This is a genomic window from Catellatospora sp. NPDC049133, assembly GCF_040648455.1.
Lineage (GTDB): Bacteria > Actinomycetota > Actinomycetes > Mycobacteriales > Micromonosporaceae > Catellatospora > Catellatospora aurea.
In genome coordinates, this window is record NZ_JBEZDT010000043.1 from 1 (window position 1) to 56,708 (window position 56,708).

General features: G+C 72.3%; 51 protein-coding genes and 1 pseudogene (1 of these 52 running past the window's edge). 35 read left to right on the plus strand and 17 right to left on the minus strand.

Annotated elements, in window-relative coordinates; all coding sequences use genetic code 11:
• Positions 1–49: 49 nt before the first annotated feature.
• The 3 genes from AB0B35_RS35370 to AB0B35_RS35380 form a co-directional block, all read right to left on the minus strand.
• Positions 50–2,104, minus strand: coding sequence for an MMPL family transporter (locus AB0B35_RS35370; protein ID WP_361054222.1), 2,055 nt, complete (start codon positions 2,102–2,104; stop codon positions 50–52).
• A 272-nt stretch (positions 2,105–2,376) separates the two neighbouring features.
• Positions 2,377–3,030: a response regulator transcription factor gene (locus tag AB0B35_RS35375; protein WP_361054225.1), complete on the minus strand. Its 654-nt coding sequence runs from the start codon at positions 3,028–3,030 to the stop codon at positions 2,377–2,379.
• Positions 3,027–4,217 carry a sensor histidine kinase gene (locus AB0B35_RS35380; protein ID WP_361054228.1) on the minus strand — a complete coding sequence of 397 codons (1,191 nt, stop codon included), beginning with the start codon at positions 4,215–4,217 and terminating at the stop codon, positions 3,027–3,029. The genes AB0B35_RS35375 and AB0B35_RS35380 overlap by 4 nt, the downstream gene beginning before the upstream one ends.
• 171 nt (positions 4,218–4,388) lie before the next feature.
• Here AB0B35_RS35380 and AB0B35_RS35385 point away from each other — a divergent pair, with 171 nt between their 5' ends.
• The 3 genes from AB0B35_RS35385 (at position 4,389) to AB0B35_RS35395 (ending at position 8,022) form a co-directional block, all read left to right on the plus strand.
• Positions 4,389–4,649 (plus strand): Prokaryotic metallothionein, encoded by a 261-nt coding sequence (locus tag AB0B35_RS35385; RefSeq protein WP_120318848.1) that lies wholly within the window; start codon positions 4,389–4,391, stop codon positions 4,647–4,649.
• A gap of 235 nt (positions 4,650–4,884) precedes the next feature.
• Positions 4,885–5,100: a hypothetical protein gene (locus AB0B35_RS35390; RefSeq protein WP_361054231.1), complete on the plus strand. Its 216-nt coding sequence runs from the start codon at positions 4,885–4,887 to the stop codon at positions 5,098–5,100.
• A gap of 111 nt (positions 5,101–5,211) precedes the next feature.
• The gene (locus tag AB0B35_RS35395) at positions 5,212–8,022 is read left to right on the plus strand and encodes an AAA family ATPase (RefSeq protein ID WP_361054234.1); all 2,811 of its coding nucleotides are present in this window, start codon (positions 5,212–5,214) and stop codon (positions 8,020–8,022) included.
• 130 nt (positions 8,023–8,152) lie between these two features.
• On the opposite strand, the gene AB0B35_RS35400 is transcribed toward AB0B35_RS35395, so the two are convergent.
• Complete coding sequence (locus AB0B35_RS35400) at positions 8,153–9,355, minus strand: cytochrome P450 (protein ID WP_361054237.1); 1,203 nt, start codon at positions 9,353–9,355, stop codon at positions 8,153–8,155.
• Between the two features lie 417 nt (positions 9,356–9,772).
• On the opposite strand from AB0B35_RS35400, the gene AB0B35_RS35405 reads away from it, so the two are divergent.
• The 13 genes from AB0B35_RS35405 to AB0B35_RS35465 are packed head-to-tail and all read left to right on the plus strand — an operon-like array spanning position 9,773 to position 20,762.
• Positions 9,773–10,363, plus strand: a complete 591-nt coding sequence (locus tag AB0B35_RS35405) for a hypothetical protein (protein ID WP_360528562.1) — start codon at positions 9,773–9,775, stop codon at positions 10,361–10,363.
• Positions 10,357–11,307 (plus strand): hypothetical protein, encoded by a 951-nt coding sequence (locus AB0B35_RS35410; protein ID WP_361054240.1) that lies wholly within the window; start codon positions 10,357–10,359, stop codon positions 11,305–11,307. The genes AB0B35_RS35405 and AB0B35_RS35410 overlap by 7 nt, the downstream gene beginning before the upstream one ends.
• Positions 11,308–11,338: 31 nt before the next feature.
• Positions 11,339–12,010: an SAF domain-containing protein gene (locus AB0B35_RS35415; protein ID WP_361054243.1), complete on the plus strand. Its 672-nt coding sequence runs from the start codon at positions 11,339–11,341 to the stop codon at positions 12,008–12,010.
• Positions 12,011–12,020: 10 nt separating this feature from the next.
• Entirely contained in the window at positions 12,021–12,815 is a 795-nt protein-coding gene (locus AB0B35_RS35420; protein WP_361054246.1) for a ParA family protein, read from the plus strand.
• Complete coding sequence (locus AB0B35_RS35425; protein ID WP_361054249.1) at positions 12,812–14,314, plus strand: ATPase, T2SS/T4P/T4SS family; 1,503 nt, start codon at positions 12,812–12,814, stop codon at positions 14,312–14,314. The genes AB0B35_RS35420 and AB0B35_RS35425 overlap by 4 nt, the downstream gene beginning before the upstream one ends.
• A complete protein-coding gene (locus AB0B35_RS35430; RefSeq protein WP_361054252.1) occupies positions 14,311–15,213 on the plus strand; it encodes a type II secretion system F family protein in 903 nt (300 codons plus the stop codon). Before AB0B35_RS35425 ends, AB0B35_RS35430 begins: the two co-directional genes overlap by 4 nt.
• Positions 15,210–16,091 carry a type II secretion system F family protein gene (locus AB0B35_RS35435; protein ID WP_361054255.1) on the plus strand — a complete coding sequence of 294 codons (882 nt, stop codon included), beginning with the start codon at positions 15,210–15,212 and terminating at the stop codon, positions 16,089–16,091. The genes AB0B35_RS35430 and AB0B35_RS35435 overlap by 4 nt, the downstream gene beginning before the upstream one ends.
• A gap of 14 nt (positions 16,092–16,105) precedes the next feature.
• Positions 16,106–16,321: a hypothetical protein gene (locus AB0B35_RS35440; protein ID WP_361054258.1), complete on the plus strand. Its 216-nt coding sequence runs from the start codon at positions 16,106–16,108 to the stop codon at positions 16,319–16,321.
• A complete protein-coding gene (locus AB0B35_RS35445) occupies positions 16,318–16,743 on the plus strand; it encodes a TadE/TadG family type IV pilus assembly protein (protein ID WP_361054261.1) in 426 nt (141 codons plus the stop codon). The genes AB0B35_RS35440 and AB0B35_RS35445 overlap by 4 nt, the downstream gene beginning before the upstream one ends.
• Complete coding sequence (locus tag AB0B35_RS35450) at positions 16,740–17,177, plus strand: TadE family protein (protein ID WP_361054264.1); 438 nt, start codon at positions 16,740–16,742, stop codon at positions 17,175–17,177. The genes AB0B35_RS35445 and AB0B35_RS35450 overlap by 4 nt, the downstream gene beginning before the upstream one ends.
• Complete coding sequence (locus AB0B35_RS35455) at positions 17,174–17,581, plus strand: hypothetical protein (protein WP_361054267.1); 408 nt, start codon at positions 17,174–17,176, stop codon at positions 17,579–17,581. Before AB0B35_RS35450 ends, AB0B35_RS35455 begins: the two co-directional genes overlap by 4 nt.
• Positions 17,582–17,625: 44 nt before the next feature.
• Positions 17,626–19,776 carry a LysM peptidoglycan-binding domain-containing protein gene (locus tag AB0B35_RS35460; RefSeq protein WP_361054270.1) on the plus strand — a complete coding sequence of 717 codons (2,151 nt, stop codon included), beginning with the start codon at positions 17,626–17,628 and terminating at the stop codon, positions 19,774–19,776.
• A 44-nt stretch (positions 19,777–19,820) separates the two neighbouring features.
• Positions 19,821–20,762, plus strand: coding sequence for a S41 family peptidase (locus AB0B35_RS35465; protein WP_361054273.1), 942 nt, complete (start codon positions 19,821–19,823; stop codon positions 20,760–20,762).
• Between the two features lie 51 nt (positions 20,763–20,813).
• On the opposite strand, the gene AB0B35_RS35470 is transcribed toward AB0B35_RS35465, so the two are convergent.
• Positions 20,814–21,242, minus strand: coding sequence for an NUDIX hydrolase (locus tag AB0B35_RS35470; RefSeq protein WP_361054276.1), 429 nt, complete (start codon positions 21,240–21,242; stop codon positions 20,814–20,816).
• Positions 21,243–21,512: 270 nt separating this feature from the next.
• Between AB0B35_RS35470 and AB0B35_RS35475 the strand changes: the two genes are divergently transcribed.
• The 4 genes from AB0B35_RS35475 (at position 21,513) to AB0B35_RS35490 (ending at position 24,334) form a co-directional block, all read left to right on the plus strand.
• Positions 21,513–22,274, plus strand: coding sequence for a putative protein N(5)-glutamine methyltransferase (locus AB0B35_RS35475; RefSeq protein WP_361054279.1), 762 nt, complete (start codon positions 21,513–21,515; stop codon positions 22,272–22,274).
• A 49-nt stretch (positions 22,275–22,323) separates the two neighbouring features.
• Complete coding sequence (locus tag AB0B35_RS35480; protein ID WP_361054282.1) at positions 22,324–22,623, plus strand: DUF6412 domain-containing protein; 300 nt, start codon at positions 22,324–22,326, stop codon at positions 22,621–22,623.
• A 101-nt stretch (positions 22,624–22,724) separates the two neighbouring features.
• Positions 22,725–23,450 (plus strand): membrane protein insertase YidC, encoded by a 726-nt coding sequence (gene yidC, locus AB0B35_RS35485; RefSeq protein ID WP_361054285.1) that lies wholly within the window; start codon positions 22,725–22,727, stop codon positions 23,448–23,450.
• 53 nt (positions 23,451–23,503) lie between these two features.
• The gene (locus AB0B35_RS35490; protein ID WP_361054288.1) at positions 23,504–24,334 is read left to right on the plus strand and encodes an AbfB domain-containing protein; all 831 of its coding nucleotides are present in this window, start codon (positions 23,504–23,506) and stop codon (positions 24,332–24,334) included.
• A 541-nt stretch (positions 24,335–24,875) separates the two neighbouring features.
• On the opposite strand, the gene AB0B35_RS35495 is transcribed toward AB0B35_RS35490, so the two are convergent.
• Positions 24,876–27,728, minus strand: a complete 2,853-nt coding sequence (locus AB0B35_RS35495; RefSeq protein WP_361054291.1) for an AAA family ATPase — start codon at positions 27,726–27,728, stop codon at positions 24,876–24,878.
• A gap of 140 nt (positions 27,729–27,868) precedes the next feature.
• Between AB0B35_RS35495 and AB0B35_RS35500 the strand changes: the two are divergent.
• Both AB0B35_RS35500 and AB0B35_RS35505 read left to right on the plus strand, forming a co-directional pair.
• Positions 27,869–28,255 (plus strand): annotated as a pseudogene (locus tag AB0B35_RS35500) (metallophosphoesterase); the annotation flags it as partial.
• A gap of 459 nt (positions 28,256–28,714) precedes the next feature.
• Positions 28,715–29,923 (plus strand): saccharopine dehydrogenase NADP-binding domain-containing protein, encoded by a 1,209-nt coding sequence (locus AB0B35_RS35505; protein ID WP_361054423.1) that lies wholly within the window; start codon positions 28,715–28,717, stop codon positions 29,921–29,923.
• Positions 29,924–30,006: 83 nt separating this feature from the next.
• On the opposite strand, the gene AB0B35_RS35510 is transcribed toward AB0B35_RS35505, so the two are convergent.
• Positions 30,007–31,515: a hypothetical protein gene (locus AB0B35_RS35510; RefSeq protein WP_361054294.1), complete on the minus strand. Its 1,509-nt coding sequence runs from the start codon at positions 31,513–31,515 to the stop codon at positions 30,007–30,009.
• Positions 31,516–31,859: 344 nt separating this feature from the next.
• Here AB0B35_RS35510 and AB0B35_RS35515 point away from each other — a divergent pair, with 344 nt between their 5' ends.
• A complete protein-coding gene (locus tag AB0B35_RS35515; protein ID WP_361054297.1) occupies positions 31,860–33,452 on the plus strand; it encodes a cellulase family glycosylhydrolase in 1,593 nt (530 codons plus the stop codon).
• A gap of 244 nt (positions 33,453–33,696) precedes the next feature.
• A complete protein-coding gene (locus tag AB0B35_RS35520) occupies positions 33,697–36,417 on the plus strand; it encodes a PQQ-dependent sugar dehydrogenase (RefSeq protein WP_361054300.1) in 2,721 nt (906 codons plus the stop codon).
• 355 nt (positions 36,418–36,772) lie between these two features.
• Here the strand turns inward: AB0B35_RS35520 and AB0B35_RS35525 are convergent, their stop codons facing one another.
• Complete coding sequence (locus tag AB0B35_RS35525; protein ID WP_361054303.1) at positions 36,773–37,684, minus strand: LysR family transcriptional regulator; 912 nt, start codon at positions 37,682–37,684, stop codon at positions 36,773–36,775.
• Between the two features lie 70 nt (positions 37,685–37,754).
• On the opposite strand from AB0B35_RS35525, the gene AB0B35_RS35530 reads away from it, so the two are divergent.
• The gene (locus AB0B35_RS35530) at positions 37,755–38,669 is read left to right on the plus strand and encodes a DMT family transporter (RefSeq protein ID WP_361054306.1); all 915 of its coding nucleotides are present in this window, start codon (positions 37,755–37,757) and stop codon (positions 38,667–38,669) included.
• A gap of 192 nt (positions 38,670–38,861) precedes the next feature.
• On the opposite strand, the gene AB0B35_RS35535 is transcribed toward AB0B35_RS35530, so the two are convergent.
• Genes AB0B35_RS35535 through AB0B35_RS35550 form a run of 4 tightly spaced genes read right to left on the minus strand, consistent with a single transcriptional unit; the run spans position 38,862 to position 42,442 of the window.
• Positions 38,862–39,803 carry an acyl-ACP desaturase gene (locus tag AB0B35_RS35535; protein ID WP_361054309.1) on the minus strand — a complete coding sequence of 314 codons (942 nt, stop codon included), beginning with the start codon at positions 39,801–39,803 and terminating at the stop codon, positions 38,862–38,864.
• Positions 39,804–39,859: 56 nt separating this feature from the next.
• The gene (locus tag AB0B35_RS35540) at positions 39,860–40,591 is read right to left on the minus strand and encodes a lysophospholipid acyltransferase family protein (RefSeq protein ID WP_361054312.1); all 732 of its coding nucleotides are present in this window, start codon (positions 40,589–40,591) and stop codon (positions 39,860–39,862) included.
• Positions 40,530–41,867, minus strand: a complete 1,338-nt coding sequence (locus AB0B35_RS35545; protein WP_361054315.1) for an MFS transporter — start codon at positions 41,865–41,867, stop codon at positions 40,530–40,532. The genes AB0B35_RS35540 and AB0B35_RS35545 overlap by 62 nt, the downstream gene beginning before the upstream one ends.
• On the minus strand, positions 41,864–42,442 hold the full coding sequence (locus AB0B35_RS35550; protein WP_361054318.1) for a helix-turn-helix domain-containing protein: 579 nt from the start codon (positions 42,440–42,442) through the stop codon (positions 41,864–41,866). Before AB0B35_RS35550 ends, AB0B35_RS35545 begins: the two co-directional genes overlap by 4 nt.
• 220 nt (positions 42,443–42,662) lie before the next feature.
• Between AB0B35_RS35550 and ssuE the strand changes: the two genes are divergently transcribed.
• Positions 42,663–43,196 carry an NADPH-dependent FMN reductase gene (ssuE, locus tag AB0B35_RS35555; RefSeq protein WP_360528642.1) on the plus strand — a complete coding sequence of 178 codons (534 nt, stop codon included), beginning with the start codon at positions 42,663–42,665 and terminating at the stop codon, positions 43,194–43,196.
• On the opposite strand, the gene AB0B35_RS35560 is transcribed toward ssuE, so the two are convergent.
• Complete coding sequence (locus AB0B35_RS35560; protein ID WP_361054321.1) at positions 43,193–43,882, minus strand: hypothetical protein; 690 nt, start codon at positions 43,880–43,882, stop codon at positions 43,193–43,195. The genes ssuE and AB0B35_RS35560 overlap by 4 nt on opposite strands.
• 135 nt (positions 43,883–44,017) lie before the next feature.
• On the opposite strand from AB0B35_RS35560, the gene AB0B35_RS35565 reads away from it, so the two are divergent.
• The gene (locus AB0B35_RS35565) at positions 44,018–44,587 is read left to right on the plus strand and encodes a DUF4291 domain-containing protein (RefSeq protein WP_361054324.1); all 570 of its coding nucleotides are present in this window, start codon (positions 44,018–44,020) and stop codon (positions 44,585–44,587) included.
• A 116-nt stretch (positions 44,588–44,703) separates the two neighbouring features.
• Here AB0B35_RS35565 and AB0B35_RS35570 read toward each other — a convergent pair whose 3' ends face one another.
• Positions 44,704–45,186: a macro domain-containing protein gene (locus AB0B35_RS35570; RefSeq protein ID WP_361054426.1), complete on the minus strand. Its 483-nt coding sequence runs from the start codon at positions 45,184–45,186 to the stop codon at positions 44,704–44,706.
• Positions 45,187–45,262: 76 nt separating this feature from the next.
• Here AB0B35_RS35570 and AB0B35_RS35575 point away from each other — a divergent pair, with 76 nt between their 5' ends.
• Positions 45,263–45,817: an NADAR family protein gene (locus AB0B35_RS35575; protein WP_361054327.1), complete on the plus strand. Its 555-nt coding sequence runs from the start codon at positions 45,263–45,265 to the stop codon at positions 45,815–45,817.
• A gap of 46 nt (positions 45,818–45,863) precedes the next feature.
• Complete coding sequence (locus tag AB0B35_RS35580; RefSeq protein ID WP_361054330.1) at positions 45,864–46,730, plus strand: hypothetical protein; 867 nt, start codon at positions 45,864–45,866, stop codon at positions 46,728–46,730.
• A 105-nt stretch (positions 46,731–46,835) separates the two neighbouring features.
• On the opposite strand, the gene AB0B35_RS35585 is transcribed toward AB0B35_RS35580, so the two are convergent.
• Positions 46,836–47,519 (minus strand): GntR family transcriptional regulator, encoded by a 684-nt coding sequence (locus tag AB0B35_RS35585; RefSeq protein ID WP_361054333.1) that lies wholly within the window; start codon positions 47,517–47,519, stop codon positions 46,836–46,838.
• Positions 47,520–47,602: 83 nt separating this feature from the next.
• Here AB0B35_RS35585 and AB0B35_RS35590 point away from each other — a divergent pair, with 83 nt between their 5' ends.
• The 3 genes from AB0B35_RS35590 (at position 47,603) to AB0B35_RS35600 (ending at position 51,003) form a co-directional block, all read left to right on the plus strand.
• Positions 47,603–48,463, plus strand: coding sequence for an amidohydrolase family protein (locus tag AB0B35_RS35590; protein WP_361054336.1), 861 nt, complete (start codon positions 47,603–47,605; stop codon positions 48,461–48,463).
• A complete protein-coding gene (locus AB0B35_RS35595) occupies positions 48,460–49,302 on the plus strand; it encodes a fumarylacetoacetate hydrolase family protein (protein ID WP_361054339.1) in 843 nt (280 codons plus the stop codon). Before AB0B35_RS35590 ends, AB0B35_RS35595 begins: the two co-directional genes overlap by 4 nt.
• Before the next feature lie 147 nt (positions 49,303–49,449).
• Positions 49,450–51,003 carry an FG-GAP repeat protein gene (locus AB0B35_RS35600; protein WP_361054342.1) on the plus strand — a complete coding sequence of 518 codons (1,554 nt, stop codon included), beginning with the start codon at positions 49,450–49,452 and terminating at the stop codon, positions 51,001–51,003.
• Between the two features lie 71 nt (positions 51,004–51,074).
• Here AB0B35_RS35600 and AB0B35_RS35605 read toward each other — a convergent pair whose 3' ends face one another.
• Complete coding sequence (locus tag AB0B35_RS35605; protein WP_361054345.1) at positions 51,075–51,812, minus strand: SDR family oxidoreductase; 738 nt, start codon at positions 51,810–51,812, stop codon at positions 51,075–51,077.
• 150 nt (positions 51,813–51,962) lie between these two features.
• Here AB0B35_RS35605 and AB0B35_RS35610 point away from each other — a divergent pair, with 150 nt between their 5' ends.
• Entirely contained in the window at positions 51,963–53,222 is a 1,260-nt protein-coding gene (locus tag AB0B35_RS35610) for an RNA-guided endonuclease TnpB family protein (RefSeq protein ID WP_361054348.1), read from the plus strand.
• On the opposite strand, the gene AB0B35_RS35615 is transcribed toward AB0B35_RS35610, so the two are convergent.
• Positions 53,171–54,490: an enolase C-terminal domain-like protein gene (locus AB0B35_RS35615; RefSeq protein ID WP_361054351.1), complete on the minus strand. Its 1,320-nt coding sequence runs from the start codon at positions 54,488–54,490 to the stop codon at positions 53,171–53,173. The genes AB0B35_RS35610 and AB0B35_RS35615 overlap by 52 nt on opposite strands.
• A 124-nt stretch (positions 54,491–54,614) precedes the next feature.
• On the opposite strand from AB0B35_RS35615, the gene AB0B35_RS35620 reads away from it, so the two are divergent.
• Positions 54,615–55,295 carry a (Fe-S)-binding protein gene (locus tag AB0B35_RS35620; RefSeq protein ID WP_361054354.1) on the plus strand — a complete coding sequence of 227 codons (681 nt, stop codon included), beginning with the start codon at positions 54,615–54,617 and terminating at the stop codon, positions 55,293–55,295.
• 136 nt (positions 55,296–55,431) lie between these two features.
• Positions 55,432–56,708: the 5' portion of a lactate utilization protein B gene (locus AB0B35_RS35625; protein ID WP_361054357.1), read on the plus strand. 157 nt of this gene lie beyond the right edge of the window; only the first 1,277 of its 1,434 coding nucleotides appear in the window; it begins with the start codon at positions 55,432–55,434; its stop codon lies off the right edge, out of view.

The window sequence follows — 56,708 nt, forward strand, 5'->3', positions numbered from 1 at the left end:
CGCGCCCCTCTTTCCTCGGGGTTCTTTTTTCACGCCCCCCTTCTTTGCGCTAGGGATGGCGGGGCCACCAGGTGCGGGGGCCGACGTGGTGGACGAGGGCGGGGACCAGCAGGGTGCGGACGACGAAGGTGTCCAGCAGGACGCCGAGGCCGACCAGGATGCCGACCTGGACCATGAAGACGATCGGCATCAGGGACAGCACCGCGAACGTGGCGGCGAGCACGACGCCCGCGCTGGTGATCACCCCGCCGGTGACGGACAGGGCGCGGGTGACGCCCTGGGCATGGCCGTGTTCGGCGACCTCCTCGCGGGCCCTGGTCATCAGGAAGATGGTGTAGTCGACGCCGAGCGCGACCAGGAACAGGAAGCCGTGCAGCAGCACGGAGCGGTCGATCGCCGGGAAGCCGATCGCGTGGTAGACCAGCGCGGCCGCGCCGAGCGCCGCGCCGAAGGACAGCAGCACGCTGCCGAGCAGGAGCAGCGGCGCGACCAGCGAGCGCAGCAGCACGATCAGCACGCCCAGCACCACCGCCAGGATCAGCGGGATGAGCAGGCGCAGGTCGGCGTCCATGGTGGTGTTCTCGTCGAGTTCCTGCGCGGTCGCGCCGCCGACCAGGGCCGCCGGGTCGACGGTGTGCACGGCGTCGCGCAGCCGCAGCACCGTCTGCTCCGCCCGGTCGCTGGACGGCGCGTCGGCGAGCACGATGCGCAGCCGGGTCCAGCCGCCCGCCGGGGACGGCTCCGCCTCGCCGACCTCGGCGACGCCGGGCAGGGCGCGCAGCGTGCCGGTGACCTGCGTCGCGGTCGCGGTGTTGGTGTACACCTCGGTGGGGTCGCCGGAGCCGGCGGGGAAGTGCTCGGCGAGGGCCTCGAAGCCGCGTACCGAGTCGGGTTTGGTCACGAACGACTCGGACTGGCGCAGGCCGGTGCCGAGGGTGCTGGCCGCGAGGCTGAGCGCGGCCAGGCCGAGCGCGGTGACGATCCAGACGGGGCGGGCGTGCCGGGACACGAACTCCGCCGTGCGCGCCCACAGGCCCGGTCCGCGGGCCGGCGCCGCCGTGTCGCGTACCGCGGGGATCAGCGGCCAGAACACCCGCCGCCCGCACATCACCAGCAGGGCCGGTAGCAGCGTGGTCATCGCCAGCAGCGCCGAGACGATGCCGAGCGCGGCGACCGGGCCCAGGCCGCGGGTGGAGTTCAGCCCGGCGGCGAGCAGCGTGAGCAACGCCAGGATCACCGTAGCGGCCGACGCGATGATCGCGGGCAGGCTGTGCCGCAGGGCCAGGCGCATCGCGTGCCGATGGTCGGCGTGCCGGGTCAGCTCCTCGCGGTAGCGGGAGATCAGCAGCAGCGCGTAGTCGGTGCCCGCGCCGAAGACCAGCACGGTGAGGATGCCCGCGCTGGCCCCGTTGACGACCAGGCCGAGGTACTTCGCGCCGACGTAGACCAGCGCGCTCGCGAGCTGGCTGGCCACGCCCACGGCGACCAGCGGCACCAGCAGCAGCACCGGGCTGCGGTAGGTGAGCAGGAGCAGCAGCGCGACCACGCCGACGGTGACGCCGAGCAGCGTGGTGTCCAGCGAGTCGAACGCGGCGTCGAAGTCGGCCCCGGCGGCGGGTCCGCCGGTCATCCACGCGCCCAGGCCGGCGGGCAGCCCTTCGGCCAGCACGGTGCGGGCCTGGTCCAGCACCGGGCCTATCGCCTCGTCGGCGGTCTGCTCCGCACTGAGCGGCACGGTGACCAGCAGCGCCGCGCCGTCCCGCGACGGGATCGGCGGGGACACCGGGCCCGCGGCGAGGGCGGCCAGGGCGGTGGCGTCGGCGGCGGCCGCGTCGCGGTCTGCGGTGGTCAGGCCGCCGTCGCGGGTGTACACCAGCAGCAACTGCTCCGGTTCGGCGGCCGGAAACTCGCGGGCGGCCAGTTCGAGCGCGCGGGTCGACTCGGCCGAGGCGGGCAGCCAGGAGCTGAGGTCGTTTGTCTCGACGTCGCCGACCTTGGCGAACATGGTGGCGGACACGGCGACGATCAGCCAGCCGACCAGCACGGACCAGGCGGTGCGGCGGCCGGCGGTGGCGGTGGCGATCCGCTGCCAGGCGGAGGACATGGGCGGGCCTTCCTGTTCGGGTTCTGGAACCCGGCCAGGTTCGCGGCCCACCCCCGTCGCGCACATCAACCCCAGCGCGTAACCGCGCGTACGTCCCGACGCGTCTCCACCGGCGGCGGTCCACCGCCGGCGTCAGGCCGCGCCCGCCGCAACGCCGTGCCGCACCTCGCCAAGATCGTCCGATTTGCCTGGCACCTGTGCGTATCTTGAGCGCCCATTCGACCAGGTGCCAGGCAAGTCGAGCGATCAAGGAGGGCGAGGGGGCGAGGGGGTCACGGGTGGGGGATGGGGAGGCCTGATTGGTAGGCGATGACGACCAGTTGAGCTCGGTCGCGGGCGTGGAGTTTGATCAGGGCACGGCTGACGTGGGTGCGCACGGTGGCGGGGCTGACCACCAGGCCCGCGGCGATCTCGTCGTTGGACAGGCCGGTCGCCACCCAGCCCACGATCTCCCGCTCCCGCTCGGTGAGCAGGTGCAGCTCGGGGTGTACGCGCAGCGGCGGAGCCGCCCCCGGCGTCGCGCCGAACCGCTCGATGACCCGGCGGGTCACCGTCGGCGACAGCAGCGAGTCCCCGGCGGCCACCACCCGCACCGCGCGCAGCAGCTCGGCCGGCTCGGCGTCCTTGGTGAGGAAACCCGACGCCCCGGCCCGCAGCGCCTCGAACACGTACTCGTCCAGCTCGAACGTGGTCAGCACGATCACGCGGGTGGGCCCGTCGAGGCGGCGCAGCACCTCCAGCCCGTCCATCCGCGGCATGCGGATGTCGAGCAGCAGCACGTCCGGCCGCTCGGCGGCGACGAGGTCGAGCGCGCCGAGCCCGTCCTCGGCCTCGCCGACGAGTTCGAGGTCGGGTTCGCAGCTGAGCAGGGTGCGCATGGCCAGCCGCAGCAGCGCCTGGTCGTCGGCGAGAGCGACCCGGATCATGCGACCCCGCCCGGCACCGGCTGCGGGCTCCGCACCTGGCCGGGCACGGCGGACGCGTCGCCGTAGGGGAGCACGGCGTGCACCCGGAAGCCGCCGCCGGGCAGCGGGCCCGCGTCGAGCGCACCGCGCAGGGCGCGGGCGCGTTCGCGCATGCTGTCCAGCCCGGAGCCGCCGGGCAGCGGGGTGCCGCCGCGCCCGTCGTCGGTGACGGTCAGCGCCACCTCGTGCGGGCCGTACGCCACCTCGACGGTGGCCCGCCGGGCGGCGGCGTGGCGCAGCACGTTGGTCAGCGCCTCCTGCGCGATGCGGTATCCGGCCAGGTCGACCGCGTGCCGCAGCGGCCGGACGGTCCCGTGCACGGCCAGGCGGACCGCGAGCCGGTCGGAGGTGGTCGCGGCGGCGAGTTCGGGCAGCAGGCCCAGCCCGGCCGCGGGGCGCTCGGGTGCGGGGCAGACGCCGGTGAACGCGGACAGGGTGACCCGCAGCTCGTCCAGGGCGGCGGTGCCGGCCTGCCGGATCGCCCGCAGCGACTCCTCGACCTGCGGCGCGGTGTCCGGGCTCCGGCCGAGCACGTGCAGCGCCGCGCCGGCGTTCATGCTGATCACGGCGAGGCTGTGCCCGACCACGTCGTGCACCTCCTGGGCCATGCGCAGGCGCTCCTCGTACGCGTGCCGCCGCCGCTCCTCGATCGCCGACTGCTCCAGCGAGTGCCGCCGCACGCGCACCGCGATGCCCGCGATCAGCGGGGTGGCCAGCCAGAAGGTGGTGGTGGCCAGGTTGAACAGCACCCCGTCGGGTTCCTTCTCGACCCACGCGCTCAGCCACACGTAGAGCACGACGAGCACGGACGTCACCGTGACGGACCAGCCCGTGCCACGCCACGCGGCCAGCGAGTACACGGTGATCATGACGTACAGGAACAGCGGCCCGTACGGGTAGCCGGCGCCGATGAACACGGTGACCACGGCGAAGGTGACGGTGCAGGCGAGCACCGCCCAGCGGCGGCGCACCACCAGGGCCAGGGCGCCGAGGGCGAGCAGCGCCAGCGCGGTGGTGTCCAGCCGGAGTCGGTCGGGTTGTTCGCTCTGGGTGGGGAACGAGCAGCCGATCACCAGGACGCCGACGACCAGTGCGAACAGGGTGTCGGCGAGCTGGGGGCGGGCGGCCAGGCGATGGAGCAGGTGCACAGGTGCGAGGTTACGGAGTCGGCGGGTCCGGCCGCATCCGCGCGAGGGCGTACGTCGAGCTGCGTACGCAGCGGATCACACCGGTGGCCTGGGCAAATGGGTTGTTTTGCCGATAACCGGCGGTGACTGACCGGAGACTGTTCATGGATACGCCGATGGGAGGGGTTGTCTGTGGGCACGTGTGAGGTCTGCAAGAACGACTACTGGCTGTCGTTCGAGGTGCACACCGCGGGTGGCGCGGTGCACGTCTTCGACTCGTTCGAGTGTGCGGTGCACATGCTGGCGCCGGTGTGCGAGCACTGCGCCTGCAAGATCATCGGACACGGGGTCGAGGTGTCGGGGCATTTCTACTGCTGTGCGCACTGCGCCCGGTCGGCCGACGCGCGGGAGGGTTTCAAGATCCGCGACGCCGTCGGTGTGCATCCGGGCTGAGCCCCGGGTGCTCGAAGGCTCCGTTTCTGCCGAAAGACCGGCACGAACGGAGCTTTTCCATATAAAAAGGGTATGAGTCGGGCGGACAGTACCGCCGGGTGGCGGATGTTTCGCTGCGCCGGGTGCCGGATCGTGGATGTCACGGAAGCACCGGCGCTCGTCGCTCCGCCATGCGGGCAGGCAGGCCTGGGCCTCCGCACCGACCGCCACGCGACCCGGCAGCTGGGAGATGAGCATGTACGTCACCGCGGACCACGCACTGTGCCTGATCGACCAGGCCGTGGCCACCGGCGGCGCGACCGCCCACGACGCCGGCTCACTGCGCGCGGCCATCCGGGAGGCGTTCGCCAGCAACGCCCCCGTCGAGCACATCGCCACCCGTGCCCGCACCTCCATCCATGACGTGCTCACCGTCGTCAACGAGATGTACGCCGGACGCGCGGACCACTGACGTTCCTCGCACCCATCCCAACCCCACCCCGAACACGGCGGCCCACCCGGGGCCGGCCACGTTCGGCCCCATGGCGCCGCCTGGGACATGCCTGACGACTAGGCTTGTCCCATGGCGGCGCCAGTGTTCGTGGGCCGCGATGCCGAGGTCGGGCTCCTGCGGGAGCTGGCCCGGTCGGCGGCCGCCGGAACCGGTGCCGCGGTCCTGGTCGAGGGCGAACCCGGCATCGGCAAGACCAGCCTGCTGGACGCGGCCGCCGCCGAGTGCGGGCGGCTCGGCATGCGGGTGCAGCGCGGCGCGGCCGAGGACCTCGAACAGCGGCTGCCCTTCTCCGCCATCGGCGCGTGCCTCGGGCTGCTGACCGTCACCGACGATCCGGCCCAGGCCCGGGTGGCGCGGCTGCTGCGCGGCGAGGGCGTGCTGGCGCTGAGCGCGGCCGCGGCCAACCACCAGCTCGCGGTCACCGAGGCGATCCTCGACCTGGTCGACGCCTGGTGTGCGGCCGGCCCCGTCGCGGTCATCGTCGACGACGTGCAGTGGGCCGACCCGGCCAGCCTGGTGGTGCTGCACCGCCTCGGCCGCGGCATCGACGAGTACCCGCTGCTGGTCGTGGTCGCCACCCGGGCCACCGGCCGCGCGGAAGCCGCCGGGCTGCTGCGCAGCCTGCAGTCACGCGGCGCCGATGTGGTCGAACTGGCCGCGCTGCCCGAGGACGCGGTCACCGCGCTGGTCGCCGACCGGCTCGGCGCGCCGCCGGGTCCGCGGCTGGCCCGGCTGGTGGCGGGCGCGGGCGGCCACCCGTTCTACGTCACGGAACTGCTGGCCGCGCTGACGCGCGAGGACCGGATCCGGGTGGTACGCGGCACCGCGGAACTGACGCCGGACGCCGCCGACGCCGGTATGCCGCGCTCGCTGCTCGACATGATCATGCGCCGGCTGTCCTTCCTGCCCCGCAAGGAGCGCGAGACGCTGCGGCAGGCGGCCGTGCTGGGCCGCGCCATCGACGTCGGGGAGCTGGCGGCGGTGCTGGAGATGCCGCCGATGGCGCTGTCGGAGGTCATGTTCGCGGCGCTGGACGCCGGCGTGGTCGTCGACGCCGGGCCGTACCTGGAGTTCCGACACGCGCTGATCCGCCAGGCGCTGTGCGAGGGCGTGCCCGAGCAGATGCGCACGGCGCTGCACCTGCGCGCCGGGCAGGTGCTCACCGCGTCCGGAGCCCCGGTGGAGCGGGTGGCCGAACACCTGGTCGCGGGCACCGCCCTCGACGCGGCCACACTGGACTGGCTGATCGCCTCCGCCGACGAGCTGATGGCCCGCGCACCCGCCACGGCCGTACGGCTGCTGCGCCGGGCGCTGGCCGGGGTGTCCGAGGAGCGGGCCGGGGAGCTGCGTTTCCACCTGGTGCGGGCGCTGATCTGGGAGAGCAGCCTGGGCGAGGCCGAGCAGACGGCCCGGGAGGCGATCCGGCTCGACCCCGACCCGCGCCGACGCAGCACGCTGTACTGGCTGCTCATGGACGCGCTGTTCCGGCAGGGCCGGCAGGCCGAGGCGGTGCGGGTCGCGACGGCGGCGCTGGCGGCCGACGACCTGCCCTCGGCCGACGTCGGGCGCTTGCACGGGTTCTGCGCGAAGTGCCGCTTCTTCCTGCGCGAACACGCGGCGGCCGCGTCCGCCGCCGCGCTCGCCATCACGCACGGCGAGCAGGCCGGCGACGGGTACGCGGTGGGGCTGGGGCGGCTCGTGCAGGGGGTGCTGCGCTTCGTCGAGGGCGACATCGGGCAGGGGCTGGCACTGAGCGAGCAGGCCATCGCCGACCTCGGGCTGGGCGTGCTGCCCGACATGCCCGCGGGCCAGTGCGTGCTGCGCGGCTACTGCCTGCTGCAGCTGGACCGGCTGGACGAGGCCGAGCAGGAGCTGGCCGACGCGCTGGCGAGCAACCAGCGCTACGGCGGGCCGTACCTGACGCTGGTCCACGCGCTGCGGGCGCAGCTGCGTTTCCTCACCGGGGCCTGGGACGACGCGCTCGCCGAGATCGAGGCCGGGTTGGAGTACCCGGACCCGCTGGGCGACAAGCCGTGGCTGCGCGGCCTGCGCCGGCTCATCGCGATCCACCGCGGCGAACCGCTGCCGGAGGCGACGATCGTGGCGCAGGGACAGGGCGGCGCGGCCGAGGCGCAGTACGTCTACCTGGACACGTGGGCGCGGGTGCTGCAGGAGGAGCCCGCGCGGGCGTTGCACTGCCTCGACCTGTTCTACCCGTTCTGGGAGCACGCCTCCGCGCGGGATCACCTGCCGCCCCGGGTGATGTACCACATCTGCCCCGACCTGGCCCGGCTGGCGGCCGCGGCGGGCGACCGGGACCGGGCCGCCGCGCTCGTCGCCAAGACCGAGGAGCTGGCCGCCGCGCAGCCCGCGGTGAGTCTGACCGCTACCGCCCAGCTGTGCCGGGGCCTGGCCGAGGGCGACCCGGAGCTGCTGCTGGCCGCCGCGGAGTCCTATACCGCCTGCGGCTGGCGGCTGTACGAGGCGCAGGCCCGCGAGGACGCCGCCGTGGCGTACGCGGCCCGCGGCGAGGCCGAACCGGCGCGTGCCGCGCTGACCCGGGCGCTGGACCTCTACACCGCGATGGACGCCAGACGCGACATCTTCCGGGCCGACGCGCGGCTGCGCCGGCTCGGGGTGCGCCGCGGCCGGCCGGGTTCCCGCAAGCGCCCCAAACACGGCTGGGAGGCGCTCACCGAGACCGAGCACCGGGTCGCGCTGCTGGTCGCCTCGGGTATGTCCAACCCCGACATCGCCGCGCAGCTGTTCCTGTCCCGGCGTACCGTCCAGTCACACGTGTCGAGCATCCTCGCCAAACTCGGCATCCACTCCCGCGTCGAACTCGCCGTCACCGCCCACCAGCGCACCGGTTCCACCTGACGCCCGCGCCCATGATCGCTCGACTTGCCTGGCACCTGTGCGTATCTTGAGGCCGCTTTCGCCCACTTGCTTGGCAAGTCCGACGATCATGGCGGCCCGCCGGGCGCGTGGCGGCGTGGCGGCGGGCGGGTCAGGACCAGCGGACATGCAGGGGCAGGACGCGGGCGCCGGTCATCATGCGCGGGTCGTAGAGTTCGACGCCGTCGGCGACGGCCAGGTCGGCGCAGCGGCGCAGCAGGGTCCGCACGGCGATGCGGCCCTCCAGCCGGGCCAGCGGCGCGCCGATGCAGAAGTGGATGCCGTGGCCGAAGCTCAGGTGCGGGTTCGGCGTACGAGCGATGTCGAAGGTGTCCGGCTCGACGAACTGGGCGGCGTCCCGGTTGGCCGAGGCCACCCACAGGATCAGCACCTTGCCCGCGGGCACCTGCCGCTCGCCGACCATGGCGGGGGCGGTGGTGAGCCGGGCCAGCCGGGGGAACGGCGAGCGGTAGCGCAGCACCTCCTCCAGCGCGGCCGGGATGCGTTCGGGGTCCGCGCGCAGCGCGGCGGCGGCCCCGGGGTTCGCGTCCAGGCAGAGCACCGTGTTGGTGAGCAGCGTCGTGGTGGTGATGTGCCCGGCGATCAGCAGTACGCCGAGGAAGCCCACGATCTCCTCGTCGGTGAGGCGTTCGCCGTCGACCTCGGCCTCGATCAGGGCGTTGGTGAGGTCGTCGGCCGGGTTCGCGCGCCGCTGCCGGATGTGCGCCAGCAGGTAGTCGATCATGCCGCGCAGCCGCTTGCCGGCCTGCTGCATCATCTGCTCGTCCGGAATCACGGTGTCCGGCACCTGGGCGCTGAGCAGCTCGTCGGCCCAGCGCCGGAAGACGTCGCGGTCGGTTGCGGGCACCCCGATCAGCTCGGCGATCACCGTCACCGGCAGCGGGTACGCCAGGGCCTGCACCAGGTCGACGCGCTCGCGCCCGGCCACCTGGTCGAGCAGCTCGTTGGTGATCGTCTCGATGCGCGGGGCGAGGCCGGCGACCACCCGCGGGGTGAACGCCTTGCTCACGATGCGGCGCATCTTGGTGTGCTGGGGCGGGTCCATGCGCACGAAGTTGCCGCGGCTGAACAGCTCGATCTCCTCCTGCGGCGGGACCAGACCGGTCAGGTCGGAGGAGAAGACCGCCGGATCGGAGAGCACCTTCTCGATGTCGGCGTACCGGAAGACCTGGTAGGCGCCGTAGTGCTCGTCCCAGCTGACCGGGTCGCGCTCGCGCATCCGGGCGAACCAGCCCAGCACCTCGTCCAGCCGTCCGGGCACCTCGGCGAAGCTCGTGCTCCTGTCGACAGTCACCACAGCCATCACTCCCCGTCGATAACTTTGTCATCTTACCGGGCGATCACAGACTGTTTGCCTGATATGCGGGATCGGTCATGTTTTCCCGTGCGCGCGGAGCGGTGCGCCAGTCGCCCCGCGCCGTCGCATTCATGACGCGGGGCGCTGCGCATACCATTTGTCATGTTCGATGGATCGAAGCCCGCTGTCAGGGGAGCCTTCCGCGCCGACGAGACGATCGAGATCGGAATGATCGTGAGTCGTAAATGGAAGATCTGATGACAAACACTGTCCGTGTGGCTATTCCTCACCCCTTGTTATATCGGCGGGGTTCATCGTACGATCGGCCGTCTGATGCGGGGGGATCCGCCTACAGCACAACGACTTCTGGCAGGTGAAGGACTCAGCGGGGCTCGTCGGGGACGAGGGGGGCGCATGATTCCGTACAGCCGAAGAGGACGGTCGGTCGCCGCCGCGGCCCTGCTGGCCGCTGCCTCTCTGCTGGCGTTCACCGGGTGCTCGGCCGAGGTGCCGATACCCGAGGCTCTGCCGACCCAGGCCGCGGTGCGATCGCCCGGCCCGAAGCTCAGCGACGACCAGCAGCGCACGGTAGACACCGCCTGGACGGCCTTCCAGAAGCTGAACACCATCTATCTCGCCGCCGGTCAGACCGGCAAGTACGACTGGAACAAAGACGTCACGCGCCGCCCGCTCTACCGGTACGCCGGCGGCCGCTACATGGCCCAGCTGGAGCGCGACCTCGGGCTGCTCTCCGCGCAGGGGCTGATCCGCACCGGGAAACCGACTGTCACGCTGCGCCGGGTCGTCTCGGTCAGCTCGACCTCGATCGTCGTGGAGGCCTGCGTGGACGACGCCGGCACGGACACCGTCAACAAGAAGACCCGGAAATCCGTCGCGGCCCCCGGGCAGAACAAGCGCTACCCGGTTACCCTGCGTGCCGGGCTCTACCCCGACAGCCTCTGGCGCTGGGTGGACTCCCACACCGACCGGGCGGCGTCGTGCTGACCCGCACCCGCGTGCTGGCCACGCTCGCCACGACCGGGCTCACGCTGGCGCTGACCCTGGTCGTGACGCAGAGCCCGGCGCATGCCGACTACATCTACTGCCCGCCCAACAACGGCCCGTGCATCCTCGTCGTCGACGGTGGCGGCGGGGGTGGCGGCGGTGGTGGCGGGGGAGGCGGCGGCGGTGGCAACGGCATCGACTGCGAGCACGAGGACCTCGGCGTCATCCCCTGCCACGACGAGAGCATGGGCTGGTTCAACCACACCGACAGCTGCTACTACACGCGCATGGAGCTGGCCGCCGACGACCCGATCTGGGGCGGCAACGACCCGGCCGAGGGCTTCATGTACGCCGTCTGGTGCTACGGCGGCCTGTCGGCGGGCTGGCAGCAGGGCAGCGACGAATATCTGACGGACCCGCCGCCGGGCTACGGGGCGATGCCCTCGCCGATGGCGCTGGCCGTGAAGGCGATCAGCCTGATGCCCATCGCAGGGCCGGACATCCACATGGCGCCCGACCCCGACGGCGCGGGCCTGGTCGGCCTGCCGGTGTGGATGTGGACGCCCGTGGCCGAGAGCACGTGGGGCTCGGTCACCAGGGAGGCGTCGGTGCCCGGCCTGACCGTCGAGGCCACCGCGACGGCCACGGTCATCCGCTGGAACATGGGCGACGGCAGCGACGCGGTGCCCTGCCACGGGCCTGGCACGCCGTACACCGCGGACAAGGGCAACACGCCGTCCCCGACCTGCGGCTACCGGTACACCGAGCCGTCCCGGAGTGAGGGGGACGGCACGTACGACGTCGTGGCCGTCACCACGTGGCACGTGGAATGGCACGTCACCGAGGGCGGCGGCACGGGCCTGGTCGAGTCCGGCGTGATCGACATCGAGCGGTCCTCCGACACCGAGGTCCGGATCGACGAGATGCAGGTAGTGAACAAGTGAGCGGGAACGTCGAGAAACGAGGCAAGGCGGCATGAGCGTCAACACCAGTGCGCCCGCGCGGGCGCTGCCCGCGGCGCCGATCCCGGTGCCCCGCACCGCTCCCCGGCGGCGGTCGGTCGCTCAGGGCGCACTCGCCGTGCTGCTCATCATCGTCGGCGCGCTGACCGCGGCCTACGTCGCGCAGCGCATCGGCAGCACCCAGGACTACCTGGCGATGGCCCGGCCGGTCGGCAAGGGCGCGCCGATCGCCCGCGAGGACCTGGTGGTGGTACGGGTCAACCAGGCGGTGGGCCTGCGCCCGATCCTCGCCGCGAACGCCGCGCAGGTGATCGGCAAACGCGCCGTGATGGCGCTGGTCCCGGGCACGCTGCTGACGCTGGACCAGGTCACCGAGACACCGGTCCCGGCTCCCGGCCACCAGCTGATCGGCATCGCCCTCGGCGAGGACAAGATGCCGTCGGCCTCCCGGCTGTCCGTGGGCGCGCAGGTGCTGCTCGTCGTGGTGCCCGAGCGCGGCGGCGGGTCGAGCGACGGCCCGGACCTGGTCCCGCCGCGCACCGTCACCGCCACCATCGTGCAACTGGCCGCGGGCGCCAGGTCCGGCCAGTGGGTGATCAACGTGGAGGTGGCCACGGTGGACGCGCCGTCGGTGGCCGCACTCGCCGCCGCTGACCGCATCGTGCTCGTCCTCGACGGATCGTGAGCCGCCGCCGATGACTCTGATCGCGATCGTCTCCGCCAAGGGCTCGCCCGGTGTCTCCACGGCCGCGCTGGCGTTCACGCTGACCTGGCCCTCGCCGGTGCTGCTGGCCGAATGCGACCCGGCCGGCGGTGACCTGCTGGCCGGTTACCTGGCCCGCTACGAGCTGCCCGCCGGCCGGGGGATGCTGCCGCTGGCGTCGGCGGCCCTGCGCGGCACCGCGGATCAGGAACTCGCCGGCAACCTCATCGACCTGGACGCGCCCCGCCAGCAGCGGATGGCGCTGCCCGGGCTGACCGAGCCCGGCCAGAGCGCGACCCTGAACCTCGCCTGGACCAGTCTCGGCGAGTTCTTCTCCCGGATGACGGCGCAGATGGTGATCGCCGACTGCGGGCGGCTGTCGTCGGCGCACCCGCCGTGGGCGCTGCTGGCGCGGGCCGACCTGGTGCTGCTGGCCCTGCGGCCGCACTCGCTGCGCACGGTGTCGCCCGCGGTCTCCGCGGTCAGCGCGATGCGCCGCCAGCTGCCCGCCGGTTTCGTGGAGAACAGCCTCGGCCTGCTGCTGATCGGGGGCGGGATCGCGGGGCGGGAGGTCTCCCGGCACCTGGGCGTGCCGGTGGTGGCGAGCCTGCCGTGGGACGCCGCGACCGCGGGGGCGCTGTGCGGCGACGGCCGGGGCCGCCGCCGGGCCGCGCTGATGCGCAAGTCGGCCGCGGCGTACGAGAACGTCACCGGTCTGATCGCGAACCGCCGGATGGACAGCGCGCTGTCGCGCCGCGACACCGAGCCGCTGCCGGTGACGCCGTGACGGCCCCGCGGTTCATCCCGATCCCGCCGGAGCCCGCGGCGGTGCCCCGGGTCAACGGCCACGCGCGGGTGGGCTACCAGCCCCAGCCGCCCGGCGCGCACGCCGCGCCCGCGACGCCGGTGGACTACGCGGTGGTCCGCCAGTTGCAGGGACGGGTCACCGAGACGCTGACCCGGCTGCTGGCCGACTCGGCCAACGTCACCGCGGCGTACCGGCGGGAGACGGCGTCGCGCATCGGCCGCGAGATCATCGCCGACTACGTGGTCGCGATGGCGCACGCGGGCACCCCGGTCAGCCCCGCGTACGAGCAGGCGCTGCTCGACGCGGTCGTGGCCGGCATGTTCGGGGCGGGCCGGTTGCAGCGGCTGCTGGACGATCCGAAGATCACCAACGTGCACATCATCGGCTGCGACCAGGTGCTGCTGCACCACGCCGACGGCAGCCGCAGCCGGGGCGAGCCGGTCGCCGACACCGACGACGAGCTGATCGGCATGCTGCAGGTGCTGGCGATGCGGGTGGCGGCCACCGAGCGCCAGCTGTCGGAGTCCAATCCCGAGCTGGACATGCAGCTGCCCGACGGCTCCCGGATGACGGTGCTGTACAAGGTGTCGCCGCGGCCGATCGTGTACATCCGCAAGCACAGCCTGTTCACGGCGACGCTGGAGGAGCTGCGCGACCGCTGGGGCATGATCGACCTGCTGCTGTACCGCTTCCTCATCAAGGCGCTGGAGTCCGGCGCGAACATCATGATCGCGGGTTTGGCCGCGTCCGGCAAGACCACGCTGCTGCGCGCGCTGGGCCGCACGATCCCGGTGGGCGAGCCGTACATCACCCTGGAGGAGTCCCGCGAGCTCGGGTTGCACGAGTCCGTGCACCCGTCGGACGAGAACTGGGTGATCAGCCTCGAAGCCCTGCAGGGCCACGGGGAGTACGACAACAACGGCAAGCGCCGCGGTGAGAAGACCCTGCACGACATGATGCCGATCACCCAGCGGCTCGGCGTGCGGCGGGTGATCGTCGGTGAGACGCGCGGCCGCGAGATCGTGCCGATGCTGCGGGCGATGACGGTCAGCCGGGGTGCGATGTGCACCATCCACGCCCGCCAGGCCCGCGAGGTGATGGACTCGATCGTGCAGCTGGCCTGCTCGTACGGCAACGACATCGGCGCGGACCAGGCGCTGCGCATGGCGGCCCAGGGCATCGACCTGATCGTTTACACGGCGGTCGTCGACGAGCGCGCCATCGGCGGCGGCGAGCACCGTTTCGTCTCGCACGTCATCGAGGTCGGCGGCATGCGCGAGGACCGCGTGGTCACCACGACGGTGTTCGGGCCGGGCCCGGACGGCCGCGCCGTGCCCCGTCACCTGCCGGAGCGTATCCGCGACGACCTGATGGACGTCGGCTACGACCCGCGCGAGCTGGTGCCCTACATCGAGGCCGGCCCGCACAACCGGGGTGCCTGGACCAGGGAGCTGCACGTCAAGCGGGTGCGCCAATGATCCAGATTCTCGCGGCGCTGTCCGTGCTCACGGCGGGCTCCGGTGTCGTGCTGGCGGTGCTGTTCATCGTCGGCACGCGCCGCCCGGCGGGACCGGCCTCGCCGACCCGGCTGTGGCTACGCCGGTTCTGGCGCGGGCCGGGGCGCACCGCCGCCCAGCGCCATACCCGCCAGGGGGTGCTGATCTTCGCGGTGTGCGCGGGTGCGGTGGCCTGGCTGGTCACGGGGTGGCCGGTCGGCGGGATCATCGTCGCGCTGGCGGTGCCCGGGGTGCCGTGGCTGTTCTCCGCGGCCACCGCCGAGAAGAAGGCGCTGGCCCGGCTGGCGGCGCTGGAGGCGTGGACCCGGCGGGTCAGCGACTACGTGCGCAACGGCATCGGGTTGCAGGCCGCCATCATCGCCACGGCTCGCACCGCGCCGCCGCTGCTGGCGACCGAGATCCGCACGCTGGCCGCGCGCCTGCAGGCGGGCACCGGCCTGCCGGGGGCGCTGCGCGCGTTCGCCGACGAGCTCGACGACCCCAGCTGCGACGAGGTGGTCGCGCCGCTCATCCTGCAGTCGGCCGACGGCGGCGAGGGCCTGCACCTGGCCCTGCTGGACATCGCCAACGGCCTGGCCGAGGAGATCGTCGCGCGGGCCACCGTGGACAGCGAACGCTCCTCGGCCCGCTTCACCGTGCGCTTCCTGACCGGGGTGACCGTGGTGCTGGTGCTGTTCGGCGCGCTGAATCCCGGCTACGCCGCGCCGTACCGCACCCTGCTGGGCCAGCTGATCCTCGCGCTGCTGGCCGGCCTGTACGTCGCGCTGATGATGTGGATCCGAGGGCTGTCGCTGCCGGAGCGGCTGCCGCGCCTGCTGCGCTCGGAGGCCGCCGCCGCACCGGTGGAGGTGGCCCCGTGATCAACGGCAATCTGTGGCTGGCGCTGGGCATCGCAGGCGGCGCGGTCGCCGGGTTCGGGGTGTACCTGCTGGTCATGCAGTTCGTGCCGACCACGCCCGCGCTCGGCCCGGCGCTGCGGCGGCTGCACCCGGGGGCTGATCCGAGCTTCGCCGCCCCGGAGCACGCCCCGGCCGTCGATGGCGACTGGCTGTCGAGACTGCGGCTGCCCAAGGCCGACCTGGCGATCCTGGACCGCACCCCGGAGCGGCACGTGTCCGGCGTCGCGCTGTCGGCGCTGCTCGGGCTGATGCTGCCGGTGCTGGTGACGGTGGTGCTGGTCGCGACGGGCCGTTCGGTGCCGTTCGCGGTGCCGGTGGCGCTGACCCTGGTGCTGGCGCTGGGCATGGGCGCGCTCGCGCACTACGACATGCTCAACAAGGCCAAGTCGGCGCGGGCGGAGTTCGTCCGGGCGCTGTGCACGTACGCGACGCTGACCGCGCACCAGGTGCGTTCGGGCCACGGCGCGGTGGAGGCGATGGAGCGCTCGGCGCGCATCTGCGACGGCTGGCCGTACGTGCGGCTGCGGACGGCGCTGCTCAGCGCGCAGTTGCAGATGCGTGCGCCGTGGGACGAGCTGAAGGGCCTCGCGACGACCATCGGCGTGGTCGAGCTGACCAGCTTCGCCGACATCATGCGCAGCGCCGGCAACGACGGGGCCCAGGTATACCAGACGCTGCGCGCCCAGGCGGCGTCCCTGCGCGACCAGATCCGGGTCCGGGCCCTGGAGGTGGCCAAGACGCGCACCTCCAAGCTGGACATCCCATCCACGATGATGATCATGATCTTGCTGGTCCTGGTCGGCTATCCGCTGATGGTGAGCCTGTTCAACCAACGATGAGGAGTAGAGGCGATATGTTCAACACGTTCTGCGCCGCGGTCGAGGTCCGCCTGCGCACCCTGCTGTCCCCGGCCGTCCGGGACCGCGGCGAAGGTCCCGTGCCGCACATCGTGATGGTCACCATCATGGCGCTCGCCGCGGCCTTCGTCGCCTACGCGGTCTGGGAGATCGCGCAGGTGTGGATCGATCAGGTCCCCACCGACGCGCCGGACGCGCCGACCGGCCCGTGACCTCGCGCCCGCTCCGTGACCGGCTCCGTCCGCGGAGCCGGTCACGGGCGTGCCCGGACCGAGGCGGGGCCGCCGTCGAGTTCGCGATCATCGCCGCGCCGCTGCTGCTGGTGTCGCTGATGGTGGTGCAGACGGGGCTGTACTTCTACGCCCGCTCCGTCGCGCTCGCGGCGGCGACCCAGGGCGCGTACGCGGGCCGCCAGCAGGACGGCACCGACGCCGCGGCCAAGGCCAACGCCGAGGACTTCCTGCGCCGGATCGGGATCGGGCTGGTGGGCGCGGAGGTCACCGCGACCCGCAACGTCACGAACACCGAGGTGACCGTGGTCGTCACCGGGCGGGCGGTCAGCCTGCTGCCGTTCCTGAACCCCTTCGACGTCACGCAGCAGGCGCACGGGCCGGTGGAGAGGTGGGTGCCGTGAGCACGCCTGCCCGCCGCGGGGACCGCGGCTCGGCCGCCGTCGAGCTGGCCATCCTGGTGCCCTCGGTGCTGCTGTTCTTCGCCGCGGTGATCGTCGGCGGCCGGTACAGCCTGGCCCGGCAGGCCGGGGAGGCCGCCGCGTACGACGCCGCGCGCACCGCCAGCCTGGCGCGCACCGAGGGCGACGCCCGCACCCAGGCGGAGACCGCCGCGCGCAACTCCTATCTGGCCGCGGGCCTCACCTGCGACCCGCTCGACGCGGAGCTGGTCGACCCCAGCGGCTTCCAGCAGCCGGTGGGCGTGGCGGCCACGGTCACCGTGCGGGTCGTCTGCGAGCTGCAGTTCGCCGACATCGCGATGCCGGGTGTGCCGGGCAGCTTCGTCATCGAGTCCTCCTTCACCAGCCCGCTCGACACGTACCGGAGCCGCACATGAGGTGGCGTGACGACCGGGGCAAGGCGACGGTCTTCGTGGTGATCATGGCGCAGGCCTGGGTCTTCATGTTCGGCCTGGTCGTCGTCGGCGGCGGGCGGCTGCGGGCCTACCAGCGGGCCGACAACATCGCCGCCGAGGCCGCCCGCAGCGCCGGGCAGGCCATCGACCCGGCCCCCGCGATCCAGGGCGGCGACAAGATCATCGACTTGACGCTGGCCACCAACGCCGCGCAGGCCTACCTGAACACCGTCGGCGCGACCGGCACGGTCACCATCGCGCCCGACAACACGACGGTCACCGTACGCGCCACGATCACCTACGAGAACCCCACCGGCCTGGCCTTCCTCGGCGGGGCGACGTGGCGCGCCACCGGCGAGGCCACCGCGACACTCCTCATCGGATAGACCTGCTCGGCCGGCCGAGCAGCCACACACGAAAGGGCGCGATCATGGCACCAGTCCGGCGCAACCGCCCCCACTGGACCCTGCGCCTGCTCGCCGGGCTGGCCTCGCTGACCGGGATCGTGGCGATCGTCGCGGGCGTGCCCGTGGCGCTGATGGAGTTCGCGGGCAACCCGCTGCCCCGGCAGATGCCCACGCTCGACGAGATCACCACCGCGCTGACCTCGCCCGACAACGGCGACCTGTTCCTGAACACGCTCGCGGTGGCCGGCTGGATCGCCTGGGCCACCTTCACGCTCAGCATCCTGGTGGAGATCGGAGCCCGGATCAGCGGCCGCCGCGCCGCCCGGCTGCCCGGCCTCGGCCTGCAGCAGCGGGTCGCGGCCGTGCTGGTGGGCGCGCTCATCGCGGTGTTCGCCGGGGCGAGCGTGGCGACCGCCGCGCTGCCGTCGCTGCCCGTGCCGAGCGCCGCCCGGCTCGTGGCGACCGCTCCGTCCGCTCCGTACGCCGGTGTGGTGGCCGCACCCCGGGTCGCGCCCGCCCTGGCGTACGCCGCACCCTCGGTCGCGCCCGTGCAGGCCCACGCGGCTCCCACGCCCGTGCAGGCCGTCGCGGCCGCGGTGGAACGGCACCAGGCCTCACTCCGCGAGCGTGTCGAGCGTCCCGTGTACGTCGTCAAGAAGGGCGACTACCTCGGCTGCATCGCGCAGCGCTTCACCGGCGACTTCGACCGATACCAGCAGCTCGCGGCGCTGAACCCGCAGCTGATCCGCAACCCGAACCACATCGAGCCGGGCTGGCGCATCGTGCTGCCCGCCGACGCGCACGACCGCGGCCAGATCCGCCACGCGACCGGCAAGCTGCTGCTGCCCGCCGTCGAGACACCCGCACCCCAGCAGCCCACCACCCCGCAGCAGCCCACCACGCCGCCCCCGCCCGCGACCCCGGCCCCGGCGACCCCGTCCCCACAGGCCAGCCCGCCCCCGGCGGCCCCCGCGCCGGCGACCGCGGTGACGCCCTCGGCCCCGGCCCCGTCCACCTCGGCGGTGCCCGCCCCGGCCACCCGCCCGAACGTGATACCGCTGGACGAGACCGATCCCGGCACCGGCCGGACCAAGGTGCTCGCCGCCGGCGCCGGGCTGGCGCTGGCCGGGGTGCTCGCCGGGCACGTCGTGGTACGCCGCCGGATCCGTCGCCTGCACCGGCTGCGGGTGGGCCGCCGCCGGGGCGTCGGCGGTGTTCGCAGCCCGCTCGGCTACCGGACCCGTGAGGTGCCGCCGCGCCACCGTGCCACCGAACGCCTCGACGCCGGGCTGCGCCAGCTCACCGCAGGGCTGCGCGGGCGCGCCCCGTGGGAGATGCCCGACATCGCCGCCGCCTGGGAGCACGGCGGCGACCTCGCGATCATCCTCGCCGCCCCGTGCGCGGACCCGCCGGAGCCGTTCGACGTGCAGTGGCCCAACACCTGGTCGCTGTCGGCGTCGTCGTGGCTGCCCGATCGCGTCGACACCCCGTCGCTGCTGCCCGGCCTGCTCAAGATCGGCACCTGGCCGCAGGGCGGCGAGCTGTTCGTCGACGGCGAGCGCACCGGCCTGCTGACCCTGCTCGGCGACCCGCAGCGCTGCGACGACCTGCTGCGCTACCTGGTCGCGGAGGCCGCCACCGCCAGCTGGGCCGACGAGGCCGCCGTCACCGTCGCCGGGCTGAGCAGCGCCGACATGCGAGCCCTCGGCGCGCTCAGCGACCGGGTGCGCACCAGCTCGTCGGTCAGCGACGCCCTGGCGCGTATCGGCCGCCGCGCCGCCGCCAACGCCGCCGTGCTGCACGACTCGCAGACCGCCGACATGCCGACGGCCCGCATCAACAACGTGACCGGCGACGCCTGGGGCATCCAGTTGCTGTTCGTGGCCGACCCGTGGGGCGAGCACACCGAGCAGCTGCGCGACCTGGACGCGCTGCTGGCCGACCTGGGCCGGGTCGGGGTCGCGGTGATCGCCACGCATCCCACCGGCACCCGCTGGTCGGCGAGCATCTCCGCCGACGGCGGCGTGCACATGTCCTGGCTGGCCGTCACCGACATCACCGCCTGCGAGCTGACCAGCGCCCGGCTGGCCGCGCACGTGGCCGGGCTGGCCCAGGTGGCTCAGGCGGCCCGGGTGCCGGTGCAGTCCACCGGGCCCCGGCACCGGCTGCGCTGAAACCCCGACGACCGCCCATCGGGCGGCCCGTTACGGTGTCGGCCATGCCCAAGCTTCTCGTCGAGCGCGCCATGGAACTCATGTGCGCCAACTACGTGTTCCCCGAGCGTGCGGTCCCGGCGGCGGCCGACGTCCGCCGCCGCCTGACCGAGGGCGAGTACGACGGCCTGGACGAGGCGGCGCTCGCCGAGGCGCTCACCCTGCGGCTGGCCGAGCACTGCGCCGACAAGCACCTTCGGGTACGCGTCCGCGACGCCCGCCTGCACACCACCGTCGACCCCGCAGAGGCCGACGCCGTCTACCGCGAGCACCTGCGCGTCACCAACCACGGCATCGCCCGCGTGGAACGCCTCGACGGCAATATCGGCTGCCTCGACCTCCGTGGCATCACCATGGCCGGGCTGGGCGGCCGGGCGATCGCGGCGGCGATGGAACTGGTCTCCCAGACCGAGGCGCTGATCATCGACCTGCGCCGCAACCGCGGCGGCTCACCCGACGGCGCCATCTTCTGGACCAGCTACTTCTTCCCCGACGGCGACACCCACCTCAACAGCATCGAGTCCGGCGCGGGCACCTCGCTCCGCCAGTACTGGAGCGTGGCCTACCTGCCCGGCGAGCGCTACCTCGACCGACCCGTATATGTCCTGACCAGTGACTTCACCTTCTCCGCCGGCGAGGAGCTCAGCTACAACCTCCAGTCCCACGGCCGGGCGACGCTGATCGGCGAGACCACCCGCGGCGGCGCGCACCCCACCGACCGCTTCCCCATCACCCCGACCCTGGAGATCACCGTCCCGGTGGCCCGCTCCATCAACCCGATCACCGGCACCAACTGGGAGGGCACCGGCGTCGTACCCGACATCGCCGTCCCCGCCGACCAGGCCTTCCCTACGGCCTACCGCCTCGCCCTGGACCACGTGCAGGCCACCACGCCCTCCCCGGCGATCCGCGACGAAGCCCACGCCGCCACCCTCCTCCTTGGCTGATCATGAACTTATGGCACGGCTCGGCGGCGTGTCATCGCCACAACTTCATGATCACCGCTCGGTGGGTGGGTGCGGGTGGCTCCGGTAGTCGGGTGAGGACAGGAAGGCGGTGAGGGCGGGGCGGGCGTAGCCGGCCAGGTCGAGGGACAGGATCTCGGCCGGGGGTACGAAGAGCATGGCGCGGCCTTCGCCGAGCACGACGTCGGACTGGCGGGCGGTGGTGCGGCCGTGGAAGAGGTAGCCGTACAGCGGGCTTTCCGGCATCCGGCCCTCCCAGAACAGGGCCAGCTCGGCGACGCGCAGGCCGGTCTCCTCGTACAGCTCGCGGTGTGCGACCTCCAGCGGCTGCTCGCCGGGCTCGGCGACCCCGGCGGGGAAGGCCCACTGGTTCGGGAACGTCGGCGCGTGCTCGTCGCGCTCCTGCAGCAACAGCGCACCGTCGGCGTCGACGAGCAGCACCCCGGCCACGAACTTCCGCATGGGCGGGGATCTTAGCCAGGTACGGCACCCGGCAGGGGACCGTCCTCCGGGCCGTCGTGGTGACGTCCAGCCCTGTGCCGCAGTACCTCTCTGCCAAAGTTCACATCTTTTTTGATGTGGCCACATCAAAAAAGATGTAGCCGTGCCGGGACCACTGTCGGTCGGCCGCCGCCACGCCCGGCCGACCGGGTCGACGCCGGCGGAGGACCCGTTCGAGTCGCTGCCGTGTCTGTCGGCGTAACCTGGCCCGGGTCGGGGGGAGGGGTGCCTGTGCGGGCGGATGTGATCACCACGTTGCGGGCGGCGGGCTGCGTGTTCGCCGAGGACGAGGCCGAGCTGCTGATCTCGGCGGCGGCCGGGCCGGCCGAGCTGGAGGAGATGGTCGCGCGCCGGGTCGCGGGGCTGCCGCTGGAGCACATCGTCGGCTTCGCCGAGTTCTGCGGGCGGCGGATCGCCGTGGACCCGGGCGTGTTCGTGCCGCGCCGCCGCACCGAGCTGTTGGTCGAGGAGGCCGCGCGGCTGCTGCGGCCGGGGTCCGTGGTGCTGGACATGTGCTGCGGGTCGGGCGCGGCGGCGGCCGTGCTGGCCGCGCAGGGCGGCATCGAGGTGCACGCCACCGACATCGAACCCGCTGCGGTGGCCTGCGCCCGGCGCAACGTCGAACCCCTCGGCGGCCACGTGTACGAGGGCGACCTCTACGAGCCCCTGCCGGACTCGCTGCGCGGCCGGGTGGACGTGCTGGTGGTGAATGTGCCGTACGTGCCGACGGATGCGATCGCGCTGATGCCGCCGGAGGCGCGGCTGCACGAACCGACGGTCGCCCTCGACGGCGGCCCCGACGGACTCGACATCGCCCGCCGGGTGCTGGCCGGCGCGGGGGATTGGCTCGCCCCGCACAGCCACCTGCTCCTGGAGACCAGCGACGAGCAGGCGGACACGGCCTGCGCCCTGTTCGCCGCGACAGGGCTGACCCCGCGACTGGCCCACTGCGACGAACGTGGCGCGGTCGTGGTCGTGGGGCGAAGGACCTGACCGACGCCGGACCGCACGACACCTTGCGCAAGGCGGGTACGGTTGCCGCGTGCCGATCGCCGCCGCCTCCCGCTGGGCCATGACCCTGTGGCTGGCCGTGCTGTGCGCCGGTGCGGCTGCGGACCAGCCGAGCCTCGGCACGATGCTCGCCGGTGCGGCGGCCCTGCTGCTCGTCACCGCCCTGGCGGTAGCCGCCCACGGCATCGCGGGCCGCCCGTCGAGCCGGGCCGCGATCGACCTCGCGCTGCGCGAGCTGTCCAAGCACACCGGCGTGCTGCGCCAGCGCGACCCCGACGCGGCGGGCCGCCCCCGCCCCCGAGCACCCGGCTCCACCCCTCTGGCCTGCTGACCCGGCGTCATCCGGGCGCGGCCCACACGGTCCGAGTCCACGCCCGCCGGTCGACCGACGTCCCGGCCGGGCAGCCGTACCCGCAGAGGGGTTTGTCTTCCATGTTCGCTTCGCTGTTCCATGCCGCGCACACCGCGGTCGTCCACCTGTCCACCCTGCTCGCCCCCGTCGGCGGCGTGGCCGCGGCGGTCGTCGCCGTGACGATGCTGGTCCGGCTGCTGCTCCACCCCCTGACCAGGGCTGCCGTGCGTGGCGAGCGGGCCCGCGCCGCGCTCGCGCCGCAGCTGGCCGCCTTGCGCAAGAAGCACGGCAAGGACACCGCCGCTCTCGCCCAGGCCATGACGGACCTGCACCGCGAGGCCGGCGTGTCGCCGCTGGCCGGGTTCCTGCCGATGCTGCTCCAGGCGCCCGTCTTCATCGTCCTGTACCAGCTGTTCGCCAGCGCCACGGTCGCCGGGCAGGCCAACGTGCTGCTGGACAGCACGCTGTCCGGGGTGCCGCTGAGCGCGCACCTGCTCGCCCCGGCGGCGGCGTGGCTGCCGCACCTGGCCGTGTTCGGCGGCGTGGTGGCGGTGCTGACGGCGCTGGCGTGGGCCTCGTCACAGCGGGCGGCACGCCTGGCGGCGCTGCAGGCGGAACCGCCGACCGGCCTGCTGGCGATGCTCCCGCGGGTGCTGCCGTACACGATCCTGCTCAGTGCCGTGGTGTTGCCGCTGGCCGCGCTGCTCTACCTGGTCACCTCGACGGCGTGGACGGTCGCCGAGAACGCCCTGCTGCGCCGCGGCTACCCGGCACGGGCCGCGGCCGTGCGCCCGGCGGAGGCGTGACTTCGGTCGGACAGCCGATCGCGAGCACCGGGACCCGTCGGTAGCGTCCTGGCGTGACCAAGCATCGGGCGAACGAGGACGACGCGACGACGATCCTGCCCAGGCTGAGCCTGCCAGCGACAGTCGAGGAACTCGCGGCGCAGGAGCGGGCGCCGGAGCCGAGGCGCTCCCGGCGGCCGGTCGTGATCGTCGTCGCCGTCACCACGGCGCTCGCCACCGCGACGGCCGGCTGGGCGCTGACCCGGCCGTCCGACCAGGTGATCCCGCAGCCCGCGGCGCTGCCTACCGCGGGTTCGCGCGGATATGTCGACGGGTTCGGCGCGGTCAGCGAGTCGGCGGAGCCACCGGTGCGGGAGTTTCCGGGCAGCCCGGCGGCCCGGCCGTCAGCGCCCGCGCCGTCGTCCGCCGCGCCCGTGCCGGGCCAGTCGCTGGCCCCGTCGGCGCTGCTGGCGGGCAGCCAGCGGTCGCTGCGCGCGGCCGACCACCCGGACCGGTTCGTCCGGCAGAGCGGCGGCCTCGCCTCGCTCGTCAGCGTCACCCTGGCCAGCCCCGGCGGGGTGCGGCAGGCGGCCACCTTCACCGTCGCGGCGGGGCTGGCCGACAAGAACTGCTTCTCGTTCGTCGGGGTCGACGGCGGCTACCTGCGGCACCGCGACTGGCGGATCCGCCACGAGCGCAGCGACGGGTCGCCACTGTTCCGGGCCGACGCGACGTTCTGCGTCCGGCCGGGCAAGGTGGCGGGCGCGGTGTACCTGGAGTCGTACAACTACCGCGGCTACTACGTCCACCTGCGCGGCGAGGAGCTGTGGATCGACCGGTGGCGGGACCGGGACGACCGGTTCGACCGCGAGTGTGCCTTCGCGGTCAGCGCACCCTGGGGCTGACCTGCAATTTGCATGGTCCACGCCCATCCGTAGGCAGCCCCGGTTACTTGCGTATGGCTACGTAGCGCTCTACGGATTGTCGCCACAGCCGCGCTCGGCGATCGTTGAAGGCATGGGTGGACCACCTGGGAACCGCCGAGCGACTCCCCAGCGGCACGTGACTTCGTCTCCGTGTCGCTGGGTGGATTCGCACCCCGTCGGAGGGACCCGAACGGTTTGAAGGTAACGGCCGGTCACCGCCGGCCGGAACCAGTGCTCTCGCTGAGCGGTGTGGCAGGGAGATGCGTCGTCATCCAGAGCTGGCGGCGTACGACCCTGAGGTGGGGGAGCGGCCGATCGTCGCTCCTCCACCACCAGCACGAACGACAGGCTCGATCCACCGTCGCCCGGTCTGTGCCAGGGCCGCGACGGGGCCTGGGGAGGAGGTGGCCTCCGGCGCCGGCAACGGCTCCGGGGGCCGCTCATGCTTCCGCCTCGCTGCGCGCGGCTCCAGCATGAGTCGCCGTGCTCATGATTCGCTCGCTGACGCTCGCTCATGGGCTCAACCGGGCAGATCCAGCTCCACCCCCGCCAGCTCGGCTCGGGAGTGGACGCCGAGTTTGTGTAGCGAACGTGCGACGTGCTGTTCGACGGTGCGCGGCGACAGGAACAGCATCTGGGCGATCTCGCGGTTGGTGCGCCCCTGCGCGGCCAGCCGGGCCACCTCCCGTTCCCGTGGCGTGAGGCCGCCGCCGTAGCCGGGCCGCCCGCCCCGCGCCACCACCCCGTGTTCGCGCAGCGTGTGCTGGCAGCGAGCGGCGTCCCAGCCGGCGCCCAGCCCGGTGAACACGGCTCCGGCCGCGGCCAGCACCGCCAGCGCGTCGGCGTCGCCGGGCCGTGAAGCCAGTTCGCTGCGGGCCCGGCCCTCCTCGGCCTGGGCCGCCTCGTACGGGCGCGGCTGCGCCGCGAAGCCCTTCGCCGCACCGGCGAAATGCTCCACCGCCTCGGCATGGCGGTCCTCGGCGGCCAGCAGGTGCCCGCGGCACAGCTCCAGCGAGGCCTCCGCCAGCGGCGACTCCCGCCCGCGCATGCCCGCCGCGAACTCCTCGGTCAGGCCACGCGCCTCGGCGGTCAGGCCCGCCTGGCCCAGCACGTGCACCGCGTACGGGGCCAGTTCGGCGGCCCAGTTCCAGATGGCCTTGGCCCGCACCCGGGCCACGGCGCGGCGGGTCTCGGCGACGGCCTCGTCGAGCTGCCCCCGGGCCGCCAGCACCCGGATGTACGCCCCGGACGCCGCGGCCACCACGGGCACCGTGCTGGTGTGCGGCGCGGCGACGCCCGCCGCCGCCAGCGAGGACTCGGCGGTTTCCCAGTCGCCGCGCGCCATCGCCAGCAGCCCGGTCACCAGGTGGCCCTCGACCTGTGTGGTGGGGCCGTCCGGCCCGATGAACTCCGTGGCCCGGTCGGCCAGCCCGGTCCAGCGGCCCATCGACCAGTCCAGGCGCAGCATGGTGCAGCGGGCCGTGGTGGAGGTGACCGACGCGCCGACCTGCGCGGCGAGGTCGGTGGCCTGGCGCAGGAAGTCCTCGGCGGCGCGGTGGCGGCCCAGCAGGATCGTCGCGTCGGCGAGGTTCTGCAGGCCTCGCGCGACCTGCTGGCGTACGGCCAGGTTCGGGCCGCCCTCGGTGGTCAGCCGCTGCGCCACCGTCCACGCCGCGGGGTCGCCGCAGTTCATCAGCAGGGTGGCCCGGTTGGCCAGCACGGCCATCTTGATCGCGGCGTCGTCGCAGGCCGCGGCGGCCTCCTCGGCGCGTTCCAGCCAGCCCAGGTCGTGGCTGAACGAGGAGAAGTGCAGCACCGGCCAGGACAGCACGGCCATCGCCCGGGCGGCCAGCGCCGGGCGTTCGTGCAGCTCGTCGACGGCCTGTTCCACTTCGGCCGCGCCCTCGGCGTACTCCCCGGCCTGGTTCATCAGCACCAGCCCCAGCTTGAGCCGCAGCTCGCCGCGGGCGGCGACGGGCAGCCGGTCGTCGGCGATGATGCGGCGCAGCAGCGCGACGGTCTGGTCGGAACGGCGGCCGACCTCGGCGGTCTGCGCCAGCCGGATCGTCAGCCGGGTGCGCACGTTGCGGGGCACGGTCTGGTCGGCGAGCACCTCCTCCAGGGTGGCGATCGCGGCCTCGTTGTCGCCGTCGGCGATGTAGCGCTCGGCGGCCGCCTCGGCGTGGCGCATCCAGGCTTTGTGCTGGCCGGAGCGGCGGTGGTGGTGGGCCAGCCGGGCCAGCTGCGGGGCCGCGTTGCCGTGGGCGAGCGCGGCCGCGGCGCGGCTGTGCAGCTCGCGCCGCCACGGTCCGGGCATCACCTCGTACACGGCGCGGGCGGCCAGCGGGATGCGGTAGCCGTAGCGGCCGTCCTCGGCCTCGGCGAGCACTGCCCCGGCCAGCACCTCGACGAGCGCGTCGCGGCCCTGCCCGGCGTCCATCCCGGACACCTCGGCGAGCAGTTCCTCGGCGACGGGTTCGTCGAGCACGGCGGCGGCTTCGGCGATGCGGCGCCCGGTCGTGGACAGCGCGGCGACGCGGGCGTTGGTCAGCTCGCGCAGCCGGGCGGGCGGGGCGAACCGGCCGAAGCCGTTGCCGTCGGGGTCCTCGCCGGGCAGGCGCAGCTGCTCCAGCACGTCCTCGATGACGCGGGGCACGCCGCCGGTGGCCGTGGCGAGCCGGGCGGTGAAGTCGGCCGGCACGTCCGGGTTGGCTCCGCTCTGCCGCCGCATCTGGCGTACCAGCTGGCGCACCTCCTCGGCCTGCAGCGGCTGGACGCGCACGGTGGCCGAGCGCATCTGCGGGGCGTACGCGGCGGCGACGCCGAGCGGCAGTCCCGGCACCGCCAGCTCTTCGGGCCGGTAGGACAGCACCAGGCACACCTCGGGCAGCGGCGCGGACAGCAGCAGCGACAGCAGGTCGCGCGAGTCCGGGTCGATCCACTGCAGGTCCTCGACGACGAGGGTGACCCGGCCCAGCGAGCCCAGCAGCGCGCGGATCGCCCGCAGCATCCGGTGGCGCTCCTCGGCGGGGTCGGCCAGCCCCGGCAGGGCCGGCGGCATGCGGTCGGCCAGTTCGGGCAGCAGCGGGCGCAGCGCGCCCAGCAGCGGGTTCAAGGTGGACGCCGGGGGCAGATGCGGCTCGGCGCTCAGCAGCAACCCCGTCACCGCGGCCAGTGGCAGCGGCGGGCGGATCGGCGGGCACGCGGCGGCCAGCACCGTGCCGGCGGCCTGCCGCCGCCACTCGTTGATCAGCCGGGTCTTGCCGCTGCCGGCTTCGCCCGCGACGAACAGCACTGCGGGTGGATCGGCCACAGCGTGGAGGAAGCGTTGCAGAGTCTCGTTGCGCCCGACGAACGCGCGGTCTGTCTGCACGACCGTATCTTCGCCGCTGTCGGGCATCGACGCCAAGTCGTCCCGTGCAGTGATCGCGACAGCGGTGGCCCGGGCTTGCCGGGGCGGCCGGCCGCGCGGCCCGTGGGTAGTGTTGCGGCGCAGGGAAAGAGGAGGCGCGGATGGGCCGGGTCATCGTCATCGGGGACGTCGGCGGTTTCCCCGATCAGCTGCGTGCGGCCCTGATCGCGGCCGGGGCGCGGAAGAAGGATCTGCGGCTGCCCGCCGACCTGACCGTCATCCAGGTCGGTGACCTGGTCGACCGCGGCCCGGACAGCTCCGGCGTGCTGCGCATCGTCGCCGGCCGCCTCGACGAGCAGCCGGACCAGTGGATTCAGCTGCTGGGCAACCACGAGTCGCAGTACCTTCCCGGCGGCGACCACTTCTTCCCGGAGCGGCTGTCCAAGAACGACGCCCGCCTCCTGCGCACCTGGTGGGAGGACGGCAGGCTGCGCGTCGCGGCGGCGCTGCGCACCGCCGACGGCGACGACTACCTGCTCAGCCACGCCGGCCTGACGTTCGCGTGCTGGCAGGAGCTGGGCGAGCCGGCCACCGCGGCGGCCGCGGCCCGGCTGCTCGACGAGCGGCCCGAGCCGATGCTGTGGCGCGGCTTCTACACCGGCACCGACGGCAAGTCCGGGCCGCTGTGGGCCGAGGCGGGTTCCGAGCTGTACGGCGAATGGCTCGGCTTCCACGCCACCGGCGGCTTGGTGCCGTTCGGCCAGATCCACGGCCATTCACAGGTCGTCGGCTTCCGGGACCGGAGCTGGCGCTGCACGGGGAGGATCCGGCAGCGGGCGACCGTCGACTGGGAGGCCCGGCACGTGCGGGTGCGCGCGGGCGGCCGGGTGCTCATCGGCGTCGACCCCAAACACGGCCGCAACGGCGCGGCGTCGTGGCGTCCGCTGGAGCTCGACGGCGCCACGGTGCTCGACTTCGGGCACCGTGCGGGCGACGCGGTGAACGCGATCGCGGGTGAGTCGCGACCCGGCCGCGGGGCGGATCGGCCGTACGACGTCGTGCTGTTCGGGGCGACCGGGTTCACCGGCGGGCTGACCGCCGAATATCTCGCGCACCACGCGCCGGAGGGGTGCCGGTGGGCGCTGGCCGGGCGGGACCCGGACCGGCTGGCGGCGGTGCGGGACCGGCTGGCCGCCGCCGTGCCCGGCTGCGCCGAACTGCCGCTGCTGCCCGCCGACAGCGGCGACCCTGAGTCGCTGGCCGCGCTGGCCGCCTCGGCCCGCGTGGTGATCAGCACCGTCGGCCCGTACGTGCTGCACGGCGAGCCGCTGGTGGCCGCGTGCGCGGCGGCCGGGACCGACTACGTGGACCTGACCGGGGAGCCGGAGTTCATCGACGACATGTACGTGCGCCACCATGCCACCGCCGTCGCGTCCGGGGCGCGGCTGGTGCACGCGTGCGGGTTCGACTCGGTGCCGCACGATCTCGGCGTGTACCTCACCGTCGGGCGGCTGCCGGCCGACGGCCCGATCCAGGTCGACGGCCACGTGCGGGCCGGTGGCACGGTCTCCGGCGGCACGCTGGCCTCGGCGCTGCTGGCGTTCTCCCGGCGGCGGGAGACCGCGCGGGCGAGCCGGGAGCGACGCGCGCTCGATCCCCGGCCGGCGGGCAGGCGGATCCGCACCCCGCTGGGCGGGCTGCGCCGGGTGCACCCGGACAGCGGGCTCCAGGGCTGGTCGGTGCCGCTGCCGACGGTCGATCCGCAGATCGTGGGCCGGTCAGCGGCGGCGCTGGAGCGGTACGGGCCGGACTTCGCCTACACCCACAGCGCGGCGGTGCGCCGCCTGCCGGTCGCGCTGGCCGGGCTCGCGGGCGCGGCGGTGCTGTTCGTGCTGGCCCAGCTCGGGCCGGTGCGGCGGTGGCTGATGCGGCGGCTGCCGAGCGGGCAGGGGCCCGGCCCGGAGCAGCGGGCGAGGAACTGGTTCAGTGCCAGGTTCGTCGGCGAGGGCGGGGGCCGTCGGGTGGTCACCGAGGTGTCGGGCGGTGACCCGGGTTACGGCGAGACCGCCAAGATGCTCGCCGAGTCGGCGCTCTGCCTGGCCTTCGACGCACTGCCGCCGACGTCAGGGCAGGTCACCACGGCCGTGGCGATGGGTGACGCGCTTGCCGCACGACTGGTCGAGGCCGGGTTGCGGATCAAGGTCGAGCAGGTCTGAGCACGACAGCACGGCCCGCCGAGGCCGGAAACGGACAGTGGCCGCCGGGCTGATGCCCGGCGGCCACTGTCACGTACTGCGGATCAGCTCAGCTCGACCGGCATCCGCCGGCGGCGGGCCATCGTGAACACGACGACGCCGAGCGCCACGAGCGCGCCGCCCACGCCGGCGATCAGGCCGACCTGGACACCGGTGACCGGCAGGCCGCCGCCCGCGTGCGCGATCTTCGCCTCGTTGTTGGCGTTGTTCGCGTCGCTCCACGGCTCGCCGCGGCCGACCGGGGTCAGCGTGGACACGCCGTCCGCGCCGCTGTCGCCGGTGATCTCGAACTTGAAGTCCAGCGTGTACGTCTCACCGGCGCCGAAGAAGTAGCTCTGGTTCCAGCAGTGGTAGTACGTGTACCCGGGCTTGGAGCCCCGGCCCTCGTAGCCGTCGCCGACCTTCTCGATCGCCTCGCACTGCTTGGGCACGCCGACGAGCTTGGCCCACTCCGGCACGGTGATGCCGAACATCAGGATCGGCTCGCCGGAGCTGACCGAGTTCGACGAGCTGGGACCGGTGTTCTTCACGCCGAGCTTCGCCGTGACGGTGTCGCCGACGCCGCCGGCCAGGTCCGCGCCGATCGCGGCGAGGTCGAACGGGGTCTTGATGTTCCAGCTGGAGTCGGCCCAGTTGTCCCGGGTGTCGATCTCGACGACGCGGGCGGTGCGCTGGCTGGGCAGGGTGGCCGGGACCAGCTTCAGGTGCTTGCCGGAGCCGCGCTCGGCGAAGCCCATCCGGGTGCGCGCCTGGGCGGGGAGGTCGTCGCCGACGTCCACGATGGAGGTGCCCCGCTCGAACGTCGAGGTGTCGGCGGCGATGCGGCCCTGGAACCCGCCCTCGATCTCGACGGCCTCGTTGGGGCCGAGCCCGCCCTCGATGGGCAGGGTGCAGTAGACGTGCGTGCCCTGGGCCTCGTCCCAGACGGCGTACTCGCACTCCTCGTACTCGACGGGCGTGATGCCGTGGGTGAGGCTGAAGGTGAAGCTCAGCGACGGCGCGGCCTTGTCACCGACGTTGCCGACGACCATAGGCATGGACACGTCGTCGCCGATCTTCGCGTCCTGGTCGTACTTGCCCTGGTCCAGGACGATCAGGTCGGCGCCGCTCTTGACGGTGACCTTGGTGTTGACCGTGTACGGCTCGTTGTCGGCCGACGACGTGGTCACCGGGACCTCGGCGGTCGCGCCCTCGGTCGCGCCGGCCAGCGGCTGCAGCAGCACGGAGATGATGCTGTCGACGCCGCCGTCGGCGAAGGAGCAGGTGGCGGTCTTGTCGGCCACCTTGCACTTCTCGCCGTCGGGGCCGGGGAAGGAGACCTTGGCGATGCCGTCGAGCGCGGCCAGGTCGAGGACGACCTTGCCGCCGGTGACATCCTCACCGAAGACGTACAGCGGGTAGACCTTGCCCGGTGCGCCGCTGGCGCCCATGGTCAGGTCGTCGAACTGGGCGCCGAAGTAGCCGGCGGCGTGGGCGGGCGCGGGGGCCAGCGCGATGGCGGCCGCGGCGACAGCGCCCACTGCCAGCAGGCGGCGGGGGATGTGCAGTCTCATGGGGTGTTGCGTCCTCCCGTGACGATGATCGTGCCGCCGCAGGATACGCAGAGCGTTTCACGTTCGCTGACCCGTCGGTCAGGCTATGGCCGGTCGGTGGCGGCACTCGTCCCATCGGCCGACCTGCCGTGTCGTGGGGCATCGGCATGAACCGGTTCAGCCGAATGTTCGCGGCTCGGGATGTGCGGGCCGAAGGAGGCACCTTAACCGGTTGCGTCCATCGGTGCATCAACCTATGCTGATGCGGACGCTTGTAGGGAGCCGTCGGGCTGCGTCATACCGATTCCTCGTGTCCGTCCCCCCGCGTCGGCCGTGCCGGCGGGGCTGCTCCCTCCGAGGTGAACATGAAGAGAAAGATCGCGCTGGCCGCTGCGTCCCTGCTGGCGCTGGCCGTCGCCGTGGTGGCGTTCAGCCAGCCCGCGCAGGCCGCCACCGGCATCCGCGTGTCCAACGGCAAGCTCGTCGAGGCCAACGGCACCGCCCTCAAGCTGCGCGGCATCAACCACCCGCACGCCTGGTACGCCACCCAGACCAGCTCCTTCGCCAACATCAAGGCGGCCGGGGCCAACTCCGTGCGCGTGGTGCTGTCCGGCGGGCGATGGACCACCAACACCGCCTCCGACGTCGCCAACGTCATCTCGCTGTGCAAGACCAACAAGCTGATCTGCGTACTGGAGAACCACGACACCACCGGTTTCGGCGAGCAGAGCGGCGCGGTCAGCCTGGACACCGCCGTGAACTACTGGATCAGCATCCAGAGCGCGCTGACCGGCCAGGAGAACTACGTCATCCTCAACATCGGCAACGAGCCGATCGGCAACAACGCGGTGACCCCGAACTGGACCGACGCCACCAAGAGCGCCATCCAGCGGCTGCGCAGCGCCGGGTTCCAGCACACCATCATGGTGGACGCGCCGAACTGGGGCCAGGACTGGTCGTTCACGATGCGCGACAACGCGCCGAGCGTGCTGGCCGCCGACACCACCGGCAACACCATCTTCAGCGTGCACATGTACGGCGTGTTCGACACGGCCGCCGAGGTGACCGCGTACGTCGACTCGTTCACCAGCCGCAACCTGGCGCTGTGCGTGTGCGAGTTCGGTGACAACCACTCCGACGGCAACCCCGACGAGGACACCATCATGGCCAAGACCCAGTCTGCCGGGATCGGCAACATGGGCTGGTCGTGGAGCGGCAACGGCGGCGGCGTCGAGTACCTGGACATGGTGACGAGCTTCAACCCGGCCCAGCGCAGCACCTGGGGCAACCGCTACATCACCGGCAGCAACGGCCTGTCCACCACCTCGACGCAGGCGACCATCTACAACACCGGCGGCGACACGCAGGCCCCGACGACGCCGGGCACCCCGTCGGCGTCGAACGTGACCTCGTCCTCACTGTCGCTGTCGTGGTCGGCCTCGACCGACAACGTGGGCGTGACCGGGTACGACGTGGTGCGGGTGTCGGGTTCGACGGAGACGGTGCTGGCCTCGCCGAGCACGAACTCGGCATCGCTGACCGGCCTGACCGCCGCCACCCAGTACACCCTGGCCGTGTACGCCAAGGACGTCGCGGGCAACCGCTCGTCCCGCTCGTCCACGGTGAGCGTGACCACACAGACCGGCGGCGGCACGGGCGGCTGCACGGCCACGTACACGATCACCAACCAGTGGCCCGGCGGTTTCGGGGCTAACGTCACCGTGACCAACGGCGCCACCGCCAGCACCAGCTGGGCCGTGACCTGGACGTTCGCCAACGGGCAGACCATCACGCAGATCTGGAGCGCGGTGGACACCGCCAGCGGCGCGAGCCACACGGCGCGCAACATGAGCTACAACGGCAACCTGGGCCCGAACGCGTCCACGTCGTTCGGGTTCAACGGGACCTGGAACAATTCGGTCAACGCGGTGCCCGCGCTGACCTGCACGCGTAGCTGACGCTCGCTTTGCGAACAGTTGAGCCCGTCCCGTGCCCGCGGGGCGGGCTCAGCTGTTTAGTTCCCGACATACCCTTTCTCCACGCGTATTGGGGAAATTAGGGCTTATTTGGAGACACCCGCGTGTAAGAGCCTGAAATATGCATTCCGCTCGTTAGCCTGTCGCACTGTCAGCGGACACCACACGAGCAGGAGGCTTTCACGCTATGGGTCATCGGAGATCGCTGCCCGTCGGTGCGGCGCTGATGTCAGGAATCCTGTCGATCGCCATGCCCGGCCCGGCCGCGCACGCCGCCTCGCCGCCGACCGCGCCCACCATCACCGAGCCCGGCGCGGACAACACGCTGGTCAGCGCGGCGGACGTGCACATGGAGGCGGCGCCGTTCAGCGACCCGGACGGCGACGCGCACCTGTGCAGCGAGTGGGAGATCAGCACCGGCGGTGAGCGGATCTGGGCCAGCGGCTGCACCGGCGGCGTGCTGCGCAACCACATCCACATGGGCGACGGCGTGTTCGAGAACTCCCATGCCGGTCGCGGTGACCTGATCCCCGACAAGGACTACGAGCTGCGGGTCCGGTTCAAGGACAGCAGCGGCGACCCGGGCACCGAGTGGAGCGCCTGGACCGAGCGGCCGTTCCGCACCGCCAAGGAGCTCAAGCCGCGGCCCGACGCGCCGGAGTGGGTCGTCAAGCAGGACGGCTACAAGGTCGAGGAGGTGGCCGGGGGCTTCTCGCTGCCGGTCAACATCGCCATGGTGCCCGGCCACGTCGCCGACCCGAGCAAGCCGATGTTCTACGTGACCGAGCTGTACGGCAAGATCAAGGTGGTCAAGGCCGACTACTCGGTGTCCACCTACGCCGACGACCTGCTCAACTACGACCCGTCCAAGGTCTTCCCGGGCAGCGGCGAGATGGGCCTGGCCGGTCTGGTCATGGACCCGGCGTCGGGCGACCTGTTCGCGTCCATGGTGTACAAGGACGGCAGCAACTACTACCCGAAGGTCGTCCGCTTCCACAGCACCGACGGCGGCAAGACGGCCTCGTCGAAGAAGACGATCCTCGACCTCGACGACGAGCCGCAGAGCGCCTCGCACCAGATCTCCAACCTGAGCATCGGCCCGGACGGCAAGCTCTACGTGCACCTCGGCGACGGCTTCGAGCCCGACACCGCGCAGGACAAGGACTCGGCCCGGGGCAAGGTGCTGCGGCTGAACCTGGACGGGTCGGTGCCCAGCGACAACCCGTTCTACAACGACGACGACGGCATCAGCGCCCGCGACATGATCTTCGCGTACGGCCTGCGCAACCCGTTCGGCGGCGGCTGGCGGGCCAGCGACGGCCAGCACTACTCCGTCGAGAACGGCCCCGGCGCCAACGACCGCCTCGCCCGCATCACCAAGGGCACCGACTACGGCTGGGGCGGCAGCGTCAACGACATGAAGAAGAACGCGCTCTACTACTGGGAGCGCACGCACGCGCCGGTGAACATCACCTTCACCGAGCAGAGCGACCACCACGCGGGCGGCTTCCCCGAGGACAAGTGGGGGCACGCGTTCGTCTCCGAGAGCGGCCCGACGTACGCCACCGGCCCGCAGGAGAAGGGCAAGCGCATCGTCGAGTTCTCGTTCAACGGCGACGGGTCGGTCTCGGCCCCGAAGACGCTGGTCGAGTACAACGGCGGCGGCAAGACCACGGTCGCCGGCCTTGCCGTCGGCCAGGACGGCCTCTACTTCACCGGCCTGTACCCCGACAGCGGCGACCCGACGAAGGCCGGCGCGAAGATCTACCGGGTGCGCTACGCGCCGCAGCAGGCAGCGTCCCCGGTCATGATCTACGGCGACCGCGACTTCAAGGGCTCCTTCCAGGCGCTCGGCGCGGGCGTGCACGACAACGCCGCCGGTGAGCTGGGCTCGGTCGGCAACGACAAGATGAGCTCGCTCAAGGTCGGCCCCGGCTACCGCGTCGTGGTGTGCCAGGACGACACCTCCCAGGGCCGCACCAACGCGCTGAACCTCGGCGCGTGCCGCTACTACGGCCCCGGCCAGCACGAGTTCGTCGGCACGGACCTCAACGACAAGGCGTCGCTGATCGCCGTCCTGGGCGGCCCGGCCAAGGGCAAGGGCGTCACGGCGTACACCGGGACGAACTTCTCCGGCGACTCCCAGGGACTCGGCGTCGGCGGCTTCGAGGCCAGCGTCGGCGAGCTGAACCAGGTCGACACCGATACCAGCTCGATGAAGGTGGCCACCGGGCACGAGGCGCTGGTCTGCCAGCACGACCGCGACGCGGGCGTCAACAGCGGCCAGGTCGGCCCGTGCCGGTACTTCACCGCCGGCGACCACGCGGCGATCGGCGACAACTTCGAGGACAACGTGCACCTGATCGCGGTCGGCGGCCCGGCCGTGACCGTGTACGAGGGGGCCGCGCTGACCGGCGTGTCCCAGCAGTTCACGCCCGGCATCCACCAGGCATGGCAGGGCAACCTGAACGTCGTCGGCAACGACGCGATCACGTCGTTCCGGGTGGAGCCGGGCTACCGGTTCGTGGCGTGCAGCAACGACGGCAAGAACTTCTCCAACAAGGGCGACCTCGGCCCCTGCCGGACGTTCGGCGCGGGCGACCACACGCTGCAGGGCAGCACGCTCGACAACAAGATCTCCCTGATGGCGGTGCTGGCCGGGCCGAGCAACGGCGCGCGCATGACGGTCTACCGCGACCGCGACTTCAAGGGCGTCTACAACAAGTACGGCATCGGCATCTACGAGTCGGCGGAGATCGGCCCGGTCGGCAACGACAAGATCAGCTCGCTGAAGGTGGCGGCCGACCACGAGGCCGTGGTGTGCCGCCACGACAGCGCCAAGGGCGAGGCCGACATCAACCCGTGCCGCCTGTACGTCGCCGGCGACCACAAGTACGTCGGCGCCGACCTCAACGACGACATCTCCCTGGTCGCGATCTCGAAGTGAACCCTGCTCGAAGCGCCGCCGGCCCTCGGGCCGGCGGCGCTTCGGCGTCCTGCGCGACAGGACACGACGCCCGCCATGAACGTGCGCCCGGTCGGCCGCCTCCGCGCCTCGGCCTTGGCGGGTGCCTACCTCGCGTTGCGGCTACATCTATTTTGATGTGAGCACATCAAAATAGATGTAGCCGTGTTCTCGACGATCCTCTGCCGGCCGCCGTACCTGCACAAGATCGCTCAACCTGCCCGGCATCTGTGCGTATCTTGCGCCCGCTTACCCGCACCTGCCTTGCAAGTCGAGCGATCTTGGTGCGCCGCGCTCGGGCCGGGCGTGCCTCGGGCGATCCCGACGGCGCGCGGCGTCACCGGAGGCCGAGGAACTCCGGGGCGGCGAGCAGGTTGCGGGTCAGCTCCTCGACCAGGGGAGACTGCTTGCCGCGGCGGGTGATCAGGCCGATGTAGCGGGTCGGGGCGGGGGCACGCAGGGTCAGCACGGACACACCGGGCGGTGGCCCGGCCAGCGCGACCGACGGGATCAGGCCGATGCCGACCCCGGCCGCGATCAGCGACACCGCGAACCCGTAGTCGGTGGTGCGGCAGGAGACGTTGACCTCGAAACCGGCGATCGCAGCGTATCCGTCGAGCAGTTCGCCGACGCTGACGCAGCCCTGCACCCACCGCTCGCCCGACAGCTCGGCGAGGTCGACCTCGCCGAGCCCGGCAAGCCGGTGCCCGGCGGGCACCACGATCCGCATCGGATCGTCGAGCAGCGGTGTCCAGGCCAGCCCGGACCGGTCACCCGGCCGCACCGGGGGAGGGCCGTCGAAGTGGTACACCAGCGCCAGCTCCGCCCGGCCCTCGCGGACCAGGGCCAGGCTCTCCTCGGTCTCGCTCTCCAGCACCGTCAGCTCGGCCCGCGGGTGCGCCGCGGCGAACCCGGTCAACGCCGGCGGGAGCAGCAACTGCCCGCCGCTGATGAAGGTGGCGACCGCGAGCCGCTCGGCCCGGCCCTGGGCCAGCCGCGTGATGCGCTCCTGCGCGTGGACCAGCTCGGCGAGCACCACGTCGGCGGACTCGACCAGCACCCGGCCCGGGTCGGTGAGGGTGGTGCCCCGAGTGGTGCGCTCCACTACCGGCGTGCCGAGGCTGCGTTCCAGGGCGGCGATCTGCTGGGACACCGCCGACGGCGTGAGCAGGAGCGCCGCCGCCGCGCCGCTGAAACTGCCGTGCTCGGCCACCTCGCGCAGGATGCGCAGCCGCTGTACGTCGATCATTAGAACCTCTGCAAGCCGCGTAAGGAAGTCATCACTACCGCTAACAACTCTAGCGCGCGAGGCTGAACACATGAAGCGTCAAGCCTGGGTCCTGCTGGCCGCGATGTCGGTGCTCTGGGGCATCCCGTACCTCTTCATCAAGATCGCGCTGACGGAGCTGTCGCCGCCGGTCGTCGTACTCGGACGCACCCTCATCGCCGTGGCGGTGCTGCTGCCGCTGGCCCACCGGCGCGGGGCGCTGGCCGCGCTGCGGGGGAGGTGGACCGCGATCGGGGCGCTGTCGCTGCTGCACGTCGTCGCGCCGCAGCTGCTCATCACGTACGGCGAGGTCCACATCAGTTCGTCGCTGACCGCGCTGCTGCTGGCCTCGCAGCCGCTGGTCATCGCCGTGCTGGCCGTGCGCTTCGACGCCTCCGAGCGCGCCGGCGCCCGCAAGCTGCTGGGGCTGCTCGTCGGCCTCGTCGGGGTGGCCGCGGTGGTCGGCTTCGACCTCGGCGGCGGCGACGGACTGGAACTGCTCGGCGCGGGCCTGGTCCTGCTCGCCGGGGTGTCCTACGCGGGGGCCACCACGCTGGTGAAGAAGAAGCTGTCGGACGTGCCGCCGCTGGGCGTGGTCGTCGGCACCACCGGCATCGCCAGCGTGCTGCTCCTGCCCGCAGGCCTGCTGTCGGCCCCCGCGACCCTGCCCGGCCTGGAGGCCTCGGCCGCCGTGCTCGCCCTCGGCCTGCTCAGCACCGCCCTGGCGTTCCTGGTCTACTACAAACTCATCGCCCTGGCCGGAGCCGGCTCCGCCGCCCTGGTCTCCTACACCAGCCCCGCCGTCGCGGTCGGCCTCGGCGTACTCCTGCTCGCCGAACCCCTCACCCCCGCCACGGTCCTCGGCTTCGCCCTCATCCTCCTCGGCTCCTGGCTCTCCACCCGCAAACCCACCCCCCACCCCCACCCTCACCCCACCGCCCTCCGCCACCCCGCCCTCACGCGTTGATCATGAACTTATGGCACGGCTGAACGGCGTGTCGGCGACCTAACTTCATGATCGATCAGGCCCCTCATCCAGCTCGGATGAGGGGCCTGATCGATCATGAAGTTGTGGCCAGGACACACCGTCGAACCGTGCCATAAGTTCATGATCAACGCGTCGGGGCGGGGCGGGGCGGCGGCCCGGGGGCCCGGTGGGTCAGGCGGTGCGGGCGGCGGCGCGGGCCTGGTGGGCGGCGCGCTTGTCCTCGAAGCGGGAGGCGGCGGTGTTGAGTTTGGCGAGGACCTCGACGAGTTCCTCGCGGATGCGCTCGCCCTCGGCGGACAGGCCGGTGCGCTCCAGGACCTTGAGCTGGCGCAACACGGGCATGACCACCTCGTCGTGATGGATGCGCAGGTCGTAGATGCCGGCCATGGCGATCTGCACCGACTTGCGGCCGAAGTTCTCGATGGTGTGGCCGGGCATCTGGAACGACTTGACCACCCGCAGGATCGCTTCCATGGTCGCGTTCGGGACCAGCTCGAACGCGGCCATCAGCAGGTTGCGGTAGAAGAGCATGTGCAGGTTCTCGTCGTTGGCGACCTTGGCCAGCAGCGCGTCGCAGATCGGGTCGCCGCTGACGCGCCCGGTGTTGCGGTGCGCGACGCGGGTGGCGAGTTCCTGGAAGGAGACGTACGACAGGGAGCCGAGCACGTCGGGGTGGTCGGCGGTGAAGCCGGTCTCCATGTGCGTCATGCGCGCCCGCTCCAGCGCGATCGGATCGACGGCGCGCGTGGTCAGCAGGTAGTCGCGGATCGCGGTGCCGTGCCGGCCCTCCTCGGCCGTCCAGCGGTGCACCCAGGTGCCCCACGCGCCGTCGCGGCCGTACAGCGTCGCGATCTCGTGGTGGTAGCTGGGCAGGTTGTCCTCGGTGAGCAGGTTGACGATCAGCGAGGTGCGGGCGACCTCCGACAGCTTCGACTGGCTCGGGTCCCAGGCCTGGCCGCCGAGCGGGCCGTCGAAGTCGCTGCCCTGGCTCCACGGCACGTACTCGTGCGGGAACCACTCCTTCGCGGTGGCCAGGTGGCGGTTGAGGTTGGTCTCCACCACCGGCTCAAGTTCGCGCAGCAGTACCAGGGTGTCGGTGGTTTCGGTCGTCAACGAAGTCCTCCTGAGATGGGCTGGTAACTACGGTACCGTAACCTACGGCACCGTAACTAGTCCTCGTCCTCGGAGTCTTTTGCCTGCTCGGGGGCGGGAGCGGTGCCGCCGAGGTGGGCGGGCAGCCACCAGGAGTCCTCGGGGCCCTGGGGTTTGTCCGGATACTCCTGCTGTGCCCGGTCCAGCAGCGCCTGCATCCGCCGGTGCAACTCGGTGGTGACGATGTCGGACTTGTCCCGCTTGCTGGGATACATCGGCTCGCCGACCAGGATCGTCACCGCCACGTGGCGCTGGTAGAGCTTGCGCGGCCGCCCCTTCGTCCACAGGCGCTGCGGGCCCCACAGCGCCATCGGGATCAGCGGCACGCCGGCGGCCGCGGCCATCCGCCCCGAGCCGCCCTTGAGCTCCTTGACCGTGAACGACTGGCTGATCGTCGCCTCGGGGAAGACGCCGATGACCTCGCCCTCCTTCAGCGCTTCCAGCGCCGCCTTGTACGACGACAGCCCCGCCTCGCGGTCCACCGAGATGTGATGCATCCCACGCATCAGCGGCCCCGCGACCCGGTTGGCGAAGATCTCCTGTTTCGCCATGAACCGGACGAGCCGCTTCGACGGCTGCGCGGCGAACCCGCACAGGATGAAGTCCAGGTAGCTGATGTGGTTGCAGGCGATGACCGCGCCCCCGGTGGTGGGCACATGCTCGGCTCCCTGCACGTCGATACGCAGGTCAAGAACGCGGAATGCGGTCTTCGCGAGGGCGATCACGGGCGGGTATACGCGGTCCGACATGGCGTAACAGTAGAGCCCGCGCCCGGACGCTCCGACGGCGCGGCAGCCCCCACAGCGTCAGCGCCGCCGCCGCGAGCAGCAGCCCCGCCCCCGCGAACGCAGGGCCGGGCCCGTACGCGGCGGCAAGCGCTCCCAGTGCGACCGACCCCGCGGCCGCACCGAGTTGCAGCAGCAGCGACTGCACCGACAGCACCGTGGCCCGCTCCGCCGCCTCGACCCGGTCGTGCAGCAGCCGCCCGACCGGCGCCACCGCCGCCCCCAACCCCAGGAACATCAGCAGGTACGCCGCACCGGCCGCGACCATGCCGAGCCACCCGGAAAGCGCTGCCGTGCCGGCGAGCCCGGCCAGCCCCAGCGCCGCCAGCACCGAGCCGGCACACGCGGCCCGTCCCGGCGAGCCGAGCCACCTGGTCAGCGGCACCCCGAGCGCGCTGCCGGCCGCGTCCGCCGCGAAGCCGACCGCCGCGACGAGCGCGTACGCCAGCACGCCGCGGCTCGCCCCGCCCGACAGCACCGCCATCCAGGCAGGTGTGAGCAGCTCGATGACCGCCAGGCCGGTGCCCGTCGCAGCGGCCACCACCAGCACCCGCACCAGCACGTGGTCGCGCCCGGCCAGCCGCAGGCCCGCCGTGACGGTCGCCGGCACGCCGCGCAGCACCGCCCCGAACTCCGGGCGGGGCCCCCGCGCCTCCGGCATCGCGAACACGACGACCAGCAGCAGCGCCAGCTCGCCGACGGCCGCGAGCAGCACCGGCACCGCGAGCCCGGAGCCTTGTGACGCCGCGCCAGGCCAGGCGAACGGAATGACGCCGCCGGCGAGCACGCCGATACCGAGTGCGGCCGATGCGGCCACCGCCCCGCGGGCGAGGCCCGGTCCCAGGTCCGCGTCGCTCCCCTCGGCCGCGTGCACCGCGTCGACGTACCAGGCCTCGGCCGGGCCGGAGGAGAGCGCACGGGCCACCCCGCGCAGCACCGCGGACAGCACCAGCAGCCACACCGCCTCGGTGAGGCCGAGCAGGGCCAGCCCGGCCAGCCCCGCCGCGGCGGAGGCGACGAGCACCGGGCGACGGCCCAGCACATCGGACAGCCCGCCGGTCGGCAGTTCCAGCGCCATCACGGAGATCCCGTACACCGCGCCGATCGCCGCGATCTCGCCCAGGCTGAGCCCGTGCTCGAGCAGCAGCAGCACCAGGGGCGCGGTGTAGAGCCCGGCGGGCAGCCAGGTCAGGAAGGTGATCAGCACGTACCGGCGGCCCGCCGTGTCCGCGGTGATCATGAGCGGTCCCCGAGGCGGGGCAGGCCGGACACGACGATGCTGACGGGGCGGGCGGCCGGGTCGCCGGCGTCCTGCGCGGCCAGCTCGTCGACGTGCGCGTAAAACCGCTCCCACAGCGTGTTCAGCGAGGCGGGCGTGAGCCGCGGGAGCAGGTCGCCGACGCCGGACGCCTCGACCCACTCGTCGGACAGCGTGCTCAGCGCGGCCTCGTACGCCACGACGTCCCTGATCAGGATGTCGACCTGCTGGCGGCGCATCACCGCGGACGCCTCGCGGCCCTCCGCGGTGGCGGCCATGTCGACGGCGCTCCAGTCGTTGACATGGTGGACGGCCTGCCAGCGCCGGGCACGCGGGTGGCCCGGGTCGCCGGCCTCGGCGATGAATCCGTACTGCTCTAGTTTGCGCAGGTGGTAGCTGGTGGACCCGGTATCGGTGTCGAACCGGTGCGCCAGCTCGGTGGCCGTGGCCGGCCCGTGCTCGCGCAGTGCCCCCAGCAGCCGCGCCCGCAGCGGATGGGCGAGCGCCTTGAATTCTTCGATCTCGCCGACCCGGCGCACGCCGTCACTTTGATTCATGCTGAGCACGCTAGCCTTGCAGAACTTTCTTTGCAAACAAAATTCTGCAAGGCTCCTGATCATCAGAGTGGCTTGCCTGGTGTGCGAATCTTGAAGCCGAATACCGCCAGGTGCCTGGCAAGTCGGGCGATCATGGCCGGGTGGGGCGCCACCGAACCTGCGGCGCCGGGCCGAGGCGCGATACGGTGGCTGCGGGATCCGTGAGACAGGGGAGGTGGACGTGGCCGTCGTGGTCGCGATCAGCGGCTCGCCGTCACCGACCTCGCGGACCGCGCGGGTGCTGGCCAACGTGGCCGGAGCGCTCGACGCCGAGATCGACACGATCGCCGTGCGCGACCTGCCCGCCGAGGTCCTGCTCGGCTGCGACCCGTCGCATCCGGTGATCCTCGACATCGCCGAGCGCCTGGCCGCGGCCGACGGCGTCATCGTCGCGACGCCGGTGTACAAGGCCGCCTACAGCGGCATCCTCAAGGCGCTGCTCGACCTGCTGCCGCAGTACGCCCTCGCGGGCAAGACGGTGCTGCCCCTGGCCACCGGCGGCACCGTCGCACACGTGCTGGCCATCGACTACGCGCTGCGGCCCGTGCTGACCACCATGGGCGCGACCCACGTGCTGCCCGGCTACTTCGTGCACGACCAGCTCATCAGTGACGGCCCCGACGGCGACGTCGTCATCGCCGAGCCGGCCCGCACCCTGCTGGACGGCGTCGTCGCCGCCTTCGCGGCCGCGCTGACCCCGAAGGTGCGCGCCTAGCGCCTCCCGGCATCGTGCCGCCAGTCGGCGACTACCTCGATGTGCAGGTCGGTCCAGTCGAGCTCCCGCCGAGGCCGCCAGTCGTCGACCGATACGCAGTGGTGCGGCGCGCCGCAGCTGCTGCCTGTGCCCGCCTGCGGGCCCTCGGCCAGCCGTCGCAGGCAGTGCCCCCAGTCGCGGAACGCGACCGTGCTGCCGACGATGAACACCGTCCGCCCCGACAGCTCGATGCGCAGGTGGTCGCGCTGCTCGGCGTACCCGCGGGCGTCGTGGTCGACGTCGGAGTAGGCCGGCAGCACCCCGGGCGGGATCACCGCCGTGTGCGGCGTGCCGCCCCGCAGCCGCGCCCGCACCTGCTTCCACCGCGACAGCGGAAACTGCAGCCGGTGGTGCAGCAGCACCAGGTCGAACGACGCCGCTCCGGTCTCCGCGAACGGCGTGCGCGCGGGTGGCAGGGAGGTGCGCATCGGCAGGTGCACCAGCGAGTTCGGCGAGATCGTGGCCAGCGCCCACGCGGCGTGCATGACGGCGGCCGCCGTCCGGTCGGTGTACATCAGCAGGCAGTGCGGTCGGCGGTCACCACCGGCGGCGAACAGGGCCGCGCGGGGCAGCGGACGGTGCGGCCGCAGCACGCGGTAGGTCGACGGCCCGAGCCGCACCTCGTCGACGAGCGTCCGCAGTCTCATGCGGGGCCGCAGGGTCATCGCGCATGCCTGCCAGGGTGGCGTCGGCGCCGCGTGCCGTACAAGCGGATTCCGTCGCGACGCCCGCGAGCGCAAACCCGGTCGACGGCGACGGGCCGGTGCTGGATCATCCAGGCCATGACAGTGCCGACAAGGCAGATCCGGGCGCTGCACGACGACGAGACCGTCACCGTCTACCAGGCGTACCGGCCGGAGATCGGTGACGCCGCGGCCGGGCTGGGGCGCTTCCCGGACTGGTACCGCCGCGACCGGATGACCTGGATCAAGCCGTCCTTCCTGTGGATGATGTATCGCTGCGGCTGGGCCACCAAGGAGGGCCAGGAGCGGGTGCTCGCCATTCGTCTGCGCCGCGCCGGCTTCGACGCCGCCGTACGACAGGCCGTGCCGAGCCATCACGACCGCGACGTGTACCCCGACCAGGCGACCTGGCAGCGGGCCTTGAAACGCTCCCCGGTGCGTGTGCAGTGGGACCCCGAGCGCGACCTGCACCTGCGCCCGCTGGCGTACCGCGCGATCCAGATCGGCCTGTCCGGCACGGCGGTCGACGGCTACGTCGACGACTGGACCGTCGCCATCACCGACGTGACCCCGCTGGCCCGCGAGATCCACGCCCTGGTCCAGTCACGAAACCTGCTCCAAGCCACCCTTCTGCTGCCCGACGAGCAACCCTACGAGCTGCGGATCTAGATGATTTGTGGTCGCTGGAGCGACAACAAATCATCTAGATCCGTTCGCGGCGGCCGCCACAGCGGCGCGATGCTGGAGAACTCCGCCTACGGCGACGCCGTCGGCGGGAGCGGACTCTAGAAGTCGTACACCGTCGTCGGCACTCCTGCGGCGAACAGCGTCTCCCGCACGAGCGGCTCGATGCGCTCCCAGCGGCCGCCGGCCAGGCCGCAGCCGATGCGCGGCATGTGCACGGACGCGCCGAGCCGGGACGCGTGTCCGGCGAGGGTACGCAGGCAGGACTCGACGGCCTCGTACCGGATCGGCGGCCCGGAGCTGCCGGTCTTGATGCCGCGCTGGGCGACCATGTTCGCGACCCAGGTGTCCGGCAGCACCTGCACCAGGCGCACCGCGCCGAGGCCGAAATCGTTGCGGGCCCGCTCGCGGTGCCAGCGGCGGAAGTCGCGTTCCGGTTCCGGCCACCGCCGGGAGATCGCCAGCACGAAGCCCTTGCCCCAGCCGCCGATGTCGTTGCACACGTGCGCGATCACCTTCGGTCCCTTGGCCTGCGGGCTGGTCGCGTCGCCCTTGACGATCGTCAGCGTGGTCACGGTGGGCATCATGCCGCCGGGGTGCGACACCGGTCGACCGAAATCGTGACGCGCGGCGGGCCCGCGCTGGGCGACACTGGCGGGCATGTCACCTCGCAGCGTCACCGACCTCGTCACCCTCGCCGAGCGCGGGCGGCGGGTGAAGTATCTGATGTTCTGGGGGCACCAGCCGAACACCGACGGGAGCATCGGCCCGAGCTGCCTGAGCCAGTGGTGGGAGGCCCCGTTCACGGTCGACGGGCTGAGTTTCGCGACCGCCGAGCACTACATGATGTGGCGCAAGGCGACCCTGTTCGGCGACACCGACGCCGCCCGGCGGGTGCTCGCGGCCGGCCACCCGCAGCAGGCAAAGGGCGTCGGGCGCGAGGTCCGCGGGTTCAGCCAGGCCGTCTGGGAACGGGAGCGGTACGCGATCGTGGTGGCGGGCAGCGTCGCGAAGTTCGGCCAGGACGAGGCGCTGCGGTCCTACCTGCTGTCGACGGGCGAACGAGTGCTGGTCGAGGCCAGCCCGGTGGACGCGATCTGGGGCATCGGCCTGTCGTCCCGTGACGGCGACGCGTGGCACCCGCAGCGCTGGCGCGGCCTGAGCCTGCTCGGGTTCGCACTGATGGAGGCCCGCGAGCAGCTCGCGTCCGGCTGAGGCGGCCACGCTGCGGGGTACGCGCCGGACGACGTATCCTCGCGCGATGTGCGTCTCGGCTGAACTCGCGGACTTCCGCGGCACGACCGTCTACGCGGGTCGCCGCAACCACCCGGTGCACGGGCGGATCGAGGTGTTCGGCTACCAGAACACCGCGGTGAACCTGGCGTCCGGCCCGAACGCGATGCTGCTGCACCTGCCCGGACGCCATCTCACCCCGGACAGCTTCATCGACGTCGGCCGCCACCGCGACGTGCTGGACCGGATGCTCGACGCGGTCGGGGGCGGCGCGGTGGCCGCCGACGGCATGGCGTGGATGGACGGCCCCGTCCCGCGGGCCCACGTCTTCGACCACGACGTCTACACGGTGGTGCTGGCCGACGACCCGATGGCCGTGTACGCGGCGCTGGAGCGCGTCCCCCCGCACCGGCGGCCGCCGGTGAGCCCGGACCTGTTCGAGTTCTACGCGCTGGCCTTCCCGCGTCACACCATCGCGCTGTGCTGCTTCGACAACCGCGACGCGCTGCGGGCGAAACCGCTGCTGCTCTGGTATGAGCCCATCGACCCGGACCGGATCGTGCTGCCCGCCGTGGACTGCCACACCGGCGGCGTGCCGCAGTTCGGCAGCCCGGTGCACCGCGACCACGTGGTGATCTTCGGGGTGGACGAGGCCGACGTTGCCGAGGACTGGGGGCGCAGCCCCGACCACCTGTACAGCGCGGTCATGGACTGGCCGCGCGACCTGCGGCACCGCCTGCGCGAGTTCCTGCCCGACCGGATCGTCGCCGCCGGAATCGACGGCCTGGACCGCCCTGACCTGCTGGCCAACGGCGACTTCGGCATCGACCTCGCCGCCCTGCTCGCCGACGAAGGCCTAGCCCGCCTCGACAGCCTCCACCTCGTCACCCCCTGACCCCGACCGTCCCACCTGCCGCAACTCTTAAAGTCGCGGTCTCCGAGGCGGCCTGATGCCGCGACTCTTCAAGAGTTGCGGCAAAGGGGCGCGGCAAAGGGCGGGTCAGGACGGGAAGGCGGGGAGGTGGCGGTCGCGGGCGGAGGTGAGGTGCTGGTGCATGGCGTCGGCGGCGGCGTCGGCGTCGCCCTTGGCGATGGCGGTGGCGATGCGCTTGTGCTCGCCGACGGTGTCGCCGGTGCCCGCCGACGGGAAGTAGATCCGGTGCAGGTGCAGGTGGGAGTGCAGCCGGATGATGGACTCGCGGAGCAGGCCGCTGCCGGAGACCTCGGCGACGAGGTCGTGGAAGCGGGCGTCGAGCGCGGTGAACGCGGCGTGGTTGCGGTAGCCGTCGCCGGCCTCGACGGCGGCGGTCGCGGCGGCCTCCTCGCGGACCCGGCGGCGCTGCTCGGCGTCGGCGTAGGTGGCGGCGCGGCGCGCGGCGGCGGGTTCCAGCAGCAGCCGCATCTCGAACAGCTCGTCGAACTCGGTGCGGGTGAGCAGGGGCGTCGTGGTGTAGCCGGACATCGCCCGCTTGCGTACCAGCCCGTCGGACTCCAGGCGGGCGAGCGCCTCCCGGACGGGGGTGGGGGAGACTTCGAGGGTACGGGCAAGACCGTCGATGCTCACCCGCTCGCCGGGAGCGATCGCATGCTCCATGATGAGGGTCTTGAGCGACTCGTAGACGTCATCGGTCAGCGTGAGCCGCTGCGCGGGCCGGATCCGGCCGGAGATGGGCGTAATGGCCATCGGACACCCCTTGACTGTCACCGTCGTGAGCGAGTACACCTTACCGATACGGCAATGATATAGGATCTATGATTCTTATGGACGTGACAGGGGGCAGACACGTGCGGATCGACGCGCACCACCACCTGTGGACCGCCGACTACGCCTGGCTGGCCGAACCCGGCCTGGAGCCGCTGCGCCGCGACTACACGGTCGAGGATCTGCGCCGCGAGCTGCCCACGGGCAAGGTCGACGCCACGGTGCTGGTGGAGGCCGGGCGATGCCGGCTCGACGAGACCGTGGGCTTCCTGGCGCTTGCCGCGGACACCCCCGAGATCGCGGGCGTGGTCGGCTGGGCCTCGCTGACCGATCCGGACCTGCCCGGCACCATCGCCGCGCTGCTCGACGGGGCCGGCGGCGACCTGCTGGTCGGCCTGCGGGACCAGGTCCAGGGCGTGACCGACCCCGGCTACCTGGCCCGCCCGGACGTTCGCGGCGCCCTGCGCGCGATCGGCTCCGCCGGACTCACCTTCGACCTCGTGGTGCGCGAGGACCAGCTCCCGGCCTGCGCCGCCGCCGTCGCGGCGGTGCCGAACACCATGTTCGTGCTCGACCACCTGGGCAAGCCGCGCATCACGCCGGACGGGCTGGGCGAATGGCGGGACGCGGTCGAGCCGCTCGCGGCGTGCGACAACGCGGCAGCCAAACTGTCGGGGCTGCTCACCGAGGCCGGTCCGGGCTGGACGATGGAGGCGATCGCGCCGTTCGTGGAGACCGCGCTGGAGCTGTTCGGCCCCGACCGGCTGCTGATCGGCTCGGACTGGCCGGTCTGCGAGCTGGTCGCCTCGTACGCCGACGCGCTGGCCGCGGTCGGTTCCTGCCTGTCGGGGCTGTCGCCCTCGGAGCGGGCCGCCGTGGCGGGCGGCACCGCGATTCGCACCTACGGTCTGGAGATCAATCAATGAAGTTCATGCGGGTCGGCGCCCCGGGCGCGGAGAAGCCGGTGCTGCTGTCCGGCGGCCGGCACTACGACCTGTCCGGGATCACCGGCGACATCGACGGCGCGTTCCTGGCCGGGGACGGCGTCGAGCGGGTCCGGGCGGCCGCGGCGGAGCTGCCCGAGATCGACGTCACCGGCCTGCGCGTGGGTGCACCGGTGGCCCGGCCGGGCGTGGTGCTGTGCGTGGGGCAGAACTACGCGGCGCACGCCGCCGAGTCCGGCGCGACGCCGCCGACCACCCCGATCGTCTTCTACAAGGCCCCGAACAGCGTCGTCGGCCCGTACGACGAGGTGCTGATCCCGCGCGGCTCGACCACCACGGACTGGGAGGTGGAACTCGCCGTGGTGATCGGGCGGCGGGCCCGCTACCTGGAGTCGCCCGCGCAGGCCCTCGACCACGTCGCCGGCTTCGTGCTGTCCAATGACGTGTCCGAGCGCGACTTCCAGCTGCACCAGTCCGGCGGGCAGTGGTCCAAGGGCAAGTCCTGTGAGACGTTCCAGCCGCTGGGCCCGTGGCTGGTCACCCCGGACGAGATCGCCGACGTGCAGGGCCTCGGGCTGCGCTCGTGGGTCAACGGCGAGGTCCGGCAGGACTCGAACACCAAGGACATGATCTTCGACGTGGCGTACCTGGTCTGGCACCTGTCGCAGTACACGGTGCTGGACCCGGGCGACGTGGTGAACACCGGCACCCCGCAGGGCGTCGCGCTGTCCGGCCGGTTCCCGTACCTGGCCGCGGGCGACGTGGTCGAGGTCGAGATCGACGGCCTGGGCCGCCAGCGCGCCGTCATGGGCCAAGCCTGACGGGCGGCGACCCGGGGGCGGTGCGGGCGGCGGCGTCCCGCACCGCCCCCGTTCTTGTGTGTACTGCACGACAGTTTGCGGGACAGCAGGACTTGTGCTCCTTGCGTAACCTCTGGCGATCGGCTGTTCACAGAGAGCGGGGGCCACATGAGACAGTTCAGAATCGCCGCGGGCGCGGCGGCCACCATCGCGGCGCTGGTCGCGGCGCAGCTCGGCACGGTGTCACCGGCGGCCGCGGCCATCGGTTACGCCTCGATCTACTCCAGCGACCTGACCCGGGAGCTGCGGATGGCCTGCGACGGGCCGTCGCACGTCTTCGGCGCGGGCGGGCGCGGGCACACGAAGTCCGACTTCGACGGCGACTACTCCGAGGACATCGTGACCTTCGGGGTGAACCAGACCACCGGCAACCGGGTGGTGGTCGTCCAGCTCACCGCGCTGCGGTGCGTCTTCTACGGACCGGCGGCCGGGCTCGACTCCATCGTCTCCATGACGGCGGGCGACATCGACCACGACGGCTTCGACGACCTGGTGCTCGGCCTGGCGGGCCAGACCGCGGGCGCCGGCGGCGTCTGGGTCGTGCCCGGCCACCCGTCGGGCTTCGGCATCTCCTCCTCGGTGTACTGGGACCAGGACACCGCCGGTGTGCCGGGCCAGCGCAACGCCGGCGACGGATTCGGCTCGGCGCTGGCGCTCGGCGACATCAACGACGACGGGTACGCCGATCTCGCGGTCGGCGCACCGGGCGAGCAGGTGAGCACGTACCCGGGCGAGGGTGCGGTGACCGTGCTCTACGGCTCCGCCACCGGCCTGACCGCCACCGGCGCGCAGCGCTTCCACACCAGCCTGTCCACGGTGCCGGGCACGCCCGCCGGTCCAGGCGAGAACTTCGGCCGGGCGCTGGCGATCGGCGACGTCACCAATGACGGCAACGGCGACCTCGTGGTCGGCTCCGCGGTCGGCGGCGGCAACGTCATGCTGCTGAAGGGTGCGGACACCGGGATCACCACGACCGACGTCGACGCCTTCACCGGCGCGGAGGTGTCCACGGCGAACGTGACCGTGCACGGCTACGGCACCCGGCTGCTGGTCGCCGACGTCACCGGCGACGGCTTCGGCGACATCGTCGCGGGCACGCCGGACAGCGACGTCAAGGGCAAGGCCGGGGCCGGCGCGGTCGTCGTGCTGGAGGGCAGGGCCGGCGGCGTCCAGGCGACGGGCAAGCAGCTGCTCGTCCAGGGCAGCACGGCCGGCATCCCGGGCACCCCGACCGCGGGCGACCGCTTCGGGGCGTACGTCGCGGCCGGTGAGCTCACCGGCACCGCACCGATCGACCTCGCCATCGGCGCACCGGGCGAGGACATCGCCGCGCAGCCCGACGCCGGTGTCGTCGCGATCCTGCCGGGTCTGGCCACCCTCGGGGTGGGCGCCACGCAGATCAGCCTTTCCTCGATCAACATGGGCTCGCAGCCCAACGGCGAGTTCGGCCTGTGGCTGGCCGTGATCGACCGCTGGCACAACAACGCCCAGTTCGACCTGGTTGTCGGCCTGCCCGGCGCATCGGGCGGCACGCTGCCCCAGAACGGCATCGTTTACGCGTTCGAGGGTATGCCCGGCGGGCAGCAGTACGACGAGCTGTTCCTGGCTCACTATGTCCAGACGCCGACCGACGTCGTCCTGCAGCGCCTCGGCACGTCCTGACGCACGGCTGAAAGAAGAAGGCGGCGCGGTCCCCCTGTGTGGGGACCGCGCCGCCGGTCTTTGCGGCCCGGTCAGCGGACCAGGCGCAGGCCGCTCATGCCGCCGTCGACGGCGAGCGAGGTGCCCGTGGTCGCGCCGGAGCGCGGTGAGGCCAGGTAGGCCACGGCCTCGGCGACCTGGTCGGCGGTGACCAGGCGACCGGTGGGCTGGCGGGCGGCGAGCTTGCGCTTCTCCTCGGCCGGGTCGTCGGCCCCGGCCAGCAGCCGGGCCACCCAGGGCGTGTCGACCGTGCCGGGCGCGACGCTGACCACGCGGATGCCCTCGCTGACCAGGTCGGCGGCCATGGCCAGGGTCAGCGCGTGCACCGCGCCCTTGGTCGCCGAGTAGACGGCCCGGTTGACCAGGCCGGCGGTGGCGGCGATCGAGGAGATGTTCACGATCACGCCGCTCTTCGAGCCGCGCAGGTACGGCAGCGCGGCGCGGCTGGCGCGGGCGATGCCGACGACGTTGACGTCGAGGCAACGTCGCCATTCGTCGTCGGCGGCGTCCTCGACCGTGCCGACGGCGCTGATCCCGGCGCAGTTGACGAGGATGTCGAGGCTGCCCAGGCCGCCCATGACCCGGGCCATCGCCTCGTCTAGCGGCGCGGTGACGTCGGCCGTGACGGCCAGGTGCCGGCCGCCCTCGGCGGGGGTGCGGTCGAGCACGGCCACCGCCGCGCCGCGGTCGGCGAGCAGGTCGGCGACCGCCGCACCGATGCCCGACGCGCCACCGGTGACCGCGGCCACCAGACCTGCGAACTCAGTCAAAGGACTTCCCTCGTGGATAGCTCGCGAAGGCGAGAGAGTGGACAAGTCCCCACGTAGTGGGGAGGGTGCGCGGAAGCGTGTTTGCATGAACGGATGCCGTAAGGAGCCCGATCCGTGCTCTGAATTGGACAGTTTGGTAACCTGGTCACTGTGACCGGAGGGGTGAAACGGGCGTTCAAGTACCGCTTCTACCCGACCGATGTGCAGGCGGCGCAGCTGTCGCGAACGTTTGGATGCGTGCGCAAGGTTTACAACCTGGCCCTCGCTGCCCGCACCGCAGCGTGGAAGCAGCGGCAGGAACGCGTCGACTACTACGCCACATCGGCGATGCTCACCGCGTGGAAGGCCACTGAAGACCTGGCATACTTGAACGAGGTGGCAGCTGTGCCGCTGCAGCAAACCTTGCGGCATCTGCAGACCGCGTTCGCGAACTTCTTCGCCAAACGGGCCTGCTACCCCCGGTTCAAGTCCAAGCGCAGGTCCCGCCGATCGGCGGAGTACACCCTTAGCGCGTTTCGCTACCGCAATGGCCAGTTGACCTTGGCGAAGATGTCCGAGCCGCTGAAAGTTGTCTGGTCGCGTCCGCTCCCTGAGGGTGCGCGGCCGTCGACGGTGACTGTCAGCCAGGACGCGGCGGGACGTTGGTTCGTGTCGCTGTTGTGTGAAGATCCTCATGTGCAGCGGCTGGCTGCCAATGGTGTGGCACTCGGCATCGACGCGGGGATCGAGCATCTGCTGGCATTGTCCACCGGAGAGAAGATCTCCAACCCGAAGCATGATAACCGTGACCGCAGGCGCCTGGCCCGTGCCCAGCGAGAACTGGCTCGTAAAGCCAAGGGCGACGGCATGAATCGGGCCAAGGCAAGGCTCAAGGTTGCCCGTGTGTATGCCAGGATCGGCGACCGGCGGCGTGACTATCTGCATCAACTGACGACTCGTCTCGTGCGTGAAAACCAAACGCTCGTGATCGAGGATCTGTCTGTGCGCAACATGATCAAAAACCGAGGTCTGGCCCATGCTATCTCGGACGCGGCCTGGCGACAGCTGCGCACCATGCTTGAGTACAAGGCCGCATGGTACGGACGCAACTTGATCGTGGTTGACCGCTGGTTTCCCAGTAGCAAATTGTGCTCGGCGTGCGGAACTCTCGCTGACAGCATGCCGCTGAACGTACGGGCGTGGACGTGCAGGTGCGGGGCTGTCCACGACCGCGATGTCAACGCCGCGAAGAACCTTTTGGCCGCCGGGCTGGCGGTGTCGGCCTGTGGAGCCGGTGTAAGACCTCAACGGGAGTCCTCCCGGACGGGGCGGTCGGCAGTGAAACAGGAAACCCCACGGGCGACCGTGGGGATCCCGCGTCAGATGGGAGAGAAGTCAACTTTCCACTCCGGGCCGTCAGGGAAGCTGTAGCGAACTAAAGACTCCTCATGCATCCTGGCCGAGAACCCGGGTGCCTCGGGAGCGGCGTACCGGCCGTTCACGATGCGGACCGGGTCGGCGAAGTGCTCGTGCAGGTGGTCCACGTATTCGATCATCCGGCCGTCCAGGGAGGCGGCCACCGACGTGTAGTCGAAGAACGACAGGTGCTGCACCAGCTCGCACAGGCCCACCCCGCCCGCGTGCGGGCAGACCGGCTTGCCGTACGCCGCGGCGAGCAGCAGGATCGCCAGGTTCTCGTTGACGCCGCCGACCCGGGCGGAGTCGATCTGCACCACGTCGATCGCGTCGGCCTGCAGCAGCTGCTTGAACATGACGCGGTTGTGCACGTGCTCGCCGGTGGCCACCCGGATCGGCGTGCCGCCGGGCCCGGCCTGGGACAGTCCGGCGCGGATCGCGGCGTGGCCGAGGATCTCGTCGGGGCTGGTGGGCTCCTCGATCCAGTACGGGTTCAGGTGTCCCAGGGCGCTCACCCAGCCGATCGCCTCGCCGACGCCCCACCGCTGATTGGCGTCGATGCCGATCGGGAAGTCCGGCCCCAGCGCCTCGCGCGCCGCGGTGAACCGGCGCAGGTCGTCGTTCAGGTCCGCGCCGACCTTGAGTTTCACCATGGAGAACCCGTCGGCCACCGCGCGCAGCGCCCGCCGCGTCACCTTCGCGTCGTCGTAGCCGAGCCAGCCCGCCGAGGTGGTGTACGCCGGGAAGCCGGTGGCGGCGAGCTGCGCGGCCCGATCGGCGCGCCCCGGTGCCCGCTCGTCGAGCAGGTCGCGGGCGGCGTCGGGGGTCAGCGCGTCGGTGAGGTAGCGCCAGTCCACGCAGTCCACGATGGTGTCGGGGGACAGGCTGGTCAGGTAGCGCCACAGCGGCAGCCCCGCCCGGCGCGCGGCCAGGTCCCAGGCGGCGTTGAGGACCGCGCCGGCGGCCAGGTGCATGACGCCCTTCTCCGGGCCGAGCCAGCGCAGCTGGGAGTCGTGGGTGAGCCGGCGGCCGAACTCGCCGAGGTCCAAGGTGTCCAGATCCTGGCCGACCACGTACGGTCGAAGCGCTTCGATCGCCGCGGCGCAGACGTCGTTGCCCCGCCCGATGGTGAAGGTGAAACCGTGCCCGTCGGTGTCGCCGTCGGTGAGCAGTTCGACGTAGGCGGCCGAGTAGTCGGGGTCCGGGTTCATCGCGTCGGAGCCGTCGAGGTGGCGGGAGGTGGGGAAGCGGATGTCGCGTACGCGCAGATCAATGACCTTCATCGCGCCCCGCCCCGGGGTGGGCTGTGGTGGGTCGGCATGTGCTTGGCTCCTTCCGGCTACATCCTGGATCCTATAGGATCTAGCCTCAAGAGCAAGATGCCGTCCAGGGAGGAGTGCCCACGCGGTGAAGATCGCGCTGTTCGTCACCTGTCTCAATGACGCGCTGTTCCCGCAGGCCGGGATAGCGACGGTGACGGTGCTGGAGCGGCTCGGCCACACGGTCGCCTTCCCCGCCGCTCAGTCGTGTTGTGGCCAGATGCACGCCAACACCGGCTACGCCGCGCCCGCGCGGCAACTCGAACGCCTCACCGAGACCGCCTTCGCCGGCCACGACGTCATCGTCTCCCCCTCCGGCTCCTGCGTCGCCCACCTGCGCGCCCACACCACCCTGCCCGTCTACGAACTGTCCGAACTGCTCATCGACGTCCTGGGCGTCACCGACGTCGGCGCGACCTTCCCCCACCGCGTCACCTACCACCCCACCTGCCACGGCCTGCGATCCCTGCGTCTGGGCGACCGCCCCACGACGCTGCTCCGCGCAGTCGGCGGCCTGGAACTCGTGGACCTGCCCGAACCCGAACAGTGCTGCGGCTTCGGCGGCACCTTCGCCCTCAAGAACGCCGCCGTCTCCGCCGCGATGCTCACCGACAAATGCACCAACGCCGCCCTCACCGGCGCCGAATACCTCGCCGCCGCCGACAACTCCTGCCTGGCCCACATCGGCGGCGGCCTCGCCCGCCACCCCGCCGCCCCCACGCCTATCCACTACGCCGAAATCCTCGCCACCACCGGAGCCCTCTCATGACCCCGCTCCCACCCCACTCCACGGCGACGATCTTGCGTAAACCGTGGGTACGACACGCACTTTCCGGACAGATGGGCAACAGTTCACGCAAGATCGTCGTGATTTCGGCGGGCGGGACGGAGCGGGGAGGGGTGCGGTGAGTAGGGAGTTGCCGATCGTGGCGGTCCGGCCGTTTGCGGTCGCTGCGGAGCGGGAGCTGGCCGACGGGCAGTTGCGGGCGAATCTGGGGCGGGCCACGCGGACCATTCGGGAGAAGCGAGCTCGGGTGGTGGCGGAGGTCGCGGACTGGGAGGCGACGCGAGAGCGGGCCGCGGCGGTCAAGGACGAGGTGCTGGACAACCTGGGAGAGCTGCTGGCGCGGTTCGAGGCGGCGGCGGTGGCGGCCGGGGCGACGGTGCATCACGCGACGGACGCGGCGCACGCGAACGCGATCGTGACCGAGCTGGTGAGGGCACAGCGGGCCGAGCAGGTTGTGAAGATCAAGTCGATGGCCACGCAGGAGATCGGGCTCAACGAGGCGCTGGAGGCCGCCGGGATCACGCCGGTCGAGACGGATCTCGCGGAACTCATCGTGCAGCTCGCCGAGGACACGCCGTCGCACATCCTGGTTCCGGCGATCCACTACAACCGCAGCCAGATCCGGGAGCTGTTCGCACGGCGCATGCCGGGGTTCACCGCGACGTCGGACGAGCCGGCGGTGCTGGCGGGGGCGGCGCGGGAGTATCTGCGGCGCACCTTCCTGGCGGCGAAGGTCGCGGTGTGCGGGGCGAACTTCGCGATCGCGGAGACCGGGTCGCTGGTCATCGTCGAGTCCGAGGGCAACGGGCGGATGTGCCTGACCCTGCCGGAGACGCTGATCGCGGTCGTCGGCGTGGAGAAGCTGCTGCCCCGCTTCGCCGACCTCGGCGACTTCCTGCGGTTGCTGCCGCGTTCGTCGACGGGGGAGCGGATGAACCCGTACACCTCGATCTTCACGGGGGTGACGCCGGGCGACGGGCCGCGGCGGCTGCACATCGTGCTGCTGGACAACGGCCGTACCCAGGTCGCCCAGGACCCGGTCGGGCGCGCCGCGCTGCGCTGCATCCGCTGCTCGGCCTGCCTCAACGTGTGCCCGGTGTACGAGCGCGCGGGCGGCCACGCGTACGGCTCCGTCTACCCCGGACCGATCGGGGCGATCCTGTCCCCGCAGCTCACCGGGCAGGACGCGGGGTTCAACAAGACGCTGCCGTACGCCTCGACGCTGTGCGGGGCCTGCTACGACGTCTGCCCCGTGAAGATCAACATCCCGGAGATCCTGGTGCACCTGCGCCAGACCGGGCCGAAGCCGACCGCCGAGCGGGCCGCGATGTCGACCCTGAGCTGGGTCATGCGCGACCGCAGACGATGGCGCGCCGCGCTGCGGGCCGCCCGCAC

Excerpts from the sequence above, each read along its gene's own strand:
- AB0B35_RS35420 (WP_361054246.1), top strand. The coding sequence starts at position 12,021 with ATGACTCTGATCGCGATCGTCTCCGCCAAGGGCTCGCCCGGTGTCTCC.
- AB0B35_RS35570 (WP_361054426.1), bottom strand. The coding sequence starts at position 45,186 with ATGCCCACCGTGACCACGCTGACGATCGTCAAGGGCGACGCGACCAGC.
- AB0B35_RS35395 (WP_361054234.1), top strand. The coding sequence starts at position 5,212 with ATGGCGGCGCCAGTGTTCGTGGGCCGCGATGCCGAGGTCGGGCTCCTG.
- AB0B35_RS35460 (WP_361054270.1), top strand. The coding sequence starts at position 17,626 with ATGGCACCAGTCCGGCGCAACCGCCCCCACTGGACCCTGCGCCTGCTC.
- AB0B35_RS35530 (WP_361054306.1), top strand. The coding sequence starts at position 37,755 with ATGAAGCGTCAAGCCTGGGTCCTGCTGGCCGCGATGTCGGTGCTCTGG.
- AB0B35_RS35370 (WP_361054222.1), bottom strand. The coding sequence starts at position 2,104 with ATGTCCTCCGCCTGGCAGCGGATCGCCACCGCCACCGCCGGCCGCCGC.
- AB0B35_RS35470 (WP_361054276.1), bottom strand. The coding sequence starts at position 21,242 with ATGCGGAAGTTCGTGGCCGGGGTGCTGCTCGTCGACGCCGACGGTGCG.
- AB0B35_RS35390 (WP_361054231.1), top strand. The coding sequence starts at position 4,885 with ATGTACGTCACCGCGGACCACGCACTGTGCCTGATCGACCAGGCCGTG.
- AB0B35_RS35560 (WP_361054321.1), bottom strand. The coding sequence starts at position 43,882 with ATGAGACTGCGGACGCTCGTCGACGAGGTGCGGCTCGGGCCGTCGACC.
- AB0B35_RS35510 (WP_361054294.1), bottom strand. The coding sequence starts at position 31,515 with ATGAGACTGCACATCCCCCGCCGCCTGCTGGCAGTGGGCGCTGTCGCC.
- AB0B35_RS35600 (WP_361054342.1), top strand. The coding sequence starts at position 49,450 with ATGAGACAGTTCAGAATCGCCGCGGGCGCGGCGGCCACCATCGCGGCG.
- AB0B35_RS35415 (WP_361054243.1), top strand. The coding sequence starts at position 11,339 with ATGAGCGTCAACACCAGTGCGCCCGCGCGGGCGCTGCCCGCGGCGCCG.
- AB0B35_RS35405 (WP_360528562.1), top strand. The coding sequence starts at position 9,773 with ATGATTCCGTACAGCCGAAGAGGACGGTCGGTCGCCGCCGCGGCCCTG.
- AB0B35_RS35565 (WP_361054324.1), top strand. The coding sequence starts at position 44,018 with ATGACAGTGCCGACAAGGCAGATCCGGGCGCTGCACGACGACGAGACC.
- AB0B35_RS35455 (WP_361054267.1), top strand. The coding sequence starts at position 17,174 with ATGAGGTGGCGTGACGACCGGGGCAAGGCGACGGTCTTCGTGGTGATC.
- AB0B35_RS35540 (WP_361054312.1), bottom strand. The coding sequence starts at position 40,591 with ATGTCGGACCGCGTATACCCGCCCGTGATCGCCCTCGCGAAGACCGCA.
- AB0B35_RS35580 (WP_361054330.1), top strand. The coding sequence starts at position 45,864 with ATGTGCGTCTCGGCTGAACTCGCGGACTTCCGCGGCACGACCGTCTAC.
- AB0B35_RS35595 (WP_361054339.1), top strand. The coding sequence starts at position 48,460 with ATGAAGTTCATGCGGGTCGGCGCCCCGGGCGCGGAGAAGCCGGTGCTG.
- AB0B35_RS35520 (WP_361054300.1), top strand. The coding sequence starts at position 33,697 with ATGTCAGGAATCCTGTCGATCGCCATGCCCGGCCCGGCCGCGCACGCC.
- AB0B35_RS35550 (WP_361054318.1), bottom strand. The coding sequence starts at position 42,442 with ATGAATCAAAGTGACGGCGTGCGCCGGGTCGGCGAGATCGAAGAATTC.
- AB0B35_RS35465 (WP_361054273.1), top strand. The coding sequence starts at position 19,821 with ATGCCCAAGCTTCTCGTCGAGCGCGCCATGGAACTCATGTGCGCCAAC.
- AB0B35_RS35375 (WP_361054225.1), bottom strand. The coding sequence starts at position 3,030 with ATGATCCGGGTCGCTCTCGCCGACGACCAGGCGCTGCTGCGGCTGGCC.
- AB0B35_RS35575 (WP_361054327.1), top strand. The coding sequence starts at position 45,263 with ATGTCACCTCGCAGCGTCACCGACCTCGTCACCCTCGCCGAGCGCGGG.
- AB0B35_RS35585 (WP_361054333.1), bottom strand. The coding sequence starts at position 47,519 with ATGGCCATTACGCCCATCTCCGGCCGGATCCGGCCCGCGCAGCGGCTC.
- AB0B35_RS35545 (WP_361054315.1), bottom strand. The coding sequence starts at position 41,867 with ATGATCACCGCGGACACGGCGGGCCGCCGGTACGTGCTGATCACCTTC.
- AB0B35_RS35615 (WP_361054351.1), bottom strand. The coding sequence starts at position 54,490 with ATGAAGGTCATTGATCTGCGCGTACGCGACATCCGCTTCCCCACCTCC.
- AB0B35_RS35525 (WP_361054303.1), bottom strand. The coding sequence starts at position 37,684 with ATGATCGACGTACAGCGGCTGCGCATCCTGCGCGAGGTGGCCGAGCAC.
- AB0B35_RS35430 (WP_361054252.1), top strand. The coding sequence starts at position 14,311 with ATGATCCAGATTCTCGCGGCGCTGTCCGTGCTCACGGCGGGCTCCGGT.
- AB0B35_RS35515 (WP_361054297.1), top strand. The coding sequence starts at position 31,860 with ATGAAGAGAAAGATCGCGCTGGCCGCTGCGTCCCTGCTGGCGCTGGCC.
- yidC (WP_361054285.1), top strand. The coding sequence starts at position 22,725 with ATGTTCGCTTCGCTGTTCCATGCCGCGCACACCGCGGTCGTCCACCTG.
- AB0B35_RS35440 (WP_361054258.1), top strand. The coding sequence starts at position 16,106 with ATGTTCAACACGTTCTGCGCCGCGGTCGAGGTCCGCCTGCGCACCCTG.